The sequence below is a fragment of the Pseudomonas sp. NPDC087614 genome, assembly GCF_044743485.1.
GTDB lineage: Bacteria > Pseudomonadota > Gammaproteobacteria > Pseudomonadales > Pseudomonadaceae > Aquipseudomonas > Aquipseudomonas baetica_A.
Genome location: NZ_JBIUWN010000004.1, coordinates 1 through 57,671, shown reverse-complemented (window position 1 = coordinate 57,671; position 57,671 = coordinate 1). Strand labels below are relative to the sequence as shown.

Annotated in this window: 40 protein-coding genes, 1 tRNA gene and 3 pseudogenes (1 of these 44 running past the window's edge); 35 read left to right on the top strand and 9 right to left on the bottom strand. The window is 58.9% G+C overall.

Translation table 11 applies throughout. The features are described from left to right. Window positions 1-255 carry the beginning of an HTH-type transcriptional regulator ArgP gene (locus ACIOWA_RS02550; protein ID WP_339464242.1) on the bottom strand. Its footprint begins 672 nt before the window's first position, so only the first 255 of its 927 coding nucleotides appear in the window; the start codon lies at window positions 253-255; the stop codon falls past the left edge of the window. Window positions 256-497: 242 nt separating this feature from the next. On the opposite strand from ACIOWA_RS02550, the gene ACIOWA_RS02545 reads away from it, so the two are divergent. The 3 genes from ACIOWA_RS02545 to ACIOWA_RS02535 all read left to right on the top strand — a co-directional run bounded on the left by ACIOWA_RS02545 (window position 498) and on the right by ACIOWA_RS02535 (window position 2,438). Next, window positions 498-764, top strand: a complete 267-nt coding sequence (locus ACIOWA_RS02545) for a hypothetical protein (protein WP_401158002.1) — start codon at window positions 498-500, stop codon at window positions 762-764. A gap of 67 nt (window positions 765-831) precedes the next feature. Beyond that, entirely contained in the window at window positions 832-1,116 is a 285-nt protein-coding gene (locus ACIOWA_RS02540) for a hypothetical protein (protein WP_339464239.1), read from the top strand. 143 nt (window positions 1,117-1,259) lie between these two features. After that, window positions 1,260-2,438 carry a sugar transporter gene (locus tag ACIOWA_RS02535; protein ID WP_401158000.1) on the top strand — a complete coding sequence of 393 codons (1,179 nt, stop codon included), beginning with the start codon at window positions 1,260-1,262 and terminating at the stop codon, window positions 2,436-2,438. Window positions 2,439-2,602: 164 nt separating this feature from the next. On the opposite strand, the gene ACIOWA_RS02530 is transcribed toward ACIOWA_RS02535, so the two are convergent. Then, window positions 2,603-3,736 carry a lactonase family protein gene (locus tag ACIOWA_RS02530; protein ID WP_401157998.1) on the bottom strand — a complete coding sequence of 378 codons (1,134 nt, stop codon included), beginning with the start codon at window positions 3,734-3,736 and terminating at the stop codon, window positions 2,603-2,605. A 383-nt stretch (window positions 3,737-4,119) separates the two neighbouring features. On the opposite strand from ACIOWA_RS02530, the pseudogene ACIOWA_RS02525 reads away from it, so the two are divergent. After that, window positions 4,120-5,202, top strand: a pseudogene (locus tag ACIOWA_RS02525) (cache domain-containing protein); the annotation flags it as partial. A 324-nt stretch (window positions 5,203-5,526) separates the two neighbouring features. Beyond that, window positions 5,527-6,063: pseudogene (locus tag ACIOWA_RS02520) on the top strand (methyl-accepting chemotaxis protein); the annotation flags it as partial. Window positions 6,064-6,162: 99 nt separating this feature from the next. Here ACIOWA_RS02520 and ACIOWA_RS02515 read toward each other — a convergent pair. Then, window positions 6,163-7,077, bottom strand: a complete 915-nt coding sequence (locus ACIOWA_RS02515; protein ID WP_401157996.1) for a LysR family transcriptional regulator — start codon at window positions 7,075-7,077, stop codon at window positions 6,163-6,165. Window positions 7,078-7,346: 269 nt separating this feature from the next. Between ACIOWA_RS02515 and ACIOWA_RS02510 the strand changes: the two genes are divergently transcribed. The 4 genes from ACIOWA_RS02510 to pgm all read left to right on the top strand — a co-directional run bounded on the left by ACIOWA_RS02510 (window position 7,347) and on the right by pgm (window position 13,590). Beyond that, complete coding sequence (locus tag ACIOWA_RS02510; protein WP_339464234.1) at window positions 7,347-8,369, top strand: zinc-dependent alcohol dehydrogenase family protein; 1,023 nt, start codon at window positions 7,347-7,349, stop codon at window positions 8,367-8,369. A gap of 552 nt (window positions 8,370-8,921) precedes the next feature. Continuing rightward, window positions 8,922-10,388, top strand: coding sequence for a hypothetical protein (locus ACIOWA_RS02505; protein WP_339464233.1), 1,467 nt, complete (start codon window positions 8,922-8,924; stop codon window positions 10,386-10,388). A 49-nt stretch (window positions 10,389-10,437) separates the two neighbouring features. Then, entirely contained in the window at window positions 10,438-11,838 is a 1,401-nt protein-coding gene (locus tag ACIOWA_RS02500; protein ID WP_401157994.1) for a PLP-dependent aminotransferase family protein, read from the top strand. 105 nt (window positions 11,839-11,943) lie between these two features. After that, window positions 11,944-13,590, top strand: a complete 1,647-nt coding sequence (pgm, locus tag ACIOWA_RS02495) for a phosphoglucomutase (alpha-D-glucose-1,6-bisphosphate-dependent) (protein WP_339464231.1) — start codon at window positions 11,944-11,946, stop codon at window positions 13,588-13,590. 74 nt (window positions 13,591-13,664) lie between these two features. On the opposite strand, the gene ACIOWA_RS02490 is transcribed toward pgm, so the two are convergent. Beyond that, window positions 13,665-14,360, bottom strand: coding sequence for a pirin family protein (locus ACIOWA_RS02490; protein ID WP_339464230.1), 696 nt, complete (start codon window positions 14,358-14,360; stop codon window positions 13,665-13,667). Between ACIOWA_RS02490 and ACIOWA_RS02485 the strand changes: the two genes are divergently transcribed. Further along, window positions 14,359-14,496: a hypothetical protein gene (locus ACIOWA_RS02485; RefSeq protein WP_339464229.1), complete on the top strand. Its 138-nt coding sequence runs from the start codon at window positions 14,359-14,361 to the stop codon at window positions 14,494-14,496. The genes ACIOWA_RS02490 and ACIOWA_RS02485 overlap by 2 nt on opposite strands. A 143-nt stretch (window positions 14,497-14,639) precedes the next feature. Beyond that, complete coding sequence (locus ACIOWA_RS02480; protein WP_401157991.1) at window positions 14,640-17,114, top strand: UvrD-helicase domain-containing protein; 2,475 nt, start codon at window positions 14,640-14,642, stop codon at window positions 17,112-17,114. Between the two features lie 60 nt (window positions 17,115-17,174). Here ACIOWA_RS02480 and ACIOWA_RS02475 read toward each other — a convergent pair whose 3' ends face one another. Then, window positions 17,175-17,447, bottom strand: coding sequence for a DUF1652 domain-containing protein (locus tag ACIOWA_RS02475; RefSeq protein WP_339464310.1), 273 nt, complete (start codon window positions 17,445-17,447; stop codon window positions 17,175-17,177). Window positions 17,448-17,710: 263 nt separating this feature from the next. Here ACIOWA_RS02475 and ACIOWA_RS02470 point away from each other — a divergent pair, with 263 nt between their 5' ends. The 14 genes from ACIOWA_RS02470 to ACIOWA_RS02405 all read left to right on the top strand — a co-directional run bounded on the left by ACIOWA_RS02470 (window position 17,711) and on the right by ACIOWA_RS02405 (window position 39,067). Beyond that, window positions 17,711-18,526 carry a helix-turn-helix domain-containing protein gene (locus ACIOWA_RS02470; RefSeq protein ID WP_401157989.1) on the top strand — a complete coding sequence of 272 codons (816 nt, stop codon included), beginning with the start codon at window positions 17,711-17,713 and terminating at the stop codon, window positions 18,524-18,526. A gap of 52 nt (window positions 18,527-18,578) precedes the next feature. Further along, a complete protein-coding gene (locus tag ACIOWA_RS02465; RefSeq protein ID WP_339464225.1) occupies window positions 18,579-19,985 on the top strand; it encodes an FAD-dependent oxidoreductase in 1,407 nt (468 codons plus the stop codon). Between the two features lie 30 nt (window positions 19,986-20,015). Then, a complete protein-coding gene (locus ACIOWA_RS02460; RefSeq protein ID WP_401157987.1) occupies window positions 20,016-20,360 on the top strand; it encodes a cupin domain-containing protein in 345 nt (114 codons plus the stop codon). 55 nt (window positions 20,361-20,415) lie between these two features. Next, entirely contained in the window at window positions 20,416-21,501 is a 1,086-nt protein-coding gene (locus ACIOWA_RS02455) for a polyamine ABC transporter substrate-binding protein (RefSeq protein WP_339538913.1), read from the top strand. Between the two features lie 458 nt (window positions 21,502-21,959). Then, window positions 21,960-23,426, top strand: a complete 1,467-nt coding sequence (locus ACIOWA_RS02450; protein ID WP_339494489.1) for a serralysin family metalloprotease — start codon at window positions 21,960-21,962, stop codon at window positions 23,424-23,426. Between the two features lie 93 nt (window positions 23,427-23,519). After that, window positions 23,520-23,942, top strand: a complete 423-nt coding sequence (locus ACIOWA_RS02445) for an AprI/Inh family metalloprotease inhibitor (RefSeq protein ID WP_339464221.1) — start codon at window positions 23,520-23,522, stop codon at window positions 23,940-23,942. A gap of 179 nt (window positions 23,943-24,121) precedes the next feature. Further along, the gene (locus ACIOWA_RS02440; protein ID WP_339538915.1) at window positions 24,122-25,900 is read left to right on the top strand and encodes a type I secretion system permease/ATPase; all 1,779 of its coding nucleotides are present in this window, start codon (window positions 24,122-24,124) and stop codon (window positions 25,898-25,900) included. After that, window positions 25,897-27,246 carry an HlyD family type I secretion periplasmic adaptor subunit gene (locus ACIOWA_RS02435; protein ID WP_339464218.1) on the top strand — a complete coding sequence of 450 codons (1,350 nt, stop codon included), beginning with the start codon at window positions 25,897-25,899 and terminating at the stop codon, window positions 27,244-27,246. The genes ACIOWA_RS02440 and ACIOWA_RS02435 overlap by 4 nt, the downstream gene beginning before the upstream one ends. A gap of 2 nt (window positions 27,247-27,248) precedes the next feature. After that, window positions 27,249-28,610 (top strand): TolC family outer membrane protein, encoded by a 1,362-nt coding sequence (locus ACIOWA_RS02430; protein WP_339464217.1) that lies wholly within the window; start codon window positions 27,249-27,251, stop codon window positions 28,608-28,610. A gap of 81 nt (window positions 28,611-28,691) precedes the next feature. Continuing rightward, window positions 28,692-31,643 (top strand): autotransporter domain-containing protein, encoded by a 2,952-nt coding sequence (locus ACIOWA_RS02425; RefSeq protein WP_401157983.1) that lies wholly within the window; start codon window positions 28,692-28,694, stop codon window positions 31,641-31,643. A gap of 41 nt (window positions 31,644-31,684) precedes the next feature. Then, window positions 31,685-34,771 carry an autotransporter domain-containing protein gene (locus ACIOWA_RS02420; protein ID WP_401157981.1) on the top strand — a complete coding sequence of 1,029 codons (3,087 nt, stop codon included), beginning with the start codon at window positions 31,685-31,687 and terminating at the stop codon, window positions 34,769-34,771. 20 nt (window positions 34,772-34,791) lie between these two features. Next, on the top strand, window positions 34,792-36,480 hold the full coding sequence (locus ACIOWA_RS02415) for a polyurethanase (RefSeq protein ID WP_401157979.1): 1,689 nt from the start codon (window positions 34,792-34,794) through the stop codon (window positions 36,478-36,480). Window positions 36,481-36,598: 118 nt separating this feature from the next. Continuing rightward, complete coding sequence (locus ACIOWA_RS02410; protein WP_401158087.1) at window positions 36,599-38,452, top strand: polyurethanase; 1,854 nt, start codon at window positions 36,599-36,601, stop codon at window positions 38,450-38,452. Between the two features lie 240 nt (window positions 38,453-38,692). Then, window positions 38,693-39,067, top strand: a complete 375-nt coding sequence (locus tag ACIOWA_RS02405; protein WP_401157977.1) for a hypothetical protein — start codon at window positions 38,693-38,695, stop codon at window positions 39,065-39,067. Between the two features lie 44 nt (window positions 39,068-39,111). Here the strand turns inward: ACIOWA_RS02405 and ACIOWA_RS02400 are convergent, their stop codons facing one another. Further along, window positions 39,112-39,336, bottom strand: a complete 225-nt coding sequence (locus ACIOWA_RS02400) for a YgdI/YgdR family lipoprotein (RefSeq protein WP_401157975.1) — start codon at window positions 39,334-39,336, stop codon at window positions 39,112-39,114. 192 nt (window positions 39,337-39,528) lie between these two features. Between ACIOWA_RS02400 and ACIOWA_RS02395 the strand changes: the two genes are divergently transcribed. The 3 genes from ACIOWA_RS02395 to ACIOWA_RS02385 all read left to right on the top strand — a co-directional run bounded on the left by ACIOWA_RS02395 (window position 39,529) and on the right by ACIOWA_RS02385 (window position 44,075). Then, a complete protein-coding gene (locus ACIOWA_RS02395) occupies window positions 39,529-41,181 on the top strand; it encodes a VRR-NUC domain-containing protein (protein ID WP_401157973.1) in 1,653 nt (550 codons plus the stop codon). Further along, entirely contained in the window at window positions 41,178-43,457 is a 2,280-nt protein-coding gene (locus ACIOWA_RS02390) for an ATP-dependent DNA helicase (protein ID WP_401157971.1), read from the top strand. The genes ACIOWA_RS02395 and ACIOWA_RS02390 overlap by 4 nt, the downstream gene beginning before the upstream one ends. Before the next feature lie 81 nt (window positions 43,458-43,538). Continuing rightward, the gene (locus ACIOWA_RS02385) at window positions 43,539-44,075 is read left to right on the top strand and encodes a hypothetical protein (RefSeq protein WP_339464209.1); all 537 of its coding nucleotides are present in this window, start codon (window positions 43,539-43,541) and stop codon (window positions 44,073-44,075) included. Window positions 44,076-44,126: 51 nt separating this feature from the next. Here the strand turns inward: ACIOWA_RS02385 and ACIOWA_RS02380 are convergent, their stop codons facing one another. Together ACIOWA_RS02380 and ACIOWA_RS02375 are read right to left on the bottom strand one after the other, a co-directional pair. Further along, window positions 44,127-44,420, bottom strand: coding sequence for a hypothetical protein (locus ACIOWA_RS02380; RefSeq protein ID WP_339464208.1), 294 nt, complete (start codon window positions 44,418-44,420; stop codon window positions 44,127-44,129). A gap of 237 nt (window positions 44,421-44,657) precedes the next feature. Then, window positions 44,658-45,806, bottom strand: coding sequence for a MalY/PatB family protein (locus ACIOWA_RS02375; protein ID WP_401157969.1), 1,149 nt, complete (start codon window positions 45,804-45,806; stop codon window positions 44,658-44,660). 321 nt (window positions 45,807-46,127) lie between these two features. Here ACIOWA_RS02375 and fdnG point away from each other — a divergent pair, with 321 nt between their 5' ends. The 7 genes from fdnG (at window position 46,128) to ACIOWA_RS02340 (ending at window position 55,211) form a co-directional block, all read left to right on the top strand. Beyond that, a complete protein-coding gene (gene fdnG, locus ACIOWA_RS02370) occupies window positions 46,128-49,193 on the top strand; it encodes a formate dehydrogenase-N subunit alpha (RefSeq protein ID WP_401157967.1) in 3,066 nt (1,021 codons plus the stop codon). A 14-nt stretch (window positions 49,194-49,207) separates the two neighbouring features. Continuing rightward, window positions 49,208-50,143 carry a formate dehydrogenase subunit beta gene (fdxH, locus tag ACIOWA_RS02365; RefSeq protein WP_401157965.1) on the top strand — a complete coding sequence of 312 codons (936 nt, stop codon included), beginning with the start codon at window positions 49,208-49,210 and terminating at the stop codon, window positions 50,141-50,143. Next, entirely contained in the window at window positions 50,140-50,805 is a 666-nt protein-coding gene (locus tag ACIOWA_RS02360; protein WP_339464204.1) for a formate dehydrogenase subunit gamma, read from the top strand. Before fdxH ends, ACIOWA_RS02360 begins: the two co-directional genes overlap by 4 nt. 3 nt (window positions 50,806-50,808) lie before the next feature. Continuing rightward, a complete protein-coding gene (gene fdhE, locus ACIOWA_RS02355; protein ID WP_401157962.1) occupies window positions 50,809-51,735 on the top strand; it encodes a formate dehydrogenase accessory protein FdhE in 927 nt (308 codons plus the stop codon). Window positions 51,736-51,783: 48 nt separating this feature from the next. Continuing rightward, the gene (gene selA, locus ACIOWA_RS02350) at window positions 51,784-53,196 is read left to right on the top strand and encodes an L-seryl-tRNA(Sec) selenium transferase (protein ID WP_401157960.1); all 1,413 of its coding nucleotides are present in this window, start codon (window positions 51,784-51,786) and stop codon (window positions 53,194-53,196) included. Further along, entirely contained in the window at window positions 53,193-55,109 is a 1,917-nt protein-coding gene (gene selB, locus ACIOWA_RS02345; protein WP_401158085.1) for a selenocysteine-specific translation elongation factor, read from the top strand. Before selA ends, selB begins: the two co-directional genes overlap by 4 nt. A gap of 6 nt (window positions 55,110-55,115) precedes the next feature. After that, window positions 55,116-55,211 (top strand) — tRNA-Sec (locus ACIOWA_RS02340). 323 nt (window positions 55,212-55,534) lie between these two features. Here ACIOWA_RS02340 and ACIOWA_RS02335 read toward each other — a convergent pair. Continuing rightward, a pseudogene (locus ACIOWA_RS02335) lies at window positions 55,535-57,671 on the bottom strand (hypothetical protein); the annotation flags it as partial.

The window sequence follows — 57,671 nt, the reverse complement described above, 5'->3', positions numbered from 1 at the left end:
GCCGGTCAGGTCATTGAGGAGCTCTTCTTCAAGCACTGTCGCACGGCGAAGATAGAGCATCAGTTTTCGTCCCGTCTGGGTGGGCTCGCACGGCCTTGCGCGCACGATCACTGAACTGCCCAGACGAACTTCCAGAGCATGTATGCGTTGCGATACCGCCGACGGCGTTACGTTAAGACGTTCTGCCGCCTTCTCGAAACTACCGCTGTCGACCACGGCCAGGAACGCCTGCATCTGTTTTGCATCAAGTTGCATGGCCGCTACGCTCGTTAAGTATTTCTAATGGTCACTGAAAGATACTTCGTTTTTCTTCATCTCGATAGCGAACTGCTCAATCATTGCGCCACGGCGACATAGAGCAGCTTTGCCCCGCGCAACGCGTCGCCCAAGGCGTCATCGAAATTCCGGATGACAGCGTTGAAGCGTTATTGACCCCGTAGGGTGAGCGTTATGGAGAAACAAATGTCCAGCGTCCGATACTTGCCATGAAACTCAACATGATTATTGCTGTGAGTGCTGTTGCATTGGTCTGTAACTATGTCTGGCAATCCCACGACTTGAAACTGGGACCCTATGAGTACCAGGCCTCGGCGAATACTCAACTGTCGCAAGGCACTCACCCAGGCGCGCGTCAGTTGGCCTTGAACCGCGCCAACAACAAGTGTGCATCGCTGGGAAAGCAAGTCGGTGAGTTTGATGTTCAATCGCGCATGCCGGCGGATCAGGAGCATGAAGTGGCCAACGTGACGTTCGTTTGCAAGTGATCTCCCTCACCGCAATCCGAATCAGTCCAGGAACCTTGAAACCTTCAATCTATAGGCGGTACAAACCATGAAGTTAATTATTGTTGCGGTGCTCGCGACGCTGTTGAGCGCGTGTGTGACCTCTGTTCACGATTGGGCCAGGTCAGGCGCAAGTGCTGCTGACATCCAGCACGACAAAGCTCAATGCCAGTACCAGGCCAAAGCAGCAACTGCCAGCTACCATTCAACGCCGGCGGCGAACGACAAGACCCACGGCATGGGCAGTGCCGTGGGGGATGGCATCGTTATTGCGGAAAAACAGATCGACCTGACAAATGATTGCATGCGCCTCAAAGGTTACGTTGGTCAATGAGCCCCTGTTGCCACTGGCCAGTGCGCTTCGAACCCGTTGGACAAGTCGCCGTTTGTTTATAGTACAGTCGCCGCCGAAACACCTGTCGCCGGATGTTCCAGGCAATGGGTGTACAAAACATCGACAGAATAATGTGGCTTTCAATGAACACTTCTACGGCGACAACCGAGGGCAGTTGGTATCCGGTCATTGCACTGGCCCTGGCTGCGTTTGTGTTCAACACCACCGAGTTTGTACCTGTCGGTCTGTTGAGTTCGATTGGCAGCAGCTTCGACATGTCCACCGCTCAGGTCGGTTTGATGTTGACGATTTATGCGTGGGTGGTGTCCCTGGCGTCGCTGCCCATCATGCTGATGACCCGCAACGTCGAGCGGCGCAAGTTGTTGCTCGTGCTGTTTGGGATATTCATCGTCAGTCACATCCTGTCGAGTCTGGCGAACAGTTTCGGTGTCCTGCTGGTGAGCCGGGTCGGCGTGGCGTTGTCGCATGCGTTGTTCTGGTCGATCACGGCCTCTCTGGCGGTGCGCCTCGCGCCAGCGGGCAAGCAGGTCCAGGCCCTTGGTTTGCTGGCCACCGGTACTTCCCTGGCGATGGTGCTGGGAATTCCCCTAGGCCGGCTATTGGGCGAGGCCATGGGATGGCGCACCACCTTCATCGTTATCGCGGTGCTGGCCACTGTGTTGGTGCTCTGGCTGGCCAAGGCCTTGCCGTTGTTGCCCAGCCAGAACTCAGGCTCGCTCAGAAGTCTGCCCCTGTTGTTGAAGCGACCTGCGCTGGTAGCGCTCTATCTCCTGACGGCCGTCGTAGTGACGGCCCATTTCACTGCCTATAGCTACATCGAGCCTTTCATCCAGCAGGTGGCGGGCCTGAGTGGCGATGTGGTGACCCTTATTTTGCTGCTATTCGGCGGTGCGGGCATTTTCGGTTCGTTGCTGTTCAGTTGGCTGCACCGCTATAACCCGCAGCGCTTTCTGATCATCTGCGTGTCGTTGCTTGCCTTGTGCCTGGCATTGCTGTGGCCGTTGAGTGGGAAGGTCTCGTACCTGGGCGCGCTGAGCCTGTTCTGGGGGATGGCAATCATGGGGTTTGGGCTGGCGTTGCAGTCCAGAGTCCTGGTGTTGGCTGCGGACGCGACCGATGTGGCGATGGCGCTGTTTTCCGGGATCTATAACGTCGGCATTGGCGGCGGGGCACTGCTGGGCAGTTGGGTCGGCGGCCAGTTAGGCTTTGCGTTCACTGGCGTGGTGGGCGGTACGTTGGCGGCGCTGGCACTGGCGTTCTACTGCTTGTCAGTTTCTCGAATCACTCGGCCCGGAGCTTGAAATTGAGCTGACGGGCCTTTTGATTGAGTTTTAATTCCAGTTCGAACCGAAGAGGCGGGTGCAGTCGCCCATCGGCGCAAGATGTGCCCTTAGCCAAAGAAAGATCATCATCGACAGGGAGGACGGAATGAGCCAACCCCCGACCTCCATGCGCCGAGCCTTAATTACTTCGCCGACGTTTTCAACACTTCAATCCATACTGCGCCTTTGCCCGACGCCGCTTCACCGACACGTTTCAGCGCGCCGTTGTTGCTGATTGCGTAAGTGCCGACTTTTTCGCTTTTCTCGCCTGTCACCAGCAACCAGCGCCCATTGGGTGAAAAAGCGATATTGCGTGGCTGCTTCTCTTGGACCGGGTAATTATCGATGAAGCTCAAGCCGCCTGTTGAAGGGTCAACTGCGAATGCCGAAACCGAACTGCTGGTGCGCTCGGTCATCAACAATAGCGAGCCATCGGGCGAGATCCGCAGGTCCGCCGCCCATATGCGTGGTGTCGGGTCGTCCTTCAAGTCGTTGTTACGTGCATCACGCACTTCGCCGTGAGCCAGTTTCAAACGCTCGGGAATGCCATTGGCAACGGCAATCTGAGTCAATGCGCCGGTGCTGTCATTGATTGAAAACGCTGTGACCGTGCCGCTCATTTCACCGACCACATACAGGTATTTGCCATTCGGGGAAAAGGCCAGGTGCCGAGGCCCGGTATTGTCCGCGACACGGATGTAACCGCTGCCGATAGGGGTGAGCGCGCCGGTGGTGGCATCGAGGCGATATTGCAGGACCTTGTCCGCACCAAGATTGCCCGCGTAGGCAAAACGGTTGCTCGGGTCGGTACGAATCGAATGCGCATGCGGGCCTGTCTTGTAGCTCAGGATGCTGGCAGAAGGCTGATAGGTCTTGTCGATGGCCTGAACGGTGATGGTGTCGGCACCGTAGGACGCAGCAAGCAGATAGTGTCCTTTTCTATCGGTAGACAGGTAAGCCATGCTTTCTGCCAGCGGCGCTTTGGACAGTGGAGTCAGATGTCCGCTCTTGGGATCGATGCTGTAACCCAGCACCTGGAACGGCTTGACTCGCAAGGCCGCAAACAACACTTTGCCGTCAGGGGTGATGGCCATGGGGTTGACCTGATCACCGGCATTGACCTGGTCAATCAGGCGCAGCGCGCCGTTGTTCTGGTCAAGGCTGTACTGGGAAATCAGCCCGTCTCCCGGGCTCGAGATATAGGCAAAGGTGTCGGCATTGGCTTGCAGGCTGAGACCGTAGACAACCGCAGCGGTCAAGAGGAGGGGCGTTCTCACAGATGATCCCTTATTTTTATGATTGTGGTCAGTCATCCTATGACTGTCCTTGGATGACATCAATCGCTATTTTCTCAGGCTGGAAAGTTACCTCTTGGTTGAAAAGCGGTTTTTTTACCTGAAATTGGCGTGATTCGATGACGTTCAAGGAGCACGACAATAACCCGCGACCTTAAAACATTTCTAAACACACGGATTCGAGAGGTGTTCTAAGACGTCGTATCTTTATTGCTTTAAGGCAGGTATCGGTATCGCCCTAAAGTGCGCACCGTCGCGGTCGATAACTCAATTGCGCATGGGCTCTATCTCCTTATAACAACACATGCAACGTTCAGCGCTAGCGTTTCTCCTTGCCAAAACTATAAATACCCGCAGGTGAAGTCATGAATATCAAGCAGAAGCTGACCTGGGCGTTCGCGGCTATCGCGTGCGTCCCGGTCATTTTGGTCGCCGTTTTGGTAGTGCTGAATCTGCGAGAGGGGGCCCAGGCCAATTTCCTCGACAGCAGCGGTCGCGAGATCCGCCAGATCGACAATGGCATGAAGCAGTTTTTTGACGGCATCAGCCAAAACGTCGACTACGTAGCCAAGGATCCACGCGTTATCGCGGCCAAAGATCTCAAAAACTACGCTGGCGCCGATGCAGCGCAAATCCCCCTCACTCAGACCAACAAAGAGCTGCTGGCGATATTCGACCAGTTTGCCAAAAGCCACCCGAGTACCGCTTACCTGTCCTTGGGTCTGAGCGACGGCGGCTACGCCAGTTGGCCAGACGACACCAAACTGAACAGCTACGACCCGCGCGTACGTCCCTGGTACAAAGCGGCCATCGCCGCGCCAGGTGCCACCGTGCGCACTGGTGCCTACTATTGGGCCCCGGACGATGTGACGCTGATCGGCACCGTGCACACAGTCGCCGACGCCGCCGGGAATATCCTGGGCGTGGTTGGCCTGGACGTGTCGCTCAAACAGCTCACCGAACTGGTGCGCAACATCAAACTGGGCGACAGCGGCTACCTGATGCTAGTGGAAGCCAACGGCAACGTGTTGGTGGATCCCAGCGACGCCAAGCACAACTTCAAACCCCTGGCCGACCTGGGCCCCAACTACGCCGAACTCGCCAAGCGAGGCGACGGCGTGACCCAGATCGAGATCGATGGCGTGCCCTACATGGCCAACGTGGTCAGTTCCAAGGACCTGGGCTGGCGCTTTATCGGTCTGATCAAGCGTGATGAAGTGATGGCTGACGCCACCCGCCTGACTTGGTTGATCGCGGCCATTGCAGCGGCATTGGCGTTGGTGTTTGCGATTGTAGGCGCCAGCTTTGCCAGCGTCATCGTGCGTCCGATTCGCGGCGTGGCCGACGGCCTGCAAGAAATCGCCGAAGGAGAAGGCGACCTGACGCGCCAACTCAAGGTGCAGGGCAAGGACGAAACCGCCGGTCTGGCGGGCTGGTTCAACCAGTTCCTGGGCATGATTGCACAATTGGTGCAGCGCATCGGCAATGCCTCATCTGACCTGCAGGCCGCCGCCGCCGACTCCAGCGAAGTGGCCAACAACATGAACCAGGCTGCAGGTCGCCAGCGTGAAGCCGTGGAACTGGTGAGCACGGCGTTCAACGAAATGGTCGCGACTGCCAACGAAGTTGCGCGTTCGTGCAGCGCCGCCGCGTCGAGTGCCGACGAAGGCTACCGCGATGTACATGACGGCCAGCAGCACATAGGCGAAGCCACCGGCAGCGTGCTCAAACTCAGCGAAGACCTGCAAAAGTCCACCCAGACCATGCAGTTGCTGGAGCAGGACAGCCAGAACATCAACACCATTCTCGACACCATCCGCTCGATTGCCGAGCAGACCAACCTGCTGGCGCTCAACGCAGCGATTGAAGCGGCACGCGCCGGAGACCAAGGCCGAGGCTTCGCCGTGGTCGCCGACGAAGTCCGCGCCCTGGCGCGTCGGACAGCCGACTCCACCGGCGAGATCGACAGCTTGCTGGGCAATCTCGCCCGCCGCACCCTGGAAGTCACGCAGCAGATGCAAGGCAGCCTGCAGGTGTCCCACGCCAGTGTGGAACGCATCCAGCAGGCGCGTGACAGCTTCGACAAGATCCGTGGCTCGGTGGACTCGATCCGCGACCAGAACACCCAGATCGCTACAGCCGCCGAAGAGCAGCACCAGGTGGCCGAAGAGATTAATCGGCACATCGCGCAGATTCATGCCGATGCCCAACTGGTCGAAGGCTTTGCCCAATCCTCACAGACTGGCTCGGGTCGATTGACAGAAATTTCTGGTCAGCTCAAAGGCCTGGTGGGTCGCTTCAAATATTAGTATCCCTGCCCGAGTGAAGCGGTGAACTCTCATCGTTTTCACTCGGCCGGTTTATCGAATGGTCGAAGCGATTCTCGGCAATACGTACTTGGTGTTCGTCTAAAGACTCTCAGGGTCGCCAAAAAACATCTGAATCCGCGACCGCAACCAACGCTCACCCGGATCGTTATCCTGCGACCCGCGCCAAGCCATGTGCAGTTCAAACGTACGGGTCGGCAACGGCGGATCTTCTGCTCGAACACCACCGGCCGCCGTGAGTGCATCGGCGGTGTAGTCCGGCACGGTTGCGACGATGTCGGTGCCCGCCAGCAACGTGCTCAAGCCGTTGAACTGCGGCACGGCGAGTACGACATGGCGTTTGCGGCCGAGTTTTTCCAGTTCTTCGTCGATAAAGCCACTGAGGTCACCAGCGAACGACACCAGCGCATGCGGGCGTGCGCAGTAATCATCAAGGCTAAGTGGCCCGGGTACGGTGTCGGCACGTAACAACTTGGGCTGACTACGGCGCAAGACCTTGCGTTTGGCGTTAGCCGGCAAGTCTGTGGTGTAGCTGACACCGATGGAGATTTCGCCTGATGCCAGCAAACCCGGCATCAGGATGTAGTTGACCCGACGCACCACCAGTACGATCCCCGGCGACTCGGCGCGCAGGCGTTTTAGCAGCATGGGCAGCAGAGCGAATTCGACGTCATCGGACAAACCGATGCGAAACACCGAGGTGCTGGTCGCCGGGTCGAACTCCGCTGCGCGGCTGACCGCGGTCGAAATAGAGTCGAGCGCGGGCGAGAGCAGGGCGAAGATTTCCACCGCGCGGGCGGACGGTTCCATGCTCCGGCCGGTGCGCACGAACAGTGGGTCATCGAACAGGCTGCGCAGGCGCGAAAGCGCCGCGCTGATCGCCGGTTGCCCGAGAAACAGTTTTTCCGCCGCCCGGGTCACACTGCGTTCGTGCATCAATGTTTCGAATACGATCAACAGGTTCAGGTCGACACGACGCAGGTCATTACGATTCATCTGGAGTCCTGGCAGAGTCATCAAGCTTGACGAGAGCGGCCATATGAGAACAATGGCCGGCATGAATCTTACGGGGAAAGGCTGTTACTCTGCACCCGTAAATTCAGTTTTACTCAGACGGTGGCAGCCGTTTTTCATGGATTTCACCCATGCCACCCATGCTGCGGAATCAATGACAGGCATGTCGACTATTAATAGCCACTGATAGTCTTGGGTTAAAAGCCCAGATAGAGTTCAGGGCATTAGAGGTTACTTTGACGAGGTTTGCGATGTCCCGCACGATCCGTTTTCACAAGTTTGGTCCGGCCGAGGTGCTCAAATGCGAAGAGCATGCGGCCGCTCAGCCAGGTCCTGGCGAAGTGCAGGTGCGTGTCGAGGCAATCGGCATCAGTTGGTACGACACGCTCTGGCGTCAAAACCTGGCCTCGTCCCAGGCACGCCTGCCATCAGGCCTTGGCCATGAGATGGCCGGTGTGGTCACGGCGGTCGGTGCCGATATCGAAGACCTGTCCGTTGGTGACAAGGTCGCCAGTTTCCCAGCTGAAAGCCCGAATGACTACCCCGTCTACGGCGAGTCGATTGTGCTGCCGCGTACCGCGCTGACCCGTTATCCGGATGTGCTCAGCCCAATCGAAGCGAGCGTGCATTACACACCGCTGCTGATCGCTTATTTTGCTTACGCCGATCTGGCGCGGGTCAAACCGGGACAGTTTGCTCTGGTGACAGACGCCAGCCATTGCGCCGGCCCTTCGTTTGTCCAGTTGGGCAAGGCGATGGGCGTGCGGGTGATTGCCGCGACCAAGAAGGCGCAAGAGCGCGAATACCTGATGTCCCTTGGCGCGGAAAAGGTCATTGTCACCGAAGAGGAAGATCTGTTGATGCGAATCAACAAGATCACCGACAACCGTGGTGTCGACGTCGTCTTCGATGGCCTTGGCGGTCCGCAGATGTCGCTGCTTGGCGATGTCCTTGCACCGCGTGGCAGCCTTGTATTGTATGGTCTGCAAGGCGGTAACCAGACGCCATTTCCAGCGTGTGCGGCGTTCCAGAAAAATATTCAGTTCTTCGTGCATTGCATCGGCAACTTCACCGGCAAACCGGAACTGGGCATCACCCAGGATCACGTCGCCCTGCAACGAGCCTTGCGTGACATCAACCAGTTGACCGCTGACCGCGTGCTGGTGCCGCTCAAGACCCGTGTATTCCCGTTCAACGAGTTCGTCGAAGCGCATCGCTATATGGACGAATGCCCCTGCCGCGAACGGGTCGCTCTTCAAGTCGAACCGGCGTAAAGCCTGGCCCTGGAGTCCGTGGCCCCACGGACTCCTTTGCGTTTATCCCCCCCTCTGCAGAACAACAGACTTCCTTGGCGCTGCCTGCGGACAGTTCAGCAACTGAACTGGTTTTTGCTCCCGATCTGTATCTTCTAATCGAACTATAAGCCCTGATAATTGAAGGATTACTTTCATCTCAAGGAATGAGCCATGGCTGTGCATTCAATTTGTCCTGCATTACATAAAACGGCTAGCGCTGTTGAACGCGCCGACTCCTGTTTAATTGTTGTAGGCCTATTCGGAAACTACTTCTCTATTTTTTGTACTCACTTGTCGTGGGACGTTGTGGGAAGTTTCCTAGGAATATTCAACATAGAAAAAAACCGAACAAATACAGGGGCTTGATGCTGTTCTTCGGTGATTGGCGGGTTTTTAGCAGCTCAAGTGTTTCAAATAACTACGAATTTGTAAGTGTTAGCATTTGAGCGTCTATTACTTACTTGATGAATTGTCGTGCGGCTGATATTTCCGTCGTTATGGCATGAAACTTTTGATACCGGGTAAATACCGATGAGCACGATCCATGACCAGGCTATGAATTATGTCTACCAGCAGGTATTGCAGCGTTTGCTGAGCTTCTTTTCCCGTGCAGAGCGCACGGCGTTGCAGTTATTGATACAGCGACTGGCCGTGGCCGCTGGCGGCATGGAGAACATTGGCCATTTCAAGGTGCTAGTGAACCAGACCGGCTCGCGCGACAGTTGTTACACGCTTGCATTGCTGCGGGCTGCGCAGTTGAGTATCGCAGGGCGTGCACCCGCGACCTTCCAGTTGCGGGTGGCGACTTTGCGCTGGAATGGCAATAGCCAGACGGCATTGCAAAACATGCATCGCAGCTACAGCGCACTGTTTCTGTACGATGACCCACGAGTCGAGTTGTTGATGGTGGATCATCGTCAGGTCTTGCCGTTTGATCATCAGGCACCTATCTGTGACGAAGGGCGTGAGGCTAACCGTATCAACTTGCTGCTGCTCGGTCACCGCAGGACCTTCAGTGAAACGCTGGAGTTTTGGGATGACGCTTATCTGGCCACCGCCGAGTACTACGGTCAGGTCGCCCGCTGGAACAATGGTGTCGATGCGATGATCGGTAGCGAATCCCCGCGCCGTCAGAAGCAATTTCTCGATGGGTTGAACCGTGCGGTGCAGAAAGCGGCAATCGCCGGATCGCTAGCCAGTTCCGCGGGCTTCGAAACGCTTTTTCCGCTGCTTGACGGACTCGGTGGCGACTACTATCGCGAGTTCTATACGGACGAGGAGCGGGTCGCGTGGCGTCCTGAAGGTCAATTTGAAACCTGTCGACGCACCAGTTTCATCGGCATCAATGACATGATCGTCGGCAAGCTTGAAGAGCGCTGGCCCTTGCTGAGTGACTTTCTTGGATTTCAGGCCGATGACCTGGCGCTGTATCAAGGTGATGATGAGTACGCCGATCCCCTGGTGGCAGCGCATTTGTGTGGCCTTCAGGCGCGACTCATCGAGGGGCGAACCTACGAGGCGGGTATCAGCGATTACCTGCAAAGCTGCCTGGCAACGATGCGCGCAAAACAGTTACCCGAACCGGTGTGCGAACAGCTGCTTTCCAGCTTTGGCAATCTGCAGGAGCCTGGCCAGTTGCGCTTGCAGGCGGAGTGCTGCCTGCAAACCCGTTTTGATCTGAGCGAAATCCAGCTGACGTGTCTTTTGTTCGCACCGTTCATTGATAGCGGTTGCGGGCTTGAGCGGTTCCTGCGCAATTGCCATCCCGGGATGTTGGTTGCGCTGCCGGATCTGCACCGGGCGATGCAGGGCCTGCATGCACCCGAGCAGGTCCTGAAGTGGATGACCGATGTCAGCGGTTTGTCGGTCGGACTGATTGTTCGTCTTTACGCCATGAGTCCGATTCAGATGCCTTCCCCCGGCGAAGTCGCCGAGCAAAACGCGAGCCTGGACGGGGTAGATTCCGGGTCGGCAGTCGATCGGTCGGCGGAAGGCTGATCGTGATCCATTTGCCAAAAGGTAAATCAGAGCCCATGAAGGCGAGCTCGTGAAAGCAACGCGGGAAAACGACTTCGTTTATCAGGCGGTTTATCGTTATCTGACGCAACTGATCGATGACGCGGGGAGTGGTTCGGCAGCGCGCTTGCCCTCACTGCGCCAACTGGCTGATCGGCTGAATGTCTCTATCTCGACCGTCCAGTACGCCTATTCGCTACTGGAAAAGGAGGGGCGAGTCTATTCGATAGCCAAGTCCGGTTATTACGCGCAAGCATTGCCCGCCATGGATTTGCCCGGTAGCGGCAGGGATATGCTGGAAACTGTTTACGTCAACACCAAGCGCCCGGGAATGCGCGTGTTGAGCGACGACGATCCGGCATCACTGCAATCGCTGGACAGCCCGTTGTTGATGCTCGAACGTGAACTGCTACGCCAGTATCCACGCCAGCCGCAATGGTTGGTGCAACCCAGCGGTGAACTGGAATTGCGCACGGTCCTGGCCGCACGATACACCTCGTCAACGGTTAACTGCTGGCATGCGGATGACGTCTATATCGGTGCCGATCTTCGTGGTGTGCTGGAGATACTCATTTCGGTACTTGAGTTGCGCGGGGCCACCGTGGTGGTCGAATCGCCCTGTGATTGGGTGATCTTGCGTCTCCTGGAGGCCGCCGGCGTGCGCGTCATCGAGTTGCCACTGCTGGACGGGGGAGTGATTGATCCACAACGACTGGAGTCGTTGCTCAAGAAAGAGTCGGTGCGGCTGATCCTTTTGTCTTCGGTATTGAGCATGCCTCAGGGGAGTCTGCTGTCTCAGGCCAATCGGCAGACCGTTGCGCATCTGCTGGGGTGCCATGGCACCTGGGTTCTGGAAAACGACTGCTACAGCGAGTTTGACGAGCGGATAGACTCCCGGCGCCTGCGGGACTGGCTGGATCCCGATCGCTTGCTGGTGTTTTCCTCGTTCGAAAAATTCATCGGTGCAGAGGCACCGTTCGGTTTTGTCCTTTCGCATCATTGGCGCCGTGAATTGCAACGCCATTTCCTGCTGCGTGCGTTCCGATTGTCACCAATTCGCCAAAAGGCCATCGCCAGACTGTTGGGGGGTGGCCGGATGGATCAGCACCTGGCCGTATTGCGGCGGATGCTAAAGGAACGCCGTACGCAATTGATCCAGCTATTGCGCGAGCGCCTGGGCGACGCGCTGCAGATTGCAGAACCGCAGGGTGGGGCGACTGTGTGGGTCCGTTCGTTACGGCCGGTCGATATGGGTAACGTGTTTCAGCGTCTGCTCAAGCAACAGATCATTATTGCGCCGGGGGAGCTGTTCAGTCTGCAGGGGTTGCATGCGCACCATCTGCGTTTGAGCCCGCTGGGTCTTGGCGATCACGAACTGGTCAGCGTTGTCGGGCTATTGGGCGACGCATTGCGTCTGGCGCCCGACGATTAACGTTAAAAAACATCGCAAGTGTGCCGGATAGATCCCATCGCGCTGCGGTCAAACTGCCAGTAAACTGCGCTCTATTTCTGAACCACTCTATTCCAGAGGTTTTGCATGACTCTCAGTCCTTTTGCGGGCAAACCGGCACCGGCAGAATTGTTGGTCGATATCCCGCGACTGGTGACGGCTTATTACACCGGCCAGCCTGACGCTTCCATTTCAACGCAACGCGTGGCGTTCGGCACCTCTGGTCACCGGGGCAGTTCCTTCGATTTGAGTTTCAACGAATGGCATGTTCTGGCCATCAGTCAGGCGATCTGCCTTTACCGCGAGGCTCAAGGGATTACCGGTCCGCTGTTTGTCGGTATCGATACTCATGCACTGTCGACCCCGGCCGGGGCCAGCGCGCTGGAAGTACTGGCGGCCAATGGTGTGACAGTAATGATCGCCGAAGGTGATGAATACACGCCGACGCCTGCCATCTCCCACGCCATTCTCTGCTACAACCGTGGCCGCACCTCGGGCCTGGCCGACGGCATCGTCATTACGCCGTCGCACAACCCGCCACAAAGCGGTGGCTACAAATACAACCCAACCAACGGCGGCCCGGCCGACACCCACATCACCAAGTGGATCGAAGCCAAGGCTAACGAACTGCTGGTCAATAAACTGGCTGGCGTTAAACGGATCAGCTACGAGCAGGCGCTCAAGGCCAGCACCACTCACCGTCACGACTACGTAAACAGCTACGTGGCCGATCTGATCAACGTGATCGATTTCGATGCGATTCGTGATGCCAGGCTGCATCTGGGCGTCGATCCGTTGGGCGGAGCAGGGGTGCGCTACTGGTCGGCCATCGCCGAGCACTATCGTCTGGACCTGGAGGTGGTGAACAAGGAAGTCGATCCGACGTTCCGTTTCATGACCGTTGACTGGGACGGCCAGATTCGCATGGACCCATCGTCCAGCTACGCGATGCAGGGATTGATTGGCCTCAAAGATCGTTTCGACGTGGCGTTTGCCTGCGATCCTGATCACGATCGCCATGGCATCGTGACGCCATCTGGTGGTTTGCTCGCGCCGAACAATTATCTGGCGGTGTCCATCGATTACCTGTTCCAGAACCGTGCGCACTGGCGTGCCGATGCCGCCGTGGGTAAAACCGTGGTCAGCAGTGGTCTGATCGATCGCGTCGCCAAGCGCCTGGGTCGACGTCTGTACGAAGTGCCGGTCGGTTTCAAATGGTTCGCTGAGGGGCTGTTCGATGGTTCGTTGGGTTTTGGTGGCGAGGAGAGCGCCGGCGCATCGTTCCTGCGCAAGGACGGTGGCGTTTGGAGCACCGACAAGGACGGCCTGATCCCGGCATTGCTTGCCGCGGAAATGACTGCTCGCAACGGTCGCGATCCAGGTCAGGCTTACAACGCGCTAACCGCCGAACTGGGTGAACCGTTCTCTGTGCGCGTTGACGCCAAGGCCAATCCCGAACAGAAAGCCCTGCTGAGCAAGCTGTCGCCTGCGCAGGTCACTTCGACCGAGTTGGCCGGCGAGAAGATCCAGAGCATCCTCAGTCACGCGCCGGGCAACGATCAGGCCATTGGCGGTCTGAAAGTCATGACCGAAAACGGCTGGTTCGCAGCACGTCCGTCGGGCACTGAAGATATCTACAAAATCTACGCCGAAAGCTTCATTGGCGATGATCACTTAAAGCAGTTGGTGGCCGAAGCGCAGACCTTGGTCGATGGTGCCATTTCCAGCCAGTAGGGCTCGATAAACGCGAAGCCTAAAAAAGGGGCAGCCGTCATGGCTGCCCCTTTTTTGTTTGCTGAATCAAGCAATCAAGCCAAATCCACCAATACGATTTCACTGTCTTCGATCGCCGTAACCGTCAGCACCTGCTCCTGTGCAATCGCTACACCGTCTCGAGCTTGTGCACGCAAGCCGTTGACTTCAATCACGCCGGTGGCCGGAACCAGATAAGCCCGGCGCCCTTCATCAAGGTGATACTCGGCGGTTTCACCGGCCTTGATATTGGCGGCGACCAAGCGAGCATCGGCGCGAATTCGCAGGCTCTGGTCGTCACCGTCCTTGCCGCTTGCCAAGGTCACGAAGCCTTCGCGATGCCCTTTCGGGAACGGTTTCGCACCCCACGACGGCGCAGCGCCGGTTTCGGTCGGCAGAATCCAGATCTGGAAGATTTTGGTGTCCTTTGCTTCCAGGTTGTACTCACTGTGCGCGATGCCGGTGCCGGCGCTCATCACTTGCACATCGCCCGCTTCGGTGCGGCCCTTGTTGCCCAGATTGTCCTGGTGGGTAATCGCACCTTCACGCACATAGGTGATGATTTCCATGTCGCGGTGGGGGTGTTGCGGGAACCCGGTGCCGGCGGCAATCACGTCGTCGTTCCAGACCCGCAAATTGCCCCAGTTCATGCGCTGTGGATCGTAGTATTCGGCGAACGAAAAATGGTGATGGGCATCCAGCCAGCCATGATGGGCGCCGCCCAGCGAGCTGAAAGGTCTGAGTTCAAGCATGATCGTCTCCTCAAAAAAGGTTCGTCACGGGGCGCTGTGTCCGCACCCGGCACAAGACCGGTGGTTTATGACGGCGATCATCTATCAGGAAGGTATCGATAAAAAGCGTAAAAAATGCGGCATCAGCATCGAATAACTTGATGAAAGACCACGTCGAAACTGTCTCCCGCCACTTTCAATTCATCACCTAAACCAATGAGCTGTAAGCATTTCGCTAGAACTCAACAGCAAATACAGACACCATAGCCGCCAACCGCCTTACCCACTGGAGCCCTTCGCGTGGCGCAACACACCCCCGATCTTCCTCCCGAACTTCGTCCATTGGCCGAGATGCCCTGGTTCAAGCGTCTTGCTGCGCGTTTCTTCGGCCATGGCTTGACCCGTCTGCGCGCCCAGCATCGGGCATCGTGGTTGCACGGCCAGGCTGACGGTTTTCGCAGTGGTCACACCGCAGGCGTCGAGTACGGCTATAAAGAGGGCAAGCTCGATGGGCTGGAGGAAGGTCGGCAGGTCTTGCTGATTCGCGACAGTCGCAGCACCGAGCATCGCCCGCCGGGTGTCGATAATCACTTGTTCGATGACTGGCGCCTGCCGTTGACGGCCGAGCTGAAGAAACGCATGAAGGCTGATGTCGCGTGTCTGCTGCCAGCACATGCCCAGCCGAGTGCTGCGCAGTGGAAGATGATTTTCAGCGATACGCCTTCGACTTCCGTGGTTGCCGGTGCCGGCGCGGGCAAGTCGACCACGCTGGTGTTGCGTATTGTGTTGCTGACGCATTACCTGGGTTTTGAGCTCGATTCGATGACCGTGGTGACGTTCACCCGCGAGTCGCGCAAAGACTTCATCAATAAACTGATCGAGTTGTTTGCGCTCTGGGGTCAGGCTTTGGGCCTGAAGCAGGCACGAGAGTTGGTGCGAACCTTTCATTCGCGAATCCTGCCGATGGTGCGCAGCCTGCCGGGTTTCGAGCGTTTGCAGGCATTTGAGAACCTTAGTCATCGGGCTCCGGGCGCTGACGAGGAGGTCGACAGCAATCCGTTCGACCTGCGCATCAACGACGCCCAGCGCCAACAACTCAATGCCTGCTACCACCGCTTGGTCACTCAGGACGAGCGATTCCGTCAGCTAATCCAGCCGATGGCCAAGGCAGGCATGCAGCTCAAGGAGCTGGAGCGCGATCACCCGGATGTACAAAAACGCATGGCCGTCACCGAACTGGCGGCCAAGCGGGATGAAGAACTCTGTGATGCCATTGAAGATTTGTGGTTTCGCGCTGGCGCCTGGCCTATCCAAGGGGTCGAACCGAATCGCCAGACCTTCGAAATCAACGGTTCGACATTCCATTGCCATGGCTATATCCCCAGCCTTGATGCCTGGGTGGTTCTGGGTTTTGACCCACGGGAAGATGCGCAGCTCAGCCGGCCAAACGCTAAGCTTTCCATACGCGCAGAGTGGGCGGTAAAACGCACCCTGTTTCAAGCATTCTGTCGTAAGCCATTGATATGGCTAGATACTTACGAGTCATCAAGGCGTGTTCTCGCCACTTTGGCTGGTGATGCCAGCGCCGGACCGGGCTTCGATTACAAGGTCAAAGGCGAACTGGCCTCCGCGCCACTGCTCGACTGCTTCGTGTCGGCAGCAGGCTTCATCGAGAACCTGGGTCTGGATGTGCCAGACGCTGTCGCTCGCATGAGTTTTGCCAAGGATGATCCGGACCGGTTTTTCTTCGAGGCGCTAAGCCTGTTCTGGCGGGCATTCGAAGACCATCTGCTCGATCAAAAGCCACCGATCATGACCTACAACCGTATGTTTGCGCTGTTCAGCGAGCACTCGCCGGAAAACCTCAAACTACTCAGCGATGAGTTACTGCGGCCGATGTCGCACCTGATGATCGATGAATTTCAGGACGTTTCGCCGCAGATCGTTTCGTGGATTCGCGCCAGCCTCGGCGAAATACGCAGTCGGGGGCCGGCCATGCATGTCGGACGCGGTGCGCAGCGTTCGTCGCTGCTGTGTGTGGGCGATGATTGGCAGTCGATCTACGGCTGGCGCGGCAGTTCGCCGAGTTATTTCATGGCGTTCAACCAGGAGTTCCCGTCGCCGAGCACCACCCGGGTCATGCTCAGTGACAACTATCGCAGTCATCAACACATTATCGATGCGGCTGAACACATCGTTCGTGCCGCCCCGGCCATTCCCGGCAAGAAGGCCAAGGCCAGCGGTGAGCCCAAGGCACTGCAGCCGGTCAACGTGCTGGAACGCGACGATCAGGCCTTGGGTCAGCGCCTCGCCGAACACTATCGTCAGGGGCATTCGATCTTGATGCTTTATCGAAAAAGTAGCGATAAGTCATTGATTGAAGAGCATATTTGCTCAGTAGTTAATGTTGATTCGAGCTTGCCGTACGAAGCGCGGCGCTTGAAACAACTGACCTATCACAGCGCCAAAGGCTTGCAGGCCGATGCGGTGTTTTTGCTCGGTGACTGTCAGCACTTGACCAGTTCGCCCTACAAGAATCAGGTCTACCGCATGGCTGGACTGGGTAAAAGCGGCGACAACGAGCCTTACGACAGCGCGCAGAAAGATGAAATCCTGCGCCTGGCGTACGTCGGTATCACCCGAGCGGTGAGTCATTGCTACTGGTATGTCGAACCGCAGGAAGCGCAAGCAGTGAACATGCCCCGGGCGTCCGACCGGATCGCCAAGGGCAAGCCGTTCTTCGTTGATCACCGTGCGGCAAGGCAAAGCGCCTGAAAGTATCATCCACAAAAAAGCCCGTAACAATACGGGCTTTTTTTGTTTTAAATCATAAGTTTATGCGTAATTCCTAAAAGACTCTGGAGGAATGAAAGCTTCCAGCTCATCCTCCACAGCCTCGATAATTCGCTCGACATCCGCCGCATTCATCACCGTGGCACAAGGAATGCCGGCGATGGCGATCATGGTTTCGCCGCTGGCACGATCAAACAGACGGGCGATCATGCTGCCCGGCGCATCCATCGTTGCCTCGAAACCCATGGGATGAAAATGCCAGCGCATCAGCTGGCATGCATTGGGGAACGTGACTTTGCTTGAACTTGTATTCATGTGTTGCCCGCCTTCTTCATCGAGCGCTTCCTTTTGCTCATGTGAGGTGGGAAGAGCCTTCATTGGCTCAACCGGTGATTGACATTAAAAGTAGCATCCTGATGTGAAACTACTGTGAGATTTTTCAGTTCATTTTGCGATTGCTTCGCATTTTTTGATGTAAGTCACGGCCTACGCAATCGTCGCCAAAATGCCACTATGGATTAATCATTGATGCGCGTGGCGATCTTGGGCAAGCTCGAATCTTTTTCGCCGAGCCTAATATGCACGCCGACGATGACGGCCCCGAACAGACCCAGGCCACAGCCGCGACGGTCATGCGTTACCACTTGAGCTGGAGACACCGCGATCTGGACAGTGTCATGGCGCTGTACCATCCAGAGATCCAATACAACGATTTCTTCCAGAACCGTGCGCTCAGCCTCGATGACTTGCGTGAGTACGTGCGCGTGAGCATGCCGCGAGAATCCGACGAAACCCTTGAGCATTGCGACCGCATCCGCGTCGATGGCAACACGGCGTTCATTCAATACGAAGTGACCCTGCGCGGCGGTGACGGCCTGGTGTCGTTCCGCTCCAGCGAAGCCATCACGGTCAAGGACGGGCTGATCTGGCGCGTCAACGAATACGCTTCACTTGTGCGTGCGCAGGCCAGCAACAAGGCTGCGCCGAATCAGCGGCCAGCGGTCAGTCGGCTGGGCCTTTCGCCGCGACAGCTGAGTTTTATGGCCGAAGACCTGCAGCAATACTTCGAGCGTCAGCAGCCATACCTTGATCCACAACTCGACTTGCAGCGTGTGGCGAAGGAGTGTGGGTACAGCCGCAATCAGATTTCCTATTTGCTCAATCAAGTCCTTGGTCAAAGCTTCTATCGATACGTCAACCAGGCGCGGCTGCAGCATTTGCTCAAATCTCTGGACGATGCGGCCCAACCTCTGCGCATTGACGAAATGGCGTTCGCTGCCGGATTCAATTCAATATCGGCGTTTTATAGCTGTTTCCGCCAGCACACCGGTCAGTCACCCAAGGCTTACGCCAAACAAATTTCTTTGCGGACACGCGCGCAAGACTTCGGCTGAGCAAGCGCACTAGGATCGACGCCATCGAAGGTTTTCAGTGGCGGAGTCTTGCATGCCGGCGTGGCGCACTATCAGTTTGTGGATGGATCAACTCGATGAGCCGCTGACCGCGCGGCCGGAGCTGACACAGGACCTTGATGTCGACGTGGCGATCATCGGCGCCGGTTACACGGGGCTGTGGACGGCGTACTACCTGAAGAAACACGCACCCGACCTCGACATTGCAATCGTCGAGGCGCAAACCGCCGGTTTTGGAGCGTCTGGCCGTAATGGTGGCTGGCTGATGGGTAATTTGCTGGGTGAGGAGCGCTTGCTCGCCGGGCTGTCACCGCAGCAGCGTCGCGCTTCGTATGATCTGCTGCACGCCATCCCCGACGAGGTCGAAGTTGTCATCGAACGTGAGGGCATTGACTGCGATTATCGTAAGGGCGGTGTGTTGTATTGCGCTGCACGTTATCCAGAGCAGGAAGCGTCTCTGCGTGAATACCTGGCCAAGCTGCACGCACAAGGCCTGACCGACGACGATTACCGCTGGCTCAGCCCCGAGCAACTGGCGCAACAGATCCGTGTCGCCAAGCCTTATGGCGGCATTTACGCCCCCCACGTGGCGACCCTGCACCCGGCGAAACTGGTTCGGGGGCTGGCGCGTACCGTGGAAAACATGGGTGTGAAGATCTTCGAAAACAGCCCGGTCACACATTGGCAGTCGGGCAGCTTGCGCACCGCCAAGGCGAGCGTACGCAGTCGCTGGATCGTGCCGGCGGTTGAAGGTTATTCGGTGACATTGCCGCCCTTGGGTCGCTATCAGTTGCCGGTGCAAAGCCTGATTGTCGCCACCGAGCCGCTGTCCGCTGCCACTTGGGACGAAATCGGCCTCAATCGCGGCCAGGCCTTCAGCGAGTTCAGCCGCCAAGTCACCTACGGCCAGCGCAGCGCCGATAACCGCTTGGTTTTCGGCGCCCGCGGCGGCTATCAGTTTGCCGGCAAGCTGCGCCACAACTTTGACCTGACCCGCGATGAAGTTGAACTGCGCCGATATCTGTTCGGCGAACTGTTCCCACAACTGAAAAACGTGCAGATCACCCACGCGTGGGGCGGCAATCTCGGCATGTCCCGGCAATTCAAACCGCACATGCTCTGCGATCGGGCCAACGGTATCGCGCTGTCCGGCGGCTATGGCGGGGAGGGCGTCGGTGCCAGCCACCTCGGTGGTCGCACCCTGGCGGATCTGATTCTGGAGCGTGACAGCGAACTGGTTAACCAGCCGTGGGTGTTGCCCGATGGCGGGATTCACGCGCTGCGCGCCTGGGAGCCAGAGCCGTGCCGCTGGCTGGGCTACAACGCGATCATCAAGAGTTTCGTCCACGAAGACCAGACCCTGGCCAACCCGGCGACGGCGCCCTGGCGGCGCAAACTTGCCAGCCAAGTGGCGGGCTTCATGGAAGGTTTCATGCACTAAACGTTGTTTATTCACAAGACAGGTAACGCCATGAGCATCACCCAGTTTAAAAACACCGCCTCGCTGAAGCTGGACGAATCCAGCCCGGTGGCCGTGCCCCTCGGCGAGCCGATCGCCATCGCTTCGACCACCAGCATCGAGCGCGACGATGGCGTTGAAACCGGCGTCTGGGAATGTACACCCGGCCGTTGGCGCCGGCAGATCACCGCTCAGGAGTTCTGCCATTTCATCTCCGGCCGCTGCACGTTCACCCCGGACGACGGTGGTGAAACCCTGCACATACAAGGTGGCGACGCACTGATGTTGCCGGCCAACACGCTCGGTATCTGGGATATCCAGGAAACCGTGCGCAAGAGCTACGTGCTGATTTTCTGATTGTTTGATCCTTTGATTGCCTGCCAACAACAATAGCCTCTACAGGAATCGACTCATGATCCAGAAAACCCTCGCCTTGGCGCCGCTGTTGCTGGCTGCCTCCATCAGTCATGCCGCCGAAACGGTCAAGGTTTACAACTGGTCCGATTACATCGCGCCGGCCACCACCAGGAATTTCGAGAAAGAGACAGGCGTTGGCGTCACCTATGACGTCTACGACAGCAACGAAACCCTCGACGGCAAGTTGATGACCGGACAATCGGGGTACGACGTAGTGTTTCCTTCCAACCACTTCATGGCCCGGCAAATTCAGGGCGGCGCGCTAAAGAAGCTCGACAAGAGCCAGTTGCCAAACTGGAAGAACCTCAACCCGGTGCTGCTCAAAGCCTTGCAGACCAACGACCCGGGTAACGAGCACGGCTTCCCGTATCTGTGGGGCAGCACCGGCATCGGCTATAACGTTGCCAAGGTCAAAGCGGTGTTGGGCGACAATGCGCCCGTGGATTCCTGGGACCTGATCTTCAAACCGCAGTACATGGAAAAGCTGCAAAAGTGCGGCGTGGCGATACTCGACAACGGCCCGGAGCTGCTGCCGGCGGCGCTCAATTACCTGGGCCTGCCGCCCCACAGCAAGAACCCCGAGGATTACAAGAAGGCCGAAGCTTTGTTAATGAAGGTTCGGCCCTACATCAGCTACTTTCATTCCTCCAAGTACACCAGCGATTTGGCTAACGGCAACATTTGCGTAGCGGTTGGCTTCTCCGGCGACATTCTGCAAGCACAAAACCGTGCCAAGGAAGCGAAGAACGGCATCGATATCGGTTATGCGATTCCCAGGGAAGGCGCCGCCATCTGGTTCGACATGGTCGCCATGCCGGTCGATGCGCCCGACGAGAAGGCCGGTTACGCGTTCATGAATTACCTGCTGCGTCCGGACGTGATGGCCGGCATCAGTAATTACGTGCACTACGCCAACGGCAACGAGCAGGCCGACAGCCTGATCGATCCGGCGATCAAGAACGACACCAAGGTCTATCCGAGTCCGCAGATGATGGGGAAATTGTTTGCGCTTGAGGCTATGCCGCTGAACATCGACCGGATTCGTACGCGGGTGTGGAACAAGATCCGTACCGGTAGCTGATCCCGCAACAACCGTGGGGGCGGATTTGCTCGTGAAGGCGTCGTGTCAGGCAATGCGCTGGCTAACTGCCCATCGCTTTGGCGAGCAAACCCACTGCCACCTTTGTTTTCATTGTCTGTTTATTGATTGATAGCCATACACTGGCATCGCACTAATAAAGTGCATGAAAATGCGACGTGCCTAACAAAACGCAACTTACCTTTATTTAATATTTAAATAGAAAATCGTCAGACAATTAGGCTAAACCCAGCCGTTTAGAACATTCTTTTATCGCCGTGCGCATTGTTTACGGGAGTTTTCCGGAACAGTTCAATTTGATCTCAAAAAAAGGCTTTACGTTAGATTTCAAATTGTGTCAGGTTTCTTACGCCTTCATTGGGCGAGTGATAGGACGATCTCGCCAGAGATTGTCGCTATCGGACAAAAACTGTTCCATTGCTAAACAAGGAAGTGTGTTTATGTCGAAAGTTAAAGCTAATGCTATTGATACCGCCGAACAGGCTTTCCAGTTGTTCGCAGCGCCACAACCGCTGGCCGCAGCCAGTTCGGCGTATAACCAGATCAATAGCTTCAGCCATCAATATGATCGTGGCGGCAACCTCACGGTCAATGGCAAACCCTCCTTCTCCGTCGATCAGGCCGCCACTCAGTTGCTGCGCGACGGCGCTGCCTACCAGGACAAGGATGGCAGCGGCAAGATCGAACTCACCTACACGTTCCTGACATCGGCATCGTCCAGCACGATGTACAAGCACGGGATCAGCGGGTTCAGCAAGTTCAGTGCTCAACAGCAAACCCAGGCCAAGCTCGCCATGCAATCCTGGGCCGATGTGGCCAATGTCACCTTCACCGAGAAAGCCTCGGGCGGCGATGGCCACATGACCTTCGGTAACTACAGCGGGGGCCAGGATGGCGCTGCGGCGTTCGCTTATCTGCCAGGCACCGGCGCCGGTTATGACGGCACGTCGTGGTACCTGATCAACAGTGGCTACACGCAAAACAAGACGCCGGATCTGAACAACTACGGGCGCCAGACCCTGACGCACGAAATCGGCCATACCCTGGGCCTGGCTCACCCTGGCGACTACAACGCCGGCAATGGCAACCCGACCTACAATGACGCGACCTACGGGCAAGACACCCGCGGCTACAGCGTCATGAGTTACTGGAGCGAGAGCAATACCAGCCAGAACTTCAGCAAGGGCGGGGTGGAAGCCTATTCCTCCGGGCCGTTGATGGACGATATCGCTGCGATCCAGAAGCTCTATGGCGCCAACATGAATACCCGTACCGGTGACACCACCTACGGCTTCAACTCCAACTCCGGTCGCGACTTCCTCAGCGCTTCGTCGTCAAGCGACAAGCTGGTGTTCTCGGTATGGGATGCGGGCGGCAAGGACACCTTCGACTTCTCGGGTTTCACCCAGAACCAGAAGATCAACCTCAATGAGGCTTCGTTCTCCGACGTTGGCGGCCTGGTGGGCAACGTGTCCATCGCCAAAGGTGTCACCATCGAGAACGCCATCGGCGGTTCGGGCAATGACCTGCTGATCGGTAACAGTGCGGCCAACGAGCTCAAGGGCGGTGCCGGCAACGACATCCTCTACGGGGCCGGTGGCGCCGACAAGCTGTGGGGCGGTGCAGGTTCTGACACCTTTGTGTTTGCGGCCAGCTCCGATTCCAGGCCGGGTGCAATTGATCAGATCCTCGATTTCGTCAGTGGTCTGGACAAAATCGACCTGACCGGTATCACCGGTGGCTCGGGCCTGCACTTCGTCAACTACTTCACCGGTTCGGCGGGTGATGCAGTGCTGACGTCGTCGGGTGGCAACAGCCTGTTGTCGGTGGACTTCTCCGGGCACGGCGTGGCGGACTTCCAGGTCAGCACCGTTGGCCAGGCAGCGATCAGCGACATCGTGGCGTGATGTGAACCAAGAGGGCGGCGCTTGATGCGCCGCTTTCTTCGCTTGCATCGTCTAGGCTGGTACGCAAGGCTACACGCCGGAGTGAAGTTTCCTATGAGTCGAAAGGTTTTTACCTACATAACGGTGGCGTGGCTGGTGGCGACGCTGATGATGATTTCAGGAGAAACAAGCATGGCAAGCAGCCTCAGACTCGAAGATCCCTCGCAATTGGCCGGCCAATGGCAGGCGACCCTGACCGCTCGCAATGACGCCCCGGACGCGCAAAAACTTCAGGACAAACCATCGAATACTTGTGTCATCGACCTGCAATCGAATCAGACCGTTGGCAACGGTGCCGACTGTTTGGCTGCCTGGATAGAAGACACGCCCATGGGCTGGTTCCCCGAGCCGGACGGTATCTCGATTACCGGCAAGGAAGGCTCAAGAATCGTGTTTTTCAGCCGACAACGTGAAGGGCTCTATTCAAGTCATTTGAAGTCGGGTCTGATCATCACTTTTGAACGTGTAGTGCAATAAGCGTCGAGACGGCCAGTTGGATATAAGGTGATGCTTAATCGTTATAGGTCGGCCGACGTGAAAGCCGAAGTTGTTATTGAATTGTAATGGGCACTTGCAAGTTGTCTTGCGCCGGCGAACAGAAGACTAATTCAAACCTCGCCAAAGTTCGGTGAGATCAAACATTTCAGGAATAATCAATGAAGATGGCGAAGGCCCCAGCCACCGCGCCCTTATTCAAGGCCTTGGGCGACTACAAAAGTATTCTGATCAGTGTCGGTTGCTTTACCGCGCTGATTAACGTGCTGATGCTGGTGCCCTCTATCTATATGCTCCAGGTCTATGACCGGGTGCTGTCGTCGCAGAACGAAACCACCCTGGCGATGCTGTCGCTGATGGTTGTTGGTTTCTTCGCCTTTATCGGCCTGCTGGAAGTGGTGCGCAGCTTCATCGTGATCCGCATTGGCAGCCAACTGGAGCGCCGATTCAATTTGCGGGTTTATCAGGCGGCGTTCGAACGCAACCTGTTCAAGGGCGAGGGCAACGCAGGCCAATCGCTGGGCGACTTGACCCACATTCGCCAATTCGTTACCGGGCCTGCGCTGTTCGCGTTTTTCGACGCGCCGTGGTTCCCGGTGTATCTGTTCGTGATTTACCTGTTCAACGTCTGGCTCGGTGTGCTCGCCACAGCGGGTGCGTTGTTGCTGATCGCTTTGGCGTGCCTCAACGAATACATGACCAAAAAGCCGTTGGGCGACGCCGCCGGTTTTTCGCAAAAATCCAGCCAGCTAGCCACCAGCCACCTGCACAACGCCGAAACCATTCAGGCGATGGGCATGCTCGGTTCACTGCGCAAGCGCTGGTTCCGGGTGCATTCGCGCTTCCTCGGCTTGCAGAATCAGGCCAGCGACACCGGCGCGGTGATCAGCTCGCTGAGTAAAACCCTGCGCCTGTGCCTGCAATCGTTGGTGCTGGGCCTTGGTGCATTGCTGGTAATCAAGGGCGACATGACCGCCGGGATGATGATTGCCGGCTCGATTCTGATGGGCCGCGTGCTGAGCCCGATCGACCAGTTGATCGCCGTGTGGAAACAATGGAGCGGGGCGAAGCTGGCTTACCGTCGCCTCGATGCATTGCTGCAAGCCTTCCCGCCGAGCGATGACGCGATGGCCCTGCCGGCACCGAAAGGCCAGATTACCTTCGAGCAAGTCAGCGCCGGCCCGCCGGGGCAACGCACTGCGACCTTGCACATGGTCAATTTCAATCTGGAGGCCGGCGAAGTGCTCGGCGTGCTGGGGGCTTCCGGCTCCGGCAAGTCGACGCTGGCCCGTCTGCTGGTCGGTGTCTGGCCGACTCTGGGGGGCACCGTGCGCCTGGATGGCGCGGATATTCATCGCTGGAATCGCGACCAACTCGGCCCGTACATCGGCTATCTGCCGCAAGACATCGAGCTGTTCAGCGGCAGCATCGCCGAGAATATTGCGCGTTTCAGTGACGCTGATCCGCAGAAAGTCGTGGCCGCCGCGCAACAGGCCGGCGTCCACGAAATGATCCTGCGTCTGCCACAAGGCTACGACACGCAACTGGGTGAGGACGGCAGCGGCTTGTCCGGTGGTCAGAAGCAGCGAGTGGCATTGGCGCGCGCCCTCTATGGCACGCCAAGCCTGGTGGTGCTGGATGAACCCAACTCCAACCTCGACACCGTCGGCGAAGCGGCATTGGCCAGTGCCATTGCACAACTCAAGGCGCAAGGCACGACGGTGGTGCTGGTGACGCATCGTTCTTCAGTGCTGGCCCAGGCTGACAAGTTGCTGGTGCTCAACGAAGGCCGCCTGCAAGCCTTCGGCCCTAGCCAGGACGTGCTCAAGGCGCTGTCTGGTGCGGCCAATGAACAACAACGCGAGAAACCTGCGCAAGCACCGGGCGGGCTCAGTATGAGTCGGCAGTACCAGCCTTCGACAAGGAACTCGGGTGTATGAGCAGTGCCAGCATGAACACAGAAAACGAAGCGAACATGGAACACGCCTACATCACCGAGCGCCCGGAGCGCGATGCGAAATTCTTCGCGCGCATGGGCTGGATTCTGGCGATTGTCGGTGCCGGCAGTTTTTTTACGTGGGCCGCATTGGCGCCGCTTGATCAAGGCATTCCGGTGCAGGGCACTGTGGTGGTCTCAGGCAAACGCAAAGCGGTGCAGTCGATGAGCAGCGGTGTGGTCAGCCGCATTCTGGTGCGCGAAGGCGAGAGCGTGAAGCAAGGCCAGCCGCTGTTTCGTCTCGATCAGACGCAAGTGGCGGCTGACGTGCAATCGCTGCAAGCCCAGTACCGCATGGCGTGGGCGAGCCTGGCGCGCTGGCAGGCCGAGCGTGACAACCTCAAGCAAGTGATCTTCCCGGCTGAACTGAGCAACGACCCGGACCCGCGCCTGGCGTTGGTGCTGGAGGGGCAGCGCCAACTGTTCAGCAGCCGTCGCGAAGCGTTTTCCCGCGAGCAAGCCGGATTGCGCGCCAGCATTGAAGGGGCGACCTCGCAACTGGCCGGCATGCGCCGTGCACGCACCGATCTGAATGCACAGGCCAATTCCCTGCAACAACAACTCAGTAACCTGCAGCCGCTCGCGGACAACGGTTACATCCCGCGCAACCGCTTGATGGAGTACCAGCGCCAACTGTCGCAAGTGCAGCAGCAACTGGCAGAAAACGCCGGCGAAAGCGGTCGTGTGGAGCAGGGCATACTCGAATCGCGCCTCAAGCTGCAACAGCACAGCGAGGAGTATCAGAAGGAAGTCCGCACGCAACTGGCCGACGCGCAACTCAAAAGCGTGACCCTGTCCGAGCAACTGATCTCCGCCGGTTTCGACTTGCAACACAGCGAAATTCTTGCAACCGCCGATGGCGTGGCGGTCAATCTTGGCGTGCACACCGAAGGCGCTGTGGTGCGGCAGGGCGAAACGCTGCTGGAGATCGTCCCGCAAGGCACGACGCTGGAAGTGGAAGGGCATTTGCCGATCAACCTGATCGACAAGGTCGGCCCTCATTTGCCGGTGGACATCCTGTTTACCGCGTTCAACCAGAGTAAAACCCCGCGGGTGCCGGGTGAGGTCAGCCTGATTTCCGCCGACCAGATGGTCGATGAGAAAACCGGTGTGCCGTATTACGTGCTGCGCAGTAGTGTCAGCGATCAGGCCATGGAAAAACTCAACGGTCTGGTGATCAAGCCTGGCATGCCGGCAGAAATGTTCGTGCGCACGGGCGAGCGCTCACTTCTCAACTATCTGTTCAAACCGCTGCTCGACCGGGCCGGCTCCGCGTTGACCGAGGAATAAGGATGTTCGGCTGTATGAATAAGCTTTCCATACTGACGGCCGCGTTCGCGCTGCTGGCGGGCAACAGTGCACTGGCGGCCATGGGGCCATTCGAGATTTACGAGCAGGCGCTGCGCAATGATCCAGTGTTCCTGGGGGCGATCAAGGAGCGCGACGCGGGCCTTGAGAACCGCGCCATTGGTCGCGCCGGGCTGTTGCCCAAAATCGGTTACAACTACAACAAGGGCCACAATACCTCGAAGGTCACGCAAATTAATGAGCGCGGCAACTATACCGAGAACCGCAACTACAACAGTTACGGCTCGAGCCTGACGCTGCAACAGCCGTTGCTGGATTACGAAGCGTATGCGGCCTATCGCAAAGGTGTTGCGCAGTCGCTGTTTGCCGACGCGAATTTTCGCGGCAGGAGCCAGGAACTGCTGGTGCGGGTGTTGGATAACTACACCAAAGCCTTGTTTGCTCAGGATCAGATCGACATTGCTCAGGCCAAGAAGAAGGCCTATGAGCAGCAATTCCAGCAAAACGAGCACATGTTCAAGCAGGGCGAGGGCACGCGCACCGACATTCTGGAAGCCGAGTCGCGCTATGAACTGGCGACCGCCGAGGAAATCGAGGCGCACAACGAGCAGGACGCCGCGTTGCGTGAGTTGGGGGCGCTGGTCGGTGTGCCAGCCGTGGACATCAGCGATCTGGCGCCACTGGATCAGAGTTTCCAGACCTTTGCGCTGCAACCTGCCAATTACGACACGTGGCACGAACTGGCAATCAGCAACAATCCGAACCTGGCCTCGCAACGTCAGGCAGTCGAAGTGGCGCGCTATGAAGTGGAACGTAATCGCGCCGGGCATCTGCCCAAGGTCAGCGCGTACGCGACGGTGCGCCAGAACGAATCGGAAAGCGGCAACACGTACAACCAGCGCTATGACACCAACACCATTGGTTTTGAAGTGAGCGTGCCTTTGTACGCGGGTGGTGGCGTGTCGGCCTCGACACGTCAGGCCAGCCGTACCATGGAGCAGGCCGAATACGAACTCGATGGCAAGACTCGCGAAACGCTGATCGAACTGCGTCGCCAATTCAACGCCTGCCTGTCAGGGGTGAATAAATTGCGTGCTTATCAAAAGGCGCTGACCTCGGCCGAAGCGCTGGTGTTGTCGACCAAGCAGAGCATTCTCGGCGGTGAACGGACCAATCTGGATGCGTTGAACGCTGAGCAACAACTGTTTACCACCCGCCGCGATCTGGCGCAGGCGCGGTACGACTATTTGATGGCCTGGACCAAATTGCACTACTACGCCGGCACCTTGAGCGAGCAGGATCTGGCTCGGGTGGATGAGGCGTTTGTTGTTGCTCATCAGCCCTGACCGTCAGGGAAAGCGCTGAGTGAGGGCCTCAAGCAACACCGCAGAAGAATCTGCATAAAACAATAAAAGTGAGTCGTGAACATGGACGTACACATCAAGCCGGCAGCGGTCGGCACGCTGTTGCTCGCTGTTTCTATCGCTCAGGCCCAGGCGCAATACCTGGAACCTGGTAGACCCGGCGATCCCGCCAGTTGGCGTAGTGCCGAATTCCAGCGCGACTGGGGCCTTGAGCGCATGCAGGCCGATCAAGCCTACGCCACCGGCATTACCGGCAAGGGCGTCAAGATTGGCGCGCTCGATTCCGGTTTCGATGCTGCCCATCCCGAGTTTGCCCCTGACCGTTATCACCCGGTGCAGGCTAACGGCAGTTACATCGACGGCGCACTGTTCAGCATCGACGGCAACGTCAACCCCAACAACGACGCCCATGGCACCCACGTCGTCGGCACCATGGGCGCGGCCCGTGATGGCGCGGGCATGCACGGCTTGGCTTACAACGCGCAAATCTACGTCGGCAACACCAACAAGAACGACCGTTTCCTGTTTGGCCCCAATCCTGATCCGCGCTATTTCAAAGCGGTTTATGACGCTTTGGCCGATGCCGGCGTGCGGGCGATCAACAACAGTTGGGGCAGCCAGCCGCCGGATGTCAGTTACCGCACACTCGCCGATTTGCAGGCGGCCTACGCCCAACACTTCAACAAAGGCACCTGGCTCGACGCGGCTGCCGACGTCTCGCGACGCGGGGTGATCAACGTCTTCAGCGCGGGCAACAGTGGCTATCCGAACGCCAGCGTGCGCTCGACGTTGCCGTACTTTCAGCCGGATCTTGAAGGTCATTGGCTGGCGGTGTCGGGCCTGGATCAAAGCAATCAGCAGAAGTACAACCAGTGCGGCGTCGCCAAATTCTGGTGCATTACCACGCCGGGGGCGAAGGTCGACAGCACCGTTCCCGGCGGCGGTTACGCGATCAAGTCCGGCACCTCGATGTCGGCGCCACACGCGACCGGGGCACTGGCGCTGGTGATGGAACGTTACCCGTACATGAACAATCAGCAGGCGCTCGAAACGCTGCTGACCACCGCCACGCAACTCGATGGTTCAGTGACCGATGCGCCCAGCGAGCGAGTCGGTTGGGGGGTGGCCAACCTGAACCGGGCGATGCACGGGCCGGGGCAGTTGCTCGGCACGTTCGACGTCAGCCTGGCGGGCGGACAGAGCGATGTGTGGAGCAACGACATCTCCGACAAGGCATTGATTCAGCGCCAACGCGAAGACCTTGCCGAACACAGTGCCTGGCAGCAAACCTTGCGGGACAAGGGCTGGCAGAACGGTGTCGGGGCCAATGTCAGTCAACAGGATCTAACCGATTACGCGGTGGGCAGCGCTCGCGACGCTGCAGCAGCGGGGCGGACGTATCAAGGCAGCCTGATCAAGTCCGGCGCCGGGCGTTTGATCCTCACCGGGGAAAACACTTATCGCGGTGCCACCACGATCAACGGCGGCTTGCTGACGGTCAACGGGTCGCTGACGTCAGCCGTCACCGTGAACGACAGCGGCACGCTTGGCGGTTCCGGCCGGGTCGGTTCATTGACCGCCAACAGCGGTGGCCGGGTGGCGCCGGGCAATTCCATCGGCACCTTGAACGTGGCCGGCGATGTCAATTTCGCACCGGGTTCGACGTATGCCGTTGAACTGTCGCCCACCAGCAGCGACCGTATCGTTGCCGGCGGTACCGCGACCGTCAGCGGCGCAACCGTCAGCCTGTCACTGGAAAACAGCCCCACCTTGCTCAGTACCGCCGAGGCGCAAAGCCTGCTCGGGCGCCAGTACACCATCCTGCAAGCGGCCGGTGGCATTGAGGGCCAGTTCGGCGCTGTGCTGCCGAACTATCTGTTTATCGGCGCCAGCCTCGACTACGCCGCCAGTGGTATTGAACTCAACGTCGAACGCAACGCGAACACGTTTGCCAGCGTCGGCCAAACGCCGAATCAACGTGCGGTGGCCGCTGCAATCGAAGGCTTGGGCGCCGGCAACTCGGTTTACGAAAGTGTGCTGCTGTCGCCAGACGCGGCTGTCGCGCAACACGCCTTCCAGCAACTGAGCGGCGAAATCTACCCGGCCCTCGGTTCGGCGCTGATCAACGACAGCCGCCCGTTGCGCGATGCGGTGGCCGAGCGTTTACGTGGTCCCCGCGCTGCGCAAAACAATGGCTGGCTCAAAGGCCTCGGCGCATGGGGTAGCACCGATTCGAGTCATGACACGGCGGGTTACAGCACGTCGATTGGCGGTCTTCTGGCCGGTGTCGACGGCGCGCTGGACGAGCAGACCCGCATCGGTCTGGTCACCGGTTACAGCGACAGCTCGCTTGGCATGGGTTCGGGCACGCATTCCTCGGCCAAGGTCGACAGCTATCACCTGGGTGCCTACGCCGGACATGACATTGGTGCCTGGCGCTTGAGCACCGGCGCGGCCTACAGCTGGCATCGCGCCGATGTGAAGCGTGATTTGCAGTACGGCAACGTCAGCGCCAAACAGAAAGCCAAGGTGGAGGCGAGCACCGCCCAAGTGTTTGGCGAGGCAGCTTATCGATTGGCCCAGCAGCCACTCGCGCTGGAGCCGTTTGCCAATCTGGCCTACGTGCATCTGGACAGCGAGGGTTTTACCGAGAAGGGCGCTGGTGCCGCGCTGAAAAGCTCGGGCGATCAGCGTGACGCGGTGCTGAGCACGCTCGGCGTGCGGACGATCAAGACCTTCAATCTGTCGGCTCAGCAGACACTGGATGTAAGCGGCCACCTCGGCTGGCAACACAGCCTGAACGACATCGAATCCGAGCAACACCTGCGCTTTGCCAGCGGGGGCACGCCTTACTCGGTGGAGAGTTCGGCGCTGGTACGCGATGCCGCGCTGGTCGGCGTGCAAGCGAGCCTGGTGCTGAGCCGCGATGTACGGGTGAATTTTGATTACAGCGCACAACTGGCCAATCGCGAGAAGAGCCACGGCGTCGGCGTGAGTCTGAACTGGCTGTTTTGAACAAACGGATTTTTCGCAACATCACTAAGGAAGGTCGCTGGATGAATAACAACAATACCTGCGCGCAATCGGGTGGTCGCTTCGCCCTTAAAACCCTGAATTGCGCGGTGTTGTGCGCACTGACCACCTGGGGCACAGCGCAGGCTGCACCCTATGTGGAAAACGGTCGCACGGGCGATGCCAGCAGTTGGCGCAGCGCCGAATTCCAGGCCGATTGGGGGCTGGGCGCTATCGGGGCCGATTACGCCTACGCCGCCGGTTACACCGGCAAAGGCGTCAAGTTGGGGATCTTTGACCAACCGGTGTACGCCGCGCACCCGGAGTTTTCCGGCAGCAACAAAGTCATCACGCTGGTCACCCGGGGTATTCGCGAATACACCGACCCGTACATCCCGGTCAAAGCCGGGGATACGTTCCTTTATGACGGTTCGCCCTCAGTCGGCTCCAACGGCAAACTTGGCGCCCACGGCACCCACGTCGGCGGCATCGCGGCGGGCAGTCGCGATGGCGGTCCGATGCACGGCGTGGCGTTCGGCGCGCAAATCATCAGCGCCGACAACGGCGACCCAGGCCCGGAAGACGGCATTGTTCGCGGCAACGACGGCGCGGTGTACAAGGCCGGGTGGGACGCGCTGATCGCCAGCGGCGCGCGGATCATCAACAACAGTTGGGGCATCGGCATTACCGACCGTTTCGACCTCGGCGGCCGCGACCCGGCGTACCCGCACTTCACGGTCAACGACGCACAATTGCAGTTCAACGAGATCCGCACACTGCTCGGCACCAAGCCCGGCGGTGCGTATGACGGGGCGATTGCCGCCGCACGCAGCGGCATCGTCACGATCTTCGCCGCCGGCAACGATTACAACCTCAACAACCCGGACGCCATCGCCGGCCTCGGCTATTTCGTCCCGGACATTGCGCCGAACTGGATCACCGTCGCGGCGTTGCAACAGAACCCCAATCTGGCCAGTTCCGACCCGTACATCATCAGTACGTTTTCTTCGCGTTGCGGTTACACCGCGAGTTTCTGCGTCTCGGCACCGGGTACGCGGATCTACAGTTCGATCATCAGTGGCACCAACGCTGACAACCTCGCCACGGGTTACGCCAACTACAACGGCACCTCAATGGCCGCGCCGCATGTGGCCGGCTCCATGGCCGTGTTGATGGAGCGCTTCCCGTACATGTCCGGCGATCAGGTTGCCAGCGTTTTGCGAACCACGGCCACCGACCTCGGCGCACCGGGCATCGACGCCTTGTACGGCTGGGGCATGATCAACCTGCGCAAAGGCATTGATGGCCCGGCGATGTTCGTCACCGAGCAGGACATTCCGGCTGAATTCCGTATCGACGGCGCCTATGGCTCCGGCCAGTTTGTCGCGGATTTGCCCGGCATCGGCGCGATCATCGACCAAGGCAAACCCACCGAGCGCGTGTGCACCGACATCACGTGCGGTCTCGATACCTGGCGCAACGACATTTCCGGGCACGGCGGTTTGACCAAACAAGGCATCGGCACGCTGGTGCTGACCGGCAACAACACCTACAGCGGCCCGACCCTGGTCAATCAGGGGCGACTGGCCATCAACGGGTCGCTGCAATCGGCGGTCACCGTGAATGACGGCGGTATCCTCGGCGGTAACGGCCACATCGGCGCGCTGTCGGTGAAAAGCGGCGGTACGGTCGCTCCGGGCAACTCTATCGGCACCCTGAATGTGGCGGGGGATGTGACCTTCGCGCCGGGCTCGACCTACGCGGTGGAGTTATCGCCAACCAGCAGTGACCAGATCATTGCGACCGGCAAGGCTGTGATCGAAGGGGCGACGGTGAGCATGTCGCTGGAAAACAGCCCGACACTGCTGACCACCGGCCAAGTGAAAAGCCTGCTGGGCACCCAATACAACATCCTGCAAGCGGCGGGCGGTATCGAAGGACGCTTCGGGCAGGTGCTGCCGGACTACGCGTTCCTCGGTGGCACCCTCGATTACTCGGCAGGTGGCATTCAACTGGCGGTGGGGCGTAACGACGCATCGTTCGCCAGCGTGGGGCTGACGCCGAACCAGCGCGCCGTCGGTGCCGCTGCCGAGCGTTTGGGCGCGGGCAATGCCCTGTTCGAAACGCTGTTGTTGTCACCAAACGCGGCATCGGCGCAGCAAGCGTTCCAGCAGTTGTCCGGTGAGATTCACCCGGCCATTGGTACCCTGTTGATCAACGACAGCCGTTACCTGCGCGATGCCGTGGGTGAACGTCTGCGCGAACGTGACCTGTTCAATGCCAATGCCCCCACCGACGATCGCAGCAACGCTTGGGTCAAGGTGCTGGGTTCCTGGGGGAGCAGTGACGGCGGGTACAAAAATGCTGACAGCACCACCTCCATCGGCGGCTTGCTGGCCGGCGTTGACGGCTTGATAACTGAAGATACCCGTCTGGGCTTCGTGACCGGTTATAGCGACAGCTCGTTGAACATGGGCAGTGGCACGCATTCCTCGGCGTCGGTCGACAGTTATCACTTGGGTGCCTATCTGGGCCATGAAATCGATGCGTTGCGCCTGACCGTTGGCGGTGCGTATAGCTGGCATCGCATCGATGTGAAACGTGACCTGCAATTGGCCGATGTCAGCGGCAAGCAGAAGGTCAAACGCGATGCGAGCACTGCGCAATTGTTCACAGAGGCGGCTTACGATCTGCGTCTGCAACCGATGAACCTGGAACCGTTCGCCAATCTGGCTTACGTGCACCTCAACAGCGACAGCTTCACCGAGAAGGGTGACGCCACCGCACTGAAGGGCGGCGAAGACAATCGTGATGCAGTGCTGTCGACCCTCGGTGTACGGGCCAAACGCACGTTTGCCCTGTCGGACAAGCACCAGTTGGAACTGGGTGCGAGCCTGGGCTGGCAACACAACCTGAGCAGCGTTGATGCCGAGAGTCACCTGGCCTTCGCCAACGGCAACAGTGCGTTCAAGGTGCAGAGTGTGTCGATGGAGCGTGATGCTGCTGTGGTCGGCGTGCGTGCCGGTCTGGCGCTCAATCGCGATGTGCGGGTCAACCTGGATTACAACGGGCTGATCGGTTCCCATGAGAAAGACCACGGTGTTGGCCTGACTCTGGACTGGCAGTTCTGATTTGAAAGAGGGAGCACAACATGGGGCTGTTTGATTACAAAAATGCCGATGGCAAAGCGTTGTACAGCGATGCCATCGCACTGACGCTGTACGCCTACACGCCGACGGGGCAGCCATTGCCGGCGACCGGTTGGAGGCCGGTCACGGCGACGGCGCTGGGTTATCAGGGCAACGTCGGCGCGCAGGGAACGCTCTTCGGCGAGAAGGACGGCTTCACCAGCGCCGAGGCCGAAGTGCTCGGCAAATACGACGCCGCCGGCCAGTTGATTGGTATCGGCATTGCCTTTCGTGGCACCGGTGGGCTGGGTTACAGCGACACCTTCGGCGACTTGAAAAACAACCTGCTGGCCGCCGTCGGGCCGTCGGATTACGCGAGCAACTACGCCAAAAATGCGTTCGACAACCTGCTCAAGGCTGTCGCAACGTTTGCCATTGCTCACGGCATCGCCGCCAAAGACGTGCTGATCAGCGGCCACAGCCTTGGCGGCCTGGGCGTCAACAGCGTCGCGGATCTGAGCGCCAGTCACTGGGGCGGTTTTTTCAAGGATGCCAACTACATCGCCTTCGCTTCGCCCACCCAGAGCAGCACCGGTACCCACGTGCTGAACATCGGCTACGAGAACGATCCGGTGTTCCGCGTGCTCGACGGCACCACGTTCAGCAGCGCCTCGATGGGCAAACACGACAAGCCGCATGATTCGACCACCGACAATATCGTCAACTTCAACGACAACTACGCGTCTACCGCACAGAATCTGGTGCCGTTCAGCATCATCAATCCGCTGAGCTGGTCGGTGCATGGTTCGCTGGGGTATGCCGATGGTTTGAATCGGGTCATTGGCTCAACGTTCTACAACCTGACCAGCAAGGACTCGACCATCATCGTCTCCAATCTGGAGGCGTCATCCCGGGGTAACACCTGGGTCGAAGACTTGGGGCGCAGCGGCGAACCGCACACTGGCAGCACCTTCATCATCGGCACAAACAGCAATGACTGGCTCAAGGGCGGGGCGGGCAACGACTTCCTCGAAGGCTTGGGCGGTGATGACCGTTTTCGGGATGATGGCGGCTTCAACATCCTGCTCGGCGGCCAGGGCCACAACACCTTTGAGCTGCACAAACCGTTGCAGAACTTCAGCTTCGCCAACGACGGTGACGGCACGCTGTACGTGCGCGACGCCTACGGCGGCATCAGCATGACTCGCGACATTGGCGCGCTGGTGAGCAAGGAGGCGGGTTCATGGTGGGGCAGCAAGGACATCACCTGGGGCGTCACCGCCAAGGGGCTGACCCATGGCAGCGAACTCACGCAGTACAACCATTCACTCAACGGCGATGCATACGGCAATGCGCTGCACGCGACGGCCGACGGTGACTGGCTGTTCGGTCTGGGAGGTGACGACCAACTGATCAGCGACAAGGGCCATGTGACGTTCGTGGGCGGCGCCGGTAACGACGTGATGACCGCGGTGGGTGGCAACAACACCTTCCTGTTCAGCGGCGCGTTCGGTTTTGATGCCATCAACGGGTATCAGGGCAACGACAAACTGGTGTTCATGGGCGTCGAAGGTGCGGGCCAGGGCTACGACTACAAGCAACATGTCGCGCAGGCTGGCAACGATACAGTGCTGAAGATTGGCGACTATGCCGTGACCCTGATCGGGGTTGGAGTGGCTAACCTGTCGGACTCGGCGTTCGTGTTCGCTTAGATCCTGCTCGCATAGAGCGATGTACACGATGTGTTGAAATGCTCCGGGGCGTCCCGCGTGGGGCGCCCTGGCTGTGAGCTATCTCTGAACAATTCCAACAAGAAGAGAGGCAATGGCAATGGGTGTGTATGACTACAAAAACTTCGGTACAGCCGATTCCAAGGCGTTGTTCAGCGACGCCATGGCCATCACGCTGTATTCCTACCACAACCTCGATAACGGCTTTGCCGCCGGGTACCAGCACAACGGCTTCGGTCTCGGCCTGCCGGCCACGCTGGTTACCGCGCTGATTGGTGGCACCGATTCACAAGGGGTGATCCCCGGTGTTCCGTGGAATCCCGACTCGGAAAAACTCGCGCTTGATGCGGTGAAGAAGGCGGGCTGGACGCCGATCACTGCCTCGCAATTGGGTTACGACGGCAAGACCGACGCGCGCGGAACCTTCTTTGGCGAGAAGGCCGGTTACACCAGCGCTCAAGTCGAAATCCTCGGCAAGTACGACGCACAAGGTCATCTCACCGAACTGGGCATTGCCTTTCGCGGCACCAGTGGCCCGCGGGAAATCCTCATTGGTGACTCGATCGGCGACGTGATCAATGACCTGCTCGCGGCGTTCGGCCCCAAGGATTACGCCAAGAACTACGTCGGCGAAGCCTTCGGCAATCTGCTCAATGACGTGGTGGCGTTCGCCAAGGCCAACGGCCTCAGCGGCAAGGACGTGCTGGTCAGCGGCCACAGCCTCGGTGGCCTCGCGGTCAACAGCATGGCGGACTTGAGCAGCGGCAAGTGGGGCGGGTTCTTCGCCGATTCCAACTACATCGCCTACGCCTCGCCGACCCAAAGCAGCACTGACAAGGTGCTCAACGTCGGCTACGAGAACGACCCGGTGTTTCGCGCGCTCGACGGCTCGACGTTCACCGGCGCTTCGGTCGGCGTGCACGATGCGCCCAAGGAGTCGGCCACCGACAACATCGTCAGCTTCAATGACCACTACGCTTCGAACGCATGGAATGTGCTGCCGTACTCGATCCTCAACATCCCAACCTGGATCTCGCACCTGCCCACCGCCTATGGCGACGGGATGAATCGGGTCATCGAGTCGAAGTTCTACGACCTGACCAGCAAGGACTCGACGATCATCGTCGCCAACCTGTCGGACCCCGCGCGGGCCAATACCTGGGTGCAGGACCTCAATCGCTACGCCGAAACCCACAAGGGCAGCACGTTCATCATCGGCAGCGACAGCAACGATCTGATCCAGGGCGGCAGTGGCAATGACTATCTGGAGGGCCGCGCCGGCAACGACACTTTCCGCGACAGCGGCGGCTACAACATCATCCTTGGCGGACAGGGCAGCAATACCCTGGATCTGCAGCAATCGGTGAACAAGTTCGACTTCGCCAATGATGGTGCGGGCAATCTGTACATTCGCGATGCCAATGGCGGGATCAGCCTGACCCGCGACATCGGCAGCATCGTCACCAGGGAGCCAGGTTTCCTCTGGGGCCTGTTCAAGGATGATGTGACCCACAGCGTCACGGCCGGCGGACTGAAGGTCGGCAACAATGTCACGGCGTACGAATCCAGTGTGAAGGGCACATATGGCGCTGACACGCTTAAGGCACATGCCGGTGGTGACTGGTTGTTTGGCCTGGATGGCAACGACCATTTGATCGGCGGCGCGGGCAATGACGTATTTGTCGGCGGCGCCGGTAATGACTTGATGGAATCGGGTGGCGGGGCCGATACGTTCGTATTCAACGGCGCGTTCGGCCAGGATCGGGTGGTGGGTTTTACGTCGAACGACAAGCTGGTGTTCTTCGGCGTACAGGGTGTTTTGCCCAACGAAGACTTCCGCGCTCATGCCTCATCGGTGGGGCAGGACACGCTGCTGACGTTTGGCAGTGATTCGGTAACGTTGGTCGGGGTCTCGCTCAATAGCTTGAGTGGCGACGCGATTGTGATCGCTTGATGTTGGTGGGGGGGCTGTAAGGGCCCCTTCGCGAGCAAGCCCGCTACTACACTGGATCTGTGTCGCTCACAGGTTCCCTGTGGGGCGGGCTTGTTCGCGAAGTCCAATAGCGCGGCGGTAAAAAGTGACTCATTGGCCACTACCTGACTCTCAACCCCTGCAGTAACAGGAATCGGCACTAAAGCCTGGGCGTGCGCGCACGTCATGTACAGGCAGCCATTGAGTACAGGAGATTCAAACGTGAGAGGTTTCAAGAGGTATGTCGGGTTTGTGGGGCTGGCGCTGAGTTCGGCCAATGCCTGGGCCGATCTGCCTCAAAGCTCGATCCTGAGCCGTTATGGAATAACCGACGATCAACTGCCTGGCCCGGCTAAAACCGAGGTGGTGGAACCCGCCGAAGAGAAAAGCCGCTTTCAGATTCAGCCCGAACAACCGTTCGTGACTATCCGCCTGGGGGACGGGAAACAACCGCAAACCACCGGCAATCTGAGCATCGATCGCATGGTCCAGCAGGAGCTTGAACGGTGCCAGCGCTTACAGAGGGAAGTCGCCCGGCGTGGCGGGACTTACATGCGTTGTGATAACAGCATTCCTGGAATGACGATATCTGAGTAAATGGCCTTCAGGAGCTGCCGCAACGGCAGCTCCGCCCGCAACGGTCAGTCTTCCTTGCGCACCGTGGCCACGTCGTCGGCGCGTACTTTGACTTTCGCACCGGAAATATCCTCGAACTCGTAGAAGCCATCCCTGGTTTCGGTTTTCGGCATGTCCTTGGTCAGGTACTGAGTGCCGTTTTGCAGGGTGACCACGGTCTGGGTCGAGCAACCGCCCAAGGTCAGCAGGGCCGCTACCGCCAGGGGGATGCCCAGTGTCTTGATATTCATATCCACCTCAAATGCCTCATTTCGCGTGATACCGAGCAATGTCGGAGTCCTAGGCGGTTGGTGCCATCGCGCCGGGAAAAGTTCTATTGGCCGGTTAAAAATGCCATTTATCTTTTTCCGTTTGCGCCGGGTGGGGCAGAGCTGTTATCTGTACGCATAACCAGTATTCGTCCTCCATGGCCCTGAATTCCCGTGACTGCCAATCCCCTTGATGATCCGTTCTATTACCTCAACAACTTCCGGCAAGTGCTTGATTGGCTTGAGCTTCGTTATGCCGATGTATTGAGCGAAGCGGAGCACGCATTTATCGGCGACTTCAAAACGTTGCCTCGCGCGTCGCAGGGCTTGCTGGTGCGGATGGTCATGCGCAAGGGCGTGCATTTTCGTGCCGGCAAGCTCAGTTACGCGGAAATCGGCGATATCGCCTGTGCGGCGCAACCGTTGCTGGCTTGCGGCTGGCTCGACGAACACGCGCCGTTGGCGATGGCAGAACTGTTTGATGTGTTGCTCAAAGCCGAGATTGTGCAAGCGTTCGGCGCCTTTATCGAGCAACCCAAGGGGCGCAAGGACGACTGGCTGGCGCTGCTCGCCGAGCAGTTCCCCGAAGCCAGAAGCCTGCGCGACTGGGCGCCTCTGCTGGCTGATCGCTTGTTCAGCCTGACCATCATGGACCTGTGCGATCGCTTGCGACTGATGTTTTTCGGCAACCTGTATCAGGACTGGTCCGAATTCGTGTTGGCTGACCTCGGCATCTTTACCTACGAAAAAGTCGAGTTCTGCGCCGATTCCCGTGGTCTGCGCAGCCGTGAGGACGTCGACGCGTGTCTGTTTCTGCACCACTGCCAATTGCGCTTCGAGGCCGGTGAGCCACTGGAAACCATTGTCGGGCAGGTCAGCGCCTTGCACTTCGACAACCCCTGGCTGCAACGGCGACGCGCCAAGGTGTTGTTCCAGATCGCCCAATACTGCGAACGCATCAGCGAGTTTGCTTTGGCCCTGACTGTCTATCGCGATTGCGCCTATCCCGGTGCTCGCTTGCGGATGATCCGCGTGCTGGAACGCCGCAGCGAATACGGCCGGGCGCTGGAACTGGCCACGCTCGCCGAACAAACCCCCGAAAGCGCTGCCGAGCAGCAAGGCCTGCAACGGATTTTGCCGCGCTTGCGGCGCAAACTCGGTGGTCCGCCGCTCAAACGTGCGATGACAAAACCGGTGGAGCGTCTGGATCTGCACTTGCCGCGCAGCGATCCCGCGCTGTCGGTGGAGTATTACGTGCAGGCGCACTTGCATGACGAAGAGGGCCCGGTGCATTACGTTGAAAACAGCCTGATCAACTCATTGTTCGGGTTGCTCTGCTGGCCGGCGATATTCGCACCGTTGCCGGGGGCGTTCTTTCACCCGTTTCAGCGCGGGCCGGTGGACCTGCTCAATGAAGACTTCTCGCAACGCCGCGCCGACGTGTTTCAAGCCTGCCTCGCTGAGCTGGAGGATGGCCGTTATGCCGCCACCATCCGCGAGCGCTTTGTCGCCAAGTGGGGCATACAGTCGCCGTTCGTGTTCTGGGGTGCATTGAATGAAGAATTACTGGAGCAGGCGCTGGCCTGTCTGCCCGCCGAACACCTCAAACACTGGTTCCAGCGTTTGCTGCTCGACATCAAGGCCAACCGTACCGGCATGCCGGACCTGATCCAGTTCTGGCCGCAGCACAAAACCTATCGAATGATCGAAGTCAAAGGTCCTGGCGACCGCTTGCAGGACAACCAACTGCGCTGGCTGGAGTTTTGCCACCAACACCAGATGCCGGTCGCGGTGTGTTACGTGCAATGGGCGGAGCAGAGCGCTTGAGCTACAGCGTTGCGGTGCGCGCGCTGTGTGAGTTCACCGCCAAGACCGGCGACCTCGACCTGCGCTTCACGCCGTCACCGACGGCACTCGAAGGCATGGCCGGCCATCGCACCGTCGCGTCCAGGCGCAGCGACACCTATCAAAGCGAAGTGGCACTGGAAGGTGAGTTCCGCCAGTTGAAGGTCAAGGGCAGGGCGGATGGCTACGACCCGGGGCGGAACTGCCTCGAAGAAGTCAAAACCTACCGCGGCGATCTGAGCAAACAACCGGCCAATCACCGACAGTTGCACTGGGCGCAGGCGAAGGTCTACGGGTGGCTGATGTGCTGCAAACTGCAACTTGAGCAGATCAATCTGGCGCTGGTGTATTTCGACATCGTCAGCGAAAAGGAAACCTGTCTGGTGGATGCGTTCAGCGCCCAGACCTTGCAGGTTTTCTTCGAGCAGCAATGCGCTTTGTTCCTGCATTGGGCCGAACGGGAAATGGTGCATCGCCAGGCGCGTAATCTGGCCGCGCAGCAATTGGTGTTTCCCCATGCGGATTTTCGTCCGGGGCAACGCCATCTGGCGGAATCGGTATTCAAGGCTGTCAGCACGGGCCGTTGTCTGATGGCGCAAGCGCCCACCGGCATCGGCAAAACCCTCGGTACGCTGTTCCCGATGCTCAAGGCGTTGGCACCGCAGCAACTGGACAAAGTGTTCTTTCTGACCGCCAAGACACCGGGGCGCAAACTGGCGCTGGATGCCAGTCAGGTGTTGTTCGATCAATCGGCCACCTTGCCCCTGCGCGTGCTGGAGATGGTGGCTCGGGACAAGGCCTGCGAACACCCGGACAAGGCCTGTCACGGCGAGTCCTGTCCGTTGGCCCAGGGCTTTTATGATCGCCTGCCGGCCGCCCGTGAAGCGGCCAGTCGAATCCGCCGGCTCGATCAAGCGGCGATGCGTGAAGTCGCTGCACAGCATTCGGTGTGTCCGTATTACCTGAGCCAGGAAATGGCCCGTTGGGCGGACGTGGTGATCGCCGACTACAACTATTACTTCGATTTCAGCGCGTTGCTGTTCGGCCTCGCACAGCTCAATCAATGGAAGGTGGCGGTCCTGGCGGACGAAGCACACAACCTCGTTGAGCGCGGTCGGCAGATGTACAGCGCCAGTCTCGATCAAGCCACGCTGGGCAGCGTTCGCAAAACAGCCCCCCAAGCGCTGAAAAACTCCCTGCAACGGGTCAACCGTGAGTGGAATGCGTTGCAGGCGCCGCAACTGGCGCCGTATCAGGCCTATGACAAGGCTCCGGAAAAACTCCTGCAGGCGATCGCCCTGTGTAGCGCAGCCATTGGCGACTACCTCAATGATCACCCGCAAGGGCTCGACAGTGGATTGCAGAACTTCTACTTCGATTTGCTGCAATTTTCCCGGGTGGCGGAACTGTACGACGCGCATTTCCTGTTCGACATCAGCAAGCGCGACCTCGACCGTAAACGCCCGCTATCGCAACTGTGCCTGCGCAACGTAGTGCCGGCGGCGTTCATTGGCCCGCGCCTCAAAGCGGCGCGTAGCTGCGTGCTGTTTTCCGCCACGCTGAGCCCGCGTCACTATTACGCCGATTTGCTCGGCACGCCGGCCGACACCGTTTGGATTGACGTCGAGTCGCCGTTCAGCGCCGAGCAATTGCAGGTGCAGGTCATCAGCCGGATTTCGACACGCTTCAATCATCGCCAGGCATCGCTGGAGCCGATTGTCGAACTGATCGCCCGGCAGTTCAGCGAGCGCCCGGGCAACTATCTGGCGTTCTTCAGCAGTTTCGATTACCTGCAACAGGTGGCAACGTTACTGGCCGAACGGCACCCAACCATCACCCTGTGGCAGCAGTCGCGAGGCATGGTCGAAGGGGCGCGGCAGGCCTTTCTCGACCAGTTCACCGCCGAGAGTCAGGGCGTTGGCTTTGCGGTCTTGGGCGGGGCCTTCGGCGAGGGTATCGACTTGCCGGGCGCGCGCCTGATCGGCGCGTTCATCGCCACGCTGGGACTGGCGCAACTCAATCCGGTCAATGAACAGTTGAAACGGCGCATGGCGGCGATTTTCGGTGCTGGCTACGACTACACCTACCTGTTTCCTGGCGTGCAGAAAGTCGTCCAGGCGGCCGGACGCGTGATCCGCACCCGCGAGGATCGCGGCGTGGTGATGCTGATCGACGACCGCTTTGCCGAGCGTCGGATCAAACAGTTGTTGCCACGCTGGTGGGCCATCCATAACGAAGCGCCTGCGCAACCGGATTGAATGACGCCCGGTAAATCCGGCTGAACTAGTGCGTAACGCGATGCTTCTAAACGGTTCCCCCCGCTCCGGAGCGTGCGTCCCTTGTCTCGTATATTGACCCAGCCGACCGCTGAAGAAACCCTGACCGAACATGACGCCAAGATGTTCGGCTCGCCCAAGGAACGGCTGGATTTCTATCGCCGGGAGATCCAGTACGAAACCAGCATTCTCGCCAATCGCACCGACGCTTATCTGGCCGCACAGTCGTTTCTGGTGATTGCCTTTGCATCGTGCATGTCCAACCTCAACCCAGAGTGGGGCAAGTTGTTTACCTTGGTGGTGCCGGCGTTTCTGGCGCTACTCGGGCTGCTCAGTTCGCTCAACGCCTGGCCGGGAATTCGTGCGGCATACGAGATCATCGACCACTGGCACTTCAAACAAAGCCATTTGCTGCTCAGCGAGCCGCTGATGGGCTTGGCCTATGACGAGTCACCGCTGTTCAGCGAAATGGAGTCGAGTCATAAGGGCTATCGCAAGTCGTTGCTGTTTTCCCTGCGCACGCCGTGGATCTTTGCGACGTTTTGGGTGCTGCTGGGCAGTTATTCGGTGTACATACAGTTCACCAATCCGGGAAGCTGATCAAAGAAAAGCCCGGCGACGAAGGCCGGGCTTTTCTGGGGCGTTTGATCATCAACTGGTCTCAAGCTGGCGACGCAACCCCTGCGAGTTCTGCACTGACATCGGAATCGGCGGGAAATCTTCATTCAATACGCACAGGTGCTCAATGGCATCGGCGAACTTCACATCGGCTTTTCGGCGCAAGGCCCGGTAGTGCTCAAACTGTTCGAAATCCAGTTGCCCGGCTTCGAGTAATTCATGCGCCGCTCGATTCAGCGCTTGCGCTTGTTCGAACAATTGACGATTGCGTTCCAGGGCCAAAGCCCTGCATGCCTTGATTTGCGCAGGAGTCGAGCATTCTTTCATGACCGTAACCTTAATCTTCGGGGTTCCTTGTCATAGGCCTTTCGCCACACGGGAACCGAACGTGCCGGGCCCCGCCGGTGACTCCCGGCGAGGGGTTAAGGTTGTGACCACTGAGAATCCGCGAGAGATCCATTTTTTTGCTGAAGACTTTCGGGTTTTTGGTTTTTGCGTTGTTCAGGGCCGGCAAGGATCGGTTGTGCGCTGATGCCGTGCAGCAGGTTCGCGATGCTTTCAGATTCAGCGGTTGGCCAGTGCCCGCTCCATGCGCGCAATACCTTCTTCGAGCATGGAGCGCGGGCAGCCAAAGTTCAGGCGTACGAACTGTTGGCTTTGGTCGCCAAAATCCAGACCGGCGCTCAACCCTACCTTGGCCTGCTCAAGGAAAAACTGCTGCGGGTTGGCCAGATCCAGCGCCGAGCAATCGAGCCAGGCCAGATAAGTGCCCTGCGGCACATTCATGGTCACGCCCGGCAAGCGGCTGCGCACCGCTTCAACCAGATAATCCCGGTTGGCCTGCAGGTAGGTTTTCATCTCGGCGAGCCATGGGCCGGCTTCGCTGTAGGCCACGCGAGTCGCTTCCATGCCCAGCGGATTGACGCTGTCGACCATGCCGCAACGGGCGTGGTTGACGCGTTCACGCAGCGCGGCGTCCTGAATGATCATGAACGAGGTTTTCAGGCCGGCAATGTTGTAAGCCTTGCTCGCGGACATCAGGGTGATGGTGCGCTGAGCGATTTGCGGGCTCAGGGACGCAGTCGGAATGTGGACGCGACCGTCGAAGCACAGTTCGGCGTGGATTTCATCGGAGATGATCCAGGCGTCCTGCGCAACACAGATGTCCGCCACTGCTTGCAGCTCTTCGCGGCCAAACACTTTGCCGATCGGGTTGTGCGGGTTGCTCAACAGCAGGGCGCCGCCGCCGTTCAGCGAATCACGCAGGCTATCCAGTGGTGTGGCGTAGGTGCCGTCGGCCTGCGGCGTGAATTGCAGCTCAACCTTGTTCAAGCCCCAATGCCCCGGCGCGTGACGCAGCGGTGGATAGTTCGGCACTTGGACCACGACGTTCTGCTGAGACTGAACCAGGGCTTTGAGCGCCATGTTGAAGCCCGACTCAACGCCCGGCAGGAAGATCAGCTCTTGCGGTTTGACCTGCCAGGCGAACTTGTTCCAGAGGTCGGCAACGATGGCTTCGCGCAGGTTGTCCTGGGCCACGCTGTAACCCACCAGCGGATGCAGCAAGCGCTGCTGCAGGGCCTCGATGACAACCGGTGGCGCGGCGAAATCCATATCAGCGACCCACATAGGCAACACGTCGGCTGCATAGCGGCTCCACTTGGTGCTACCGGTGTTGTGGCGGTCGAATACCTGATCAAAGTCAAAAGTCATGCGCGGTCTCGTGAAGGCGGGGTTAATTCTGTCGGCCATTCTAAGCCCAACACGATCCCGGTGGGAGTTGGCTGGCCCGCGATGGCGTCGGCACAGTCAATATTGAGGGTGCGTGACAAACCGTTATCGTTGGCAAGCCAGCGCCCGCGAGGCTCTGGATGAAGCCATGAGATCGCTCGACAAACGGCCGACGGTCGGTTTTCACGCAGGTGGCAGGGTCTTTGTCTACAGTGAAAAAGCCGGCAGTCATCCTGCCGCAACCGTGATTGTCCAGATACAACCCGGCGCCAGTACCGGGTTCCACCTGATCAGGAGTGCACGATGGATCTCAGCCGTCGTCAGTTCTTCAAGGTCGCCGGTATCGGCCTTGCAGGCTCAAGCCTTGGCGCGTTGGGCATGGCCCCGACGCTTGCCTTCGCCGAGCAGGTGCGCCACTTCAAGCTTGCCCACACCCATGAAACCCGCAACACCTGCCCGTATTGCTCGGTCGGTTGCGGTTTGATCATGTACAGCCAGGGCGATGCTGCGAAGAACGTCGCGCAAAATATCATCCATATCGAGGGCGACGCCGACCATCCGGTCAATCGTGGCACCCTCTGTCCAAAAGGCGCGGGCCTGCTGGACTTCATTCACAGCCCGGGCCGCTTGCTGTACCCGCAAACGCGCAAACCGGGCAGCAGCGAGTGGACGCGGATCAGTTGGGATCAAGCGCTCGATCGCATCGCCGATTTGATGAAAGCCGACCGCGACGCCAATTTCGTCGAGCAGAATGAAAAAGGTGAAACAGTCAATCGCTGGCTTACCACCGGGTTTCTTGCCGCTTCAGCTTCGTCCAACGAAGCGGGGTACATGACGCACAAGGTCATCCGCAGTCTCGGCATGCTGGGGTTCGATAACCAGGCGCGTGTCTGACACGGCCCGACGGTGGCAAGTCTTGCCCCGACGTACGGCCGTGGTGCCATGACCAATACCTGGACCGATATCGCCAACGCGAATCTGGTTCTGGTGATGGGCGGCAACACCGCAGAAGCGCATCCGTGCGGCTTCAAATGGGTGACCGAAGCCAAAGCACACAACGCTGCGCGGCTGATCGTGGTCGATCCGCGTTTTACCCGCACCGCGTCAGTGGCCGATTATTACGCGCCGATCCGCACCGGCACCGACATTGCTTTCATGGGCGGGTTGATCAATTACCTGCTCACCGAGGACAAGATCCAGCACGAATACGTGCGCAACTACACCGACGTGTCGTTCATCGTCAAAGCCGGGTATGGCTTCGAAGATGGCATTTTCAGTGGCTACGATGCGGCCAAACGCAGTTACACCGACAAGTCCGGGTGGGGCTATGAAATCGGTGAGGACGGTTTCGTCAAAATCGACCCGACGCTGCAGGACCCGCGCTGCGTCTATCAATTGATGAAGCAGCATTACAGCCGCTACAACATCGAACTGGTGAGCCAGATTTGCGGCATGCCGGTCGATGCGATGCAGAAAATCTGGGGCGAAATCGCTACGTGCGCCCAGCCCGGCAAGACCATGACGATTCTCTACGCCCTGGGCTGGACACAGCACTCGACCGGTTCGCAGATCATTCGCAGTGCGGCAATGGTGCAGCTTCTGTTAGGCAACGTGGGTATGCCGGGCGGTGGCGTCAATGCCTTGCGCGGACACTCCAATATTCAGGGCCTGACGGATCTGGGCTTGTTGTCCAACTTGCTGCCGGGCTACCTGACGCTGCCGCAGGACGCCGAGCAGGACTACAGCGCCTACATCACCAAACGCACGCAAAAACCGCTGCGCCCCGGGCAGTTGTCCTCCTGGCAGAACTACAGCAAGTTCCACGTCAGCCTGATGAAGGCCTGGTACGGCGCCAATGCCACCGCCGAGAACCAGTGGTGTTACGACTACCTGCCGAAACTCGACATCCCCAATTACGACATCCTCAAGATGTTCGACCTGATGAGTCTGGGCAAGGTCAACGGCTACATGTGCCAGGGGTTCAACCCGATCGCTGCGCTGCCGGACAAGAACCGGGTGATGGCGGCACTGGCCAAGTTGAAATGGTTGGTGGTGATGGACCCGCTGGCCACCGAAACCTCGCAGTTCTGGGAAAACGTCGGCCCTTACAACGATGTGAAAAGCGCCGACATCCAGACCGAAGTGATCCGCCTGCCGACTACCTGCTTTGCCGAAGAAGATGGCTCACTGGTCAACAGCAGTCGTTGGTTGCAATGGCACTGGAAGGGGGCGGATGGACCTGGCGAGGCGCGCACGGACGTCCAGATCATGAGCGAGTTGTTCCTGCGTCTGCGCCAGCGCTATGCGGCAAACGGCGGCACCTTCGCCGATCCGCTGTTGAAACTGTCCTGGCCCTACAAAATTGCCACTGAACCTTCCCCCGAGGAAATCGCCAAGGAGATAAACGGCTACGCCACGACAGACTTCAACGATGCCAGCGGCGCGAAGATCAAGGGCAATACGCAACTGGCCGGTTTCGCCCAGCTCAAGGACGATGGCAGCACCGCGTCCGGCTGCTGGATTTTTGCCGGCAGTTGGACCGAGGCCGGCAACCAGATGGCCCGGCGTGACAATGCCGACCCCTATGGCATGCACCAGCATCTGGGTTGGGCGTGGGCCTGGCCGGCCAACCGGCGGATTCTCTACAACCGCGCGTCGGCGGACGTTGCGGGCAAGCCGTGGGATCCGAAAAAGCGCTTGGTGTGGTGGAACGGCAAAACCTGGGGCGGCACCGATGTGCCGGACTACAAGGCCGACATACCGCCAGAAGCCGGGATGAACCCGTTCATCATGAACCCCGAGGGCGTGGCGCGGTTCTTCGCCGTCGACAAGATGACCGAAGGGCCATTCCCCGAGCATTACGAACCGTTCGAGACGCCGATTGGCATCAACCCGCTGCACCCGCAGAACAAGAACGCTACCAGCAACCCGGCGGCGCGGATCTTTGATTCGGTCTGGGACAGCCTCGGCGAGGCCAAGGACTTCCCCTACGCGGGCACCAGTTACCGGCTCACCGAGCATTTCCACTTCTGGAGCAAGCACTGCAAGTTGAACGCGATTACCCAGCCCGAGCAGTTTGTCGAGATCGGCGAAGTGCTGGCGAAAGAGAAGGGCATCGCTGCCGGTGATCGGGTACGGGTCAGTTGCAAGCGCGGCTTCATTGAAGCGGTGGCTGTGGTGACCAAAAGAATCCGTCCGTTGCAGGTCAATGGCCAGGTAGTGCACCAGATCGGCATCCCGCTTCACTGGGGGTTCACCGGGCTGACGCGGCACGGATACCTGACCAACACCCTGGTGCCGTTCCTCGGCGATGGCAACACCCAGACCCCGGAATCCAAGTCATTCCTGGTCAACGTGGAGAAGCTATAGTGGAGAATCTATAAATGGCCAGCCAAGACATCATTGCCCGCTCGGCCACGACCACACAGCCGCCGTCGGTGAGGCATCAGCAGGAGGTGGCGAAGCTGATCGACACCACCAAATGCATCGGCTGCAAGGCCTGTCAGGTCGCGTGCTCGGAATGGAACGAGTTGCGCGACGATATTGGTCACAACTACGGTACCTACGACAATCCGCAGGACTTGAGCGCAGAAACCTGGACGTTGATGCGTTTCACCGAGCACGAAACCGACGCCGGCAACCTCGAATGGCTGATCCGCAAGGACGGCTGCATGCACTGCGCCGAGCCCGGTTGCCTGGCGGCGTGCCCCAGTCCAGGTGCGATCATCAAGCACGCCAACGGCATCGTCGATTTCGATCAGGATCACTGCATCGGTTGTGGTTATTGCATCACCGGTTGCCCGTTCGACGTTCCGCGAATCTCGCAGAAAGATCACAAGGCTTACAAATGCACCTTGTGCTCGGATCGGGTCGCGGTCGGGCTGGAGCCGGCCTGCGTGAAAACCTGCCCGACCGGCGCTATCGTTTTCGGCACCAAGGAAGACATGAAGGAACACGCCGCCGAGCGCATCGTCGATCTCAAGAGTCGTGGCTTTGACAACGCTGGCCTGTATGACCCGTCAGGGGTTGGCGGCACCCACGTCATGTACGTGCTGCACCATGCCGACACGCCGAACATCTACGCGGGGCTGCCGGATAGTCCGGCGATCAGTCCTTTGGTAGGCCTGTGGAAAGGCATCAGCAAACCCCTTGGCTTGCTGGCCATGGGCGCGGCGGTGCTGGCAGGGTTCTTCCACTATGTGCGAATCGGGCCGAACCGCGTCGAAGAAGACGAGCATTCGGCACCTCCCGATGCTTCGGTGCATGTCGTTGATCCGGCGGTACACACCTTCGATCCACGCGGGGAGGACCGGCCATGAGCAACAAGACGATCCTGCGTTACACCGCCAACCAGCGCACCAATCACTGGTTGGTGGCGATCCTGTTCTTCATGGCCGGGCTGTCTGGGCTCGCGCTGTTTCATCCCTCGATGTTCTGGCTGAGCAACCTGTTCGGCGGCGGGCCGTGGACGCGGATTCTGCACCCGTTCATGGGCGTGCTGATGTTTCTGTTGTTCCTTGGGCTGGTTTTTCGTTTCTGGCGCGCGAACGTCTTTATCGCCAATGACGGGAAGTGGCTGCGCCGTATTGATCGGGTGCTGGTCAACGACGAACAGAGCGTGCCACCGGTGGGCAAGTACAACGCCGGGCAGAAGCTGCTGTTCTGGACTTTACTGCTGTGCATGCTGGGGCTGTTGTTCACCGGGCTGGTGATCTGGCGGGCGTATTTCAGCGCATTTTTCGGCATCACCGTGATCCGCTGGGCGATGCTGTTGCATGCGTTGGCCGGGTTTGTGTTGATCCTGAGCATCATCATTCACATCTACGCCGGGCTGTGGATCAAGGGCTCGATCGACGCGATGATGCATGGCTGGGTCAGCCGCGCCTGGGCGAAAAAACACCACGAGCTCTGGTATCGCGACATCACCCGCGATGAACTTCATAAAGAGACGCCGGAACGACCGGCGACGAAAAAGGGCTGACTTTTGCCAACCATTCTCGAACCCGGAGAAATCGAAGCGGCGGCCAGTTCGCCGCCGTTTCTGTATCTGCCACCGCATAACCTGTTTTCCCTGCGCGCCCAGCGCCTGGAGCAACTGGCCGAGGGGCATCCGTTGACCGATTATCTGCGCCTGATCGCCGGGTTGTGCCAGGTTCAGCAACAAGTCATGGACGATCCGCCGCTGACGGCGCCATTCGATGCGCAGCGCATTGAGGCGTGTCAGCAACACGGTTTGCCGCCGTTCGCTGCCGATACGTTGGTGCGCGAAGAGGGCTGGCAGGCTTATCTCGACGCTTTATTAAAACGCTATCAGCCGGTTGAACAGCTTGCTGTCGTTGATGCGGTGGACACGTTGTGCGCTGCCAGCCCTGGCCAGTTGCGCAGTTGGGCCGTTGCCTTGGTCAGTGGCCAGTATTCGATGGTGCCGGCGCAACTGGTGCCGTTTCTCGGCGCGGCGTTGCAGGTGGCGTGGAGTCACTGGTTACTCAGTGCGCCGAGCCTGAAACTCAAACCTGGCGACAGCCTCAGCCAATGCCCGGCCTGCGGGTCGCCGGCAATGGCCGGTGTCATCCGCCATCGCGGCAAACACAACGGTTTGCGCTATCTGGCGTGTTCGCTGTGCGCCTGCGAATGGCATGTAGTGCGGGTCAAGTGTGTGTACTGCGAGCAAAGCAAAGGCCTCGACTACCTGAGCCTTGAGGACGATCGCCACGCCGCCAATCAAGCACCGTTGCGCGCCGAAGTCTGCCCCGGTTGCAACACCTATCTGAAGTTGCTCTATCTGGAAAACGACGCCGACGCCGAAGCGTTGTCGGGGGATCTCGCCAGCCTGCTGCTGGACATGCGTCTGGCCCAGGACGGCTTTCAGCGTTTGGCACCCAATCTGTTGCTGGCGCCAGGAGACGAATGACCACAGCGTCTACACTCGCCGAACGGTCTTTTGTTTCGGGAGTGGCTGATGTCTGCCAGCGGTGCCCTGCGTTTACCTTCCGTTGATGGTGTGTTGCGTCATCCGGCGTGCCTGCCGCTGGCCCAACGTTATGGGCGTGAGGCGTTGTTGGCCTGTTTGCGGCAGTTGCTCGATGAGCTGCGTTCGAGCGTGCTGAACGGGCAATTGGCGGCGATTGAAATCCGCCCCGAGGTGCTCGCCGGCCGCGTCGGTGAACGCCTGGCCCAGCAACAGCGCAGCCAGGTTCGACGGGTGTTCAACCTGACCGGCACGGTGCTGCACACCAATCTGGGGCGGGCGCTGTTGCCGGAGGAAGCCATTGACGCCGTGCAAATGGCCGCGCGGTACCCGCTCAACCTGGAATTCGATCTGGCCAGCGGCAAACGCGGCGACCGTGACGATCTGATCGAAGGCCTGATCCGCGAACTGACCGGCGCCGAAGCCGTCACCGTGGTCAACAACAATGCCGCTGCGGTGCTGCTGACGCTCAACAGCCTCGGCGCGCGCAAAGAAGGCATTATTTCGCGCGGCGAGCTGATCGAGATCGGCGGCGCCTTCCGCATCCCCGACATCATGGCCCGCGCCGGCGTGCGCCTGCATGAAGTCGGCACGACCAATCGTACCCACGCCCGCGACTACGAAGCGGCGATCAACCCACGCAGCGGTTTGATCATGCGCGTGCATGCGAGCAACTACAGCATCGAAGGATTTACTGCTCGCGTGCCGACCGCTGAACTGGCCGAGTTGGCCCATCGGCATGGTTTGCCGCTGCTGGAGGATCTGGGCAGCGGCAGTCTGCTGGACCTGACGCGGTGGGGCTTGCCGGCCGAACCGACGGTGCGCCAAGCGTTGTTGGATGGTGCGGATATCGTCACTTTCAGCGGCGACAAATTGCTGGGTGGCCCGCAGGCCGGGTTGATCGTTGGGCGCAAAGAGCTGATCGCGAAGATCAAGAAAAACCCGCTGAAACGCGCATTGCGGGTGGATAAATTGACCCTGGCGGCGCTGGAGGCGGTGCTCGGGCTGTATCGCGATCCGGATCGGCTGGCCGAACGTCTGCCGAGCTTGCGGTTGTTGACTCGACCGCAAGCCGACATCTTCGCCCAGGCCTCACGCTTGCAGCCCTTGATGGCTGAAATCTTGGGGTCGGTTTGGCAGGTTAGTGCAGTTGAGGCCTTGGGCATGATCGGCAGCGGCAGCCAACCGGTGGCGCGTTTACCGAGTGCGGCGCTGTGTTGCCGTCCGCAGGTTTCAAAGCGTTTGCGCGGGCGCTGCCTGCTGAATCTGGAAGCGGCGTTGCGAGCGTTGCCGATCCCGGTGCTCGGTCGTATCGACGACGATGCGCTGTGGCTCGATCTGCGCCAACTCGATGATGAACCGGCATGGCTCGCGCAATTGCCGCAGTTGCAGGTCGACCCGTGATCGTCGGCACGGCGGGGCACATCGACCACGGCAAGACGTCGCTGCTACAAGCCCTGACCGGACAAACCGGCGACCGCCGCCCGCAGGAACGCGAACGCGGCATGACCATCGACCTCGGTTATCTTTACGCTGAACTCGAACCGGGCGCGGGGCTGACCGGGTTCATCGACGTGCCGGGCCACGAGAAATTCACCCACAATATGCTCGCCGGGGCACAGGGCATTGATTTGGTGTTGCTGGTGGTCGCAGCAGACGACGGCGTGATGCCACAAACCCGTGAGCATCTGGCGATTGTCCAGTTGCTCGGCATTCCCCGGGCGTTGGTGGCGATCACCAAGTGTGACCGGGTCCAGGCGGGCAGGGTGGAGGAGGTTCAGCGGCAGATTCTGGATTTACTGGGGGCCGGGCCGTTTGCCGATGCGCCGATCCTGACCGTGTCGAGCCTGAGCGGGCAGGGCATTGAGACGCTGCGCGAGGTGTTGCTGCAGACGCAAAGCGAAGTGTATGAACGCAGCCGTGAAGGTGGTTTTCGTCTGGCGATCGACCGCGCATTCAGCGTCGCCGGCGCGGGGATTGTGGTCACGGGGACGGCGTTGTCGGGCGCGGTGGCCATCGGCGACAAACTCACCCTCGGGCCAGCCGGGAAAACCGTGCGAGTGCGCGGCCTGCATGCGCAGAATCAACCCGCCGAGCAAGCCTTCGCTGGTCAGCGGGTGGCGTTGAACCTGACGGGTGAACGCCTCGAACTGGCGCAGATCCATCGCGGCCAGTGGTTGCTGAGCGAATGGCTGCACGCGCCGACGCAACGGATCGACATTGACTTTCAACTGCTGCCCGGCGAACGCACCTTCGAACACTTTCACCCGGTGCACGTGCATCTGGGTACACAAGATGTCATCGCCCGGGTGGCCTTGCTCGAGGGGCCGCGCTTGAGACACGGCGAGCGCATGTTCGCGCAACTGCTGATCAATGCGCCGGTGCACGCGGTGAAGGGCGATCGCCTGATCCTGCGCGACCAAAGTGCGCAACGCACCCTCGGTGGCGGTCAGGTCCTCGACCCGTTCGCCCCGGCGCGACAACGGCGTAGCCCCGAACGTCTGGAGCAACTGCGCGCCTTGGTCTCGGGCGACGAGTTCGAACAGGTCTTGCCCGTACTGCTCAACTACAGCGCGGGTGGCCTCGACCCGTTGCGGCTGGAACGCCAATTCAATCGCCCTCGCTCGACTTGGTCATTAGCTGAAAACGTCCGCCTGATCGATACCCGCCAAGGCCCGCTGCTGTTCAACGTGCAGCGCTGGGCACAGCTGAAATTCACCCTGTTGGAGCAACTGGCGCAGTTCCATGAACTGGAACCCGACCAGATGGGGCCGGATCGCGATCGCTTGCGGCGCTTCAGTGGTTTGGCGCTGGAGCGTTCGACGTTTGTCAGTTTGCTGGATGAATTGCTGGCGGCCGGATCGATTCAGGCAAGTGGGCCGTGGCTGCACCTGCCGGATCATCAGGTGCGCTTGAATACCGAGGACGAAAGCCTCTGGCAACAACTGCAACCGCTATTCGAAAACGCCGAATTCGACCCGCCGTGGGTACGCGACGTCGCGAAAATGCTCAGCCAGGACGACGCCATCGTGCGCCTGCTGCTGCGCAAACTGGCGCGGCTCGGGCTGATGCATCAAGTGGTGCGCGACCTGTTCTTGAGTGACGTGCAACTGCGCCAAATGACCGACGTGCTCCTGAAGCTCGCCAAGGAAAATCCGCAGATCCAGGTGACAACCTTCCGCGATGCGCTAGGCTTGGGACGCAAACGCTGCATTCAGTATCTGGAATATTTCGACCGCGTCGGCCTGACCCGACGCCTCGGCGAATCCCGCCAGATCCGCCCCGACAACGCGCTGGCCAACGCCTGCGCCCAATGAGTTAAAGGAAGGCAATCGCGCCCGGTGGCGCGGCCGGGCTTCAAACCCGGTTGGGGACGGCATCCGTTCCCGGGCAGGTTCGACTCCGGCTGCCTTCCGCCAGTTTTGCTCAGGACATCCGCAGTCCAGAGTGGGAGCGAGCCTGCTCGCGAAAGCGGTGTACCAGTCGACCTCTCACTGACTGACCCACCGCCTTCGCGAGCAAGCTCGCTCCCACATTTGCAATGCATTTCCCTGTGGGAGCGAACTTGCTCGCGAAAGAGCCATCCCGGTCAGCATAGAAATCTCGATCAAGCCCCGCTGTTTAAATCACTGGTTAAATAAATCCGTCCCATTTGTTGGTAGTGCTTGAACGCTCAATTTATTAGCTGGCCGGTTTTTCCTCTGATTAGTGAGGCGCACAAAAATTACTACTGGTTCCTAAATTAACTATTACTCAAAGTTATTTCCGACACGAAGTGTCCTGTAGACCAATATCGTTGTACCGCATCATTTTGGGTGATTTCAAAACTGGTGAAGGTTTCATTTATAAGTTTTATCTGTACCAGTGGATAACCCCATTGGCTGGTTGTTTGCTGTGTGTGGACTATAGCATTTGAACTGATAAGGGCCACATTCCCCGTAACGCCAGGGACTAAGACTGGCCCTTGAGCATCATAGATTTTAGAGTGCAGTGGGAACGAAATTGTATTAAAACTGCGCCCTTTTAAATAGAATGTAACTTTGTGAGTTCCAAAGCCGACAGAGCCTGCATATCCGTTTTGCAGAGTCAAACCGTTTATGCCAGTGGCTTCAACTGGATTGCCGCTCAAAATTCTATATGTAATTGTTGCCACTCCAATATCTTTAACGCCGCCGTTAATATATACGCCGCCGCCAAACTCTTTAATGATAATAGAGTCCGTTATGGTGAGTGTCCGCGGAGGCTGCGATACCTGTCCCGACCCATACTTGGCCTTAGCAGTGAAACTGTAATCAGTCGCGGTGAGTTTGGGCACCAGCAACGTCCAGACGCCGGTTATAGCATCAGCTACCGCTTCGTCTACGACACTCACACCATCAAGAATATCGACCTTCTGGCCTTTGGCAGCCGTACCCGTCAAAGTAACGGCAGTTTCCACTGTTGTACCGCCCTCAGGGATCTCTTCATTACTAGGCGAGCCTTTCACTGAAGTAATAGTCGGCCTGACATCCTCCACGGCACTGACGATATAAGTACGCAGCACAAACCGCTTCGCCAACGACAAATCCTGACTCTTCCCAAACGCCACCCACATCTCCATGGTCAGTGGCATCCCACCCTTCAACCCTTTCAAATCTTCATAAGGTGCAGTCGCTTCGAAGTAGCCATTCTTCACCCAATCATCATTGACGAAGGCAAACGGTGCGGCCCAGATGTATTTTTCATAAGCCGAGCCGTCGGCATTGGTGCCCTTGAACAGCACCCAGACATATTGCCCCACCGCATTGAAGGGGAAACCTGAAAACCACATTTTGCCTTCAGGTGTCAGCTCGGACAGGTTCAGTTCCGCTCCTTCACCTGCATTGCTCGCTTCCTTCAAACGAGGGGCGAGGAGTTCTGCTTGGGGCAGTTCCTGCACATTGAGGATGAACGGATCTGACGGTTGTGGCTGGCCGTTGCCACGGGTAATGGTGTAACTGACGGTCACTTTACCGCCGAGACAAAAGGCCAATACTGCCGGCGGAATATCGATGCTCAGACCAATCTCGCTGATCGGCCGTGGATCGCTGGTGAATGAGCCTTCAGCGTGGGTGCCGGGTTCGGGGACCCAGCTAACGCTGATCAGGTCGGTGGGGAGGGTGGTGCCTTGTGGCACGACGATGGTGAGTCTGGAAAGGGCGGCCATGGGCGACAGGGTGTTGCCGTTGGCTTGCTGCACGCCGGCGGGTTTCAGTTCCATGTACTCGCCTTCTACTGTTGCAGAGGCGGTGTTGGATTCGGCTTTCAGTGTGTCGTCGAGTTTGCGCAGTAATTTGTATTTGACTGTGACGCTGCTGGCGACAATCACATCTTCGTTCGGTACTTTCAGAATGCAGCTGACTTTGTTACCGATCGGGTCCGTTTTGACTTCACCGGTGACAAACCCTACCAGGTCATCCTGCCCAAGTATTTTCGCGGTGTAAGTGGCCTTGATCTTGTCGCCAGGCTCGAAGCGCGGGTCCGCCGTCGATACGAACAGTAGCAGTGGATTACTTCCGAGCTTTTTAAGGTCAATGATGCCCGGCTCGTCGGTTGTATCGCTTGCGATTTCTCGCAGAATCGGCTTATCCAACAGCGTGCCATCCAGATCCTCATCCACGCTCTGCACCGGCGACCACGGCGTGTCCGGGCCGTTGCCGAGCTGGTCGGTGACGGTGTAGGAGAAATACAGCTTTTTATCCAGCCGTTTCGCCTGGTCCAGAAAGGCGCGGGTGACGGTGAAGCAAATGGTGATGGGGGTTTCGTCACCGGGGTTCGGCGGTTGCGGCGCCTGATTCTGATTGACCTTGGGCTTGGGTTCCAGCAGTTCGCCGTTGCACTTGAGGGTGATGAGGTCATAC

Excerpts from the sequence above, each read along its gene's own strand:
- pgm (WP_339464231.1), top strand. The coding sequence starts at position 11,944 with ATGACTCTCAGTCCTTTTGCGGGCAAACCGGCACCGGCAGAATTGTTG.
- ACIOWA_RS02535 (WP_401158000.1), top strand. The coding sequence starts at position 1,260 with ATGAACACTTCTACGGCGACAACCGAGGGCAGTTGGTATCCGGTCATT.
- ACIOWA_RS02410 (WP_401158087.1), top strand. The coding sequence starts at position 36,599 with ATGGGTGTGTATGACTACAAAAACTTCGGTACAGCCGATTCCAAGGCG.
- ACIOWA_RS02540 (WP_339464239.1), top strand. The coding sequence starts at position 832 with ATGAAGTTAATTATTGTTGCGGTGCTCGCGACGCTGTTGAGCGCGTGT.
- ACIOWA_RS02445 (WP_339464221.1), top strand. The coding sequence starts at position 23,520 with ATGAGTCGAAAGGTTTTTACCTACATAACGGTGGCGTGGCTGGTGGCG.
- ACIOWA_RS02515 (WP_401157996.1), bottom strand. The coding sequence starts at position 7,077 with ATGAATCGTAATGACCTGCGTCGTGTCGACCTGAACCTGTTGATCGTA.
- selA (WP_401157960.1), top strand. The coding sequence starts at position 51,784 with ATGTCTGCCAGCGGTGCCCTGCGTTTACCTTCCGTTGATGGTGTGTTG.
- ACIOWA_RS02475 (WP_339464310.1), bottom strand. The coding sequence starts at position 17,447 with ATGAATACAAGTTCAAGCAAAGTCACGTTCCCCAATGCATGCCAGCTG.
- ACIOWA_RS02470 (WP_401157989.1), top strand. The coding sequence starts at position 17,711 with ATGCACGCCGACGATGACGGCCCCGAACAGACCCAGGCCACAGCCGCG.
- ACIOWA_RS02545 (WP_401158002.1), top strand. The coding sequence starts at position 498 with ATGATTATTGCTGTGAGTGCTGTTGCATTGGTCTGTAACTATGTCTGG.
- ACIOWA_RS02430 (WP_339464217.1), top strand. The coding sequence starts at position 27,249 with ATGTTCGGCTGTATGAATAAGCTTTCCATACTGACGGCCGCGTTCGCG.
- fdxH (WP_401157965.1), top strand. The coding sequence starts at position 49,208 with ATGGCCAGCCAAGACATCATTGCCCGCTCGGCCACGACCACACAGCCG.
- ACIOWA_RS02360 (WP_339464204.1), top strand. The coding sequence starts at position 50,140 with ATGAGCAACAAGACGATCCTGCGTTACACCGCCAACCAGCGCACCAAT.
- ACIOWA_RS02400 (WP_401157975.1), bottom strand. The coding sequence starts at position 39,336 with ATGAATATCAAGACACTGGGCATCCCCCTGGCGGTAGCGGCCCTGCTG.
- ACIOWA_RS02505 (WP_339464233.1), top strand. The coding sequence starts at position 8,922 with ATGAGCACGATCCATGACCAGGCTATGAATTATGTCTACCAGCAGGTA.
- ACIOWA_RS02415 (WP_401157979.1), top strand. The coding sequence starts at position 34,792 with ATGGGGCTGTTTGATTACAAAAATGCCGATGGCAAAGCGTTGTACAGC.
- ACIOWA_RS02450 (WP_339494489.1), top strand. The coding sequence starts at position 21,960 with ATGTCGAAAGTTAAAGCTAATGCTATTGATACCGCCGAACAGGCTTTC.
- ACIOWA_RS02465 (WP_339464225.1), top strand. The coding sequence starts at position 18,579 with ATGCCGGCGTGGCGCACTATCAGTTTGTGGATGGATCAACTCGATGAG.
- ACIOWA_RS02435 (WP_339464218.1), top strand. The coding sequence starts at position 25,897 with ATGAGCAGTGCCAGCATGAACACAGAAAACGAAGCGAACATGGAACAC.
- ACIOWA_RS02510 (WP_339464234.1), top strand. The coding sequence starts at position 7,347 with ATGTCCCGCACGATCCGTTTTCACAAGTTTGGTCCGGCCGAGGTGCTC.
- ACIOWA_RS02485 (WP_339464229.1), top strand. The coding sequence starts at position 14,359 with ATGATCGTCTCCTCAAAAAAGGTTCGTCACGGGGCGCTGTGTCCGCAC.
- ACIOWA_RS02490 (WP_339464230.1), bottom strand. The coding sequence starts at position 14,360 with ATGCTTGAACTCAGACCTTTCAGCTCGCTGGGCGGCGCCCATCATGGC.
- ACIOWA_RS02460 (WP_401157987.1), top strand. The coding sequence starts at position 20,016 with ATGAGCATCACCCAGTTTAAAAACACCGCCTCGCTGAAGCTGGACGAA.
- ACIOWA_RS02420 (WP_401157981.1), top strand. The coding sequence starts at position 31,685 with ATGAATAACAACAATACCTGCGCGCAATCGGGTGGTCGCTTCGCCCTT.
- ACIOWA_RS02440 (WP_339538915.1), top strand. The coding sequence starts at position 24,122 with ATGAAGATGGCGAAGGCCCCAGCCACCGCGCCCTTATTCAAGGCCTTG.
- ACIOWA_RS02455 (WP_339538913.1), top strand. The coding sequence starts at position 20,416 with ATGATCCAGAAAACCCTCGCCTTGGCGCCGCTGTTGCTGGCTGCCTCC.
- ACIOWA_RS02380 (WP_339464208.1), bottom strand. The coding sequence starts at position 44,420 with ATGAAAGAATGCTCGACTCCTGCGCAAATCAAGGCATGCAGGGCTTTG.
- ACIOWA_RS02425 (WP_401157983.1), top strand. The coding sequence starts at position 28,692 with ATGGACGTACACATCAAGCCGGCAGCGGTCGGCACGCTGTTGCTCGCT.
- ACIOWA_RS02375 (WP_401157969.1), bottom strand. The coding sequence starts at position 45,806 with ATGACTTTTGACTTTGATCAGGTATTCGACCGCCACAACACCGGTAGC.